At 72.6% G+C, this 57,671-nt stretch carries 42 protein-coding genes (2 of these 42 only partly in view); 16 read left to right on the forward strand and 26 right to left on the reverse strand.

The features are described from left to right. The 6 genes from ACH4K4_RS17705 to ACH4K4_RS17730 form a co-directional block, all read right to left on the reverse strand. Window positions 1–182: the start of an MTH1187 family thiamine-binding protein gene (locus tag ACH4K4_RS17705; protein ID WP_398168214.1), read on the reverse strand. It extends 205 nt beyond the left edge of the window; only the first 182 of its 387 coding nucleotides appear in the window; the start codon lies at window positions 180–182; its stop codon lies beyond the left edge, outside the window. Window positions 183–211: 29 nt separating this feature from the next. Further along, window positions 212–1,369, reverse strand: a complete 1,158-nt coding sequence (locus ACH4K4_RS17710; RefSeq protein WP_398168216.1) for an MAB_1171c family putative transporter — start codon at window positions 1,367–1,369, stop codon at window positions 212–214. Beyond that, complete coding sequence (locus ACH4K4_RS17715) at window positions 1,354–1,851, reverse strand: hypothetical protein (RefSeq protein ID WP_398168218.1); 498 nt, start codon at window positions 1,849–1,851, stop codon at window positions 1,354–1,356. Before ACH4K4_RS17715 ends, ACH4K4_RS17710 begins: the two co-directional genes overlap by 16 nt. Window positions 1,852–2,180: 329 nt before the next feature. Next, window positions 2,181–2,591: a Rieske 2Fe-2S domain-containing protein gene (locus ACH4K4_RS17720; protein ID WP_398168219.1), complete on the reverse strand. Its 411-nt coding sequence runs from the start codon at window positions 2,589–2,591 to the stop codon at window positions 2,181–2,183. Between the two features lie 34 nt (window positions 2,592–2,625). Then, the gene (locus tag ACH4K4_RS17725; protein WP_398168220.1) at window positions 2,626–4,074 is read right to left on the reverse strand and encodes a sugar porter family MFS transporter; all 1,449 of its coding nucleotides are present in this window, start codon (window positions 4,072–4,074) and stop codon (window positions 2,626–2,628) included. 6 nt (window positions 4,075–4,080) lie between these two features. Further along, window positions 4,081–5,097 (reverse strand): zinc-dependent alcohol dehydrogenase family protein, encoded by a 1,017-nt coding sequence (locus tag ACH4K4_RS17730; RefSeq protein ID WP_398168221.1) that lies wholly within the window; start codon window positions 5,095–5,097, stop codon window positions 4,081–4,083. Between the two features lie 167 nt (window positions 5,098–5,264). Here ACH4K4_RS17730 and ACH4K4_RS17735 point away from each other — a divergent pair, with 167 nt between their 5' ends. Both ACH4K4_RS17735 and ACH4K4_RS17740 read left to right on the forward strand, forming a co-directional pair. Then, on the forward strand, window positions 5,265–6,272 hold the full coding sequence (locus ACH4K4_RS17735) for a LacI family DNA-binding transcriptional regulator (RefSeq protein ID WP_398168222.1): 1,008 nt from the start codon (window positions 5,265–5,267) through the stop codon (window positions 6,270–6,272). A gap of 35 nt (window positions 6,273–6,307) precedes the next feature. Next, window positions 6,308–7,252, forward strand: coding sequence for a carbohydrate kinase (locus ACH4K4_RS17740; protein ID WP_398168223.1), 945 nt, complete (start codon window positions 6,308–6,310; stop codon window positions 7,250–7,252). Window positions 7,253–7,322: 70 nt separating this feature from the next. On the opposite strand, the gene uvrA is transcribed toward ACH4K4_RS17740, so the two are convergent. Next, window positions 7,323–10,379, reverse strand: a complete 3,057-nt coding sequence (gene uvrA / locus ACH4K4_RS17745) for an excinuclease ABC subunit UvrA (protein ID WP_398168224.1) — start codon at window positions 10,377–10,379, stop codon at window positions 7,323–7,325. Between the two features lie 408 nt (window positions 10,380–10,787). On the opposite strand from uvrA, the gene ACH4K4_RS17750 reads away from it, so the two are divergent. From ACH4K4_RS17750 to ACH4K4_RS17760, 3 genes are all read left to right on the forward strand, one after another. After that, window positions 10,788–12,542, forward strand: coding sequence for an FAD-dependent oxidoreductase (locus tag ACH4K4_RS17750; protein ID WP_398168226.1), 1,755 nt, complete (start codon window positions 10,788–10,790; stop codon window positions 12,540–12,542). A gap of 122 nt (window positions 12,543–12,664) precedes the next feature. Continuing rightward, the gene (locus tag ACH4K4_RS17755) at window positions 12,665–13,435 is read left to right on the forward strand and encodes a maleylpyruvate isomerase family mycothiol-dependent enzyme (RefSeq protein WP_398168227.1); all 771 of its coding nucleotides are present in this window, start codon (window positions 12,665–12,667) and stop codon (window positions 13,433–13,435) included. 9 nt (window positions 13,436–13,444) lie between these two features. Further along, window positions 13,445–14,101 carry an MBL fold metallo-hydrolase gene (locus ACH4K4_RS17760; protein WP_398168228.1) on the forward strand — a complete coding sequence of 219 codons (657 nt, stop codon included), beginning with the start codon at window positions 13,445–13,447 and terminating at the stop codon, window positions 14,099–14,101. Between the two features lie 96 nt (window positions 14,102–14,197). On the opposite strand, the gene ACH4K4_RS17765 is transcribed toward ACH4K4_RS17760, so the two are convergent. From ACH4K4_RS17765 to uvrB, 4 genes are all read right to left on the reverse strand, one after another. Beyond that, window positions 14,198–15,196, reverse strand: coding sequence for a TerC family protein (locus ACH4K4_RS17765; protein WP_398168230.1), 999 nt, complete (start codon window positions 15,194–15,196; stop codon window positions 14,198–14,200). Between the two features lie 280 nt (window positions 15,197–15,476). Next, window positions 15,477–17,471: a TerD family protein gene (locus tag ACH4K4_RS17770; RefSeq protein WP_398168232.1), complete on the reverse strand. Its 1,995-nt coding sequence runs from the start codon at window positions 17,469–17,471 to the stop codon at window positions 15,477–15,479. Window positions 17,472–17,531: 60 nt separating this feature from the next. Beyond that, a complete protein-coding gene (locus tag ACH4K4_RS17775; RefSeq protein WP_398168233.1) occupies window positions 17,532–18,110 on the reverse strand; it encodes a TerD family protein in 579 nt (192 codons plus the stop codon). 290 nt (window positions 18,111–18,400) lie between these two features. Beyond that, window positions 18,401–20,533, reverse strand: a complete 2,133-nt coding sequence (uvrB, locus tag ACH4K4_RS17780; RefSeq protein WP_398168235.1) for an excinuclease ABC subunit UvrB — start codon at window positions 20,531–20,533, stop codon at window positions 18,401–18,403. A 470-nt stretch (window positions 20,534–21,003) separates the two neighbouring features. Here uvrB and ACH4K4_RS17785 point away from each other — a divergent pair, with 470 nt between their 5' ends. From ACH4K4_RS17785 to ACH4K4_RS17795, 3 genes are all read left to right on the forward strand, one after another. Then, the gene (locus tag ACH4K4_RS17785) at window positions 21,004–21,885 is read left to right on the forward strand and encodes a glycerophosphodiester phosphodiesterase family protein (RefSeq protein ID WP_398168236.1); all 882 of its coding nucleotides are present in this window, start codon (window positions 21,004–21,006) and stop codon (window positions 21,883–21,885) included. A gap of 68 nt (window positions 21,886–21,953) precedes the next feature. After that, window positions 21,954–22,586: a methylated-DNA--[protein]-cysteine S-methyltransferase gene (locus ACH4K4_RS17790; protein ID WP_398168238.1), complete on the forward strand. Its 633-nt coding sequence runs from the start codon at window positions 21,954–21,956 to the stop codon at window positions 22,584–22,586. A 61-nt stretch (window positions 22,587–22,647) separates the two neighbouring features. Then, window positions 22,648–23,190 carry a DUF1697 domain-containing protein gene (locus tag ACH4K4_RS17795; protein ID WP_398168240.1) on the forward strand — a complete coding sequence of 181 codons (543 nt, stop codon included), beginning with the start codon at window positions 22,648–22,650 and terminating at the stop codon, window positions 23,188–23,190. 74 nt (window positions 23,191–23,264) lie between these two features. Here the strand turns inward: ACH4K4_RS17795 and ACH4K4_RS17800 are convergent, their stop codons facing one another. Then, the gene (locus ACH4K4_RS17800; protein WP_398168242.1) at window positions 23,265–23,903 is read right to left on the reverse strand and encodes a uridine kinase; all 639 of its coding nucleotides are present in this window, start codon (window positions 23,901–23,903) and stop codon (window positions 23,265–23,267) included. 633 nt (window positions 23,904–24,536) lie between these two features. On the opposite strand from ACH4K4_RS17800, the gene ACH4K4_RS17805 reads away from it, so the two are divergent. Next, a complete protein-coding gene (locus tag ACH4K4_RS17805) occupies window positions 24,537–25,838 on the forward strand; it encodes a hypothetical protein (RefSeq protein WP_398168243.1) in 1,302 nt (433 codons plus the stop codon). On the opposite strand, the gene ACH4K4_RS17810 is transcribed toward ACH4K4_RS17805, so the two are convergent. The 5 genes from ACH4K4_RS17810 to ACH4K4_RS17830 form a co-directional block, all read right to left on the reverse strand. Next, a complete protein-coding gene (locus tag ACH4K4_RS17810; RefSeq protein ID WP_398168245.1) occupies window positions 25,822–28,149 on the reverse strand; it encodes a tetratricopeptide repeat protein in 2,328 nt (775 codons plus the stop codon). The genes ACH4K4_RS17805 and ACH4K4_RS17810 overlap by 17 nt on opposite strands. Then, entirely contained in the window at window positions 28,142–28,600 is a 459-nt protein-coding gene (locus tag ACH4K4_RS17815; RefSeq protein WP_398168247.1) for a hypothetical protein, read from the reverse strand. The genes ACH4K4_RS17810 and ACH4K4_RS17815 overlap by 8 nt, the downstream gene beginning before the upstream one ends. A gap of 264 nt (window positions 28,601–28,864) precedes the next feature. Then, window positions 28,865–30,745 (reverse strand): helicase-associated domain-containing protein, encoded by a 1,881-nt coding sequence (locus ACH4K4_RS17820; protein WP_398168249.1) that lies wholly within the window; start codon window positions 30,743–30,745, stop codon window positions 28,865–28,867. 14 nt (window positions 30,746–30,759) lie between these two features. Then, window positions 30,760–32,352, reverse strand: coding sequence for an SWIM zinc finger family protein (locus tag ACH4K4_RS17825; RefSeq protein WP_398168251.1), 1,593 nt, complete (start codon window positions 32,350–32,352; stop codon window positions 30,760–30,762). After that, on the reverse strand, window positions 32,349–35,309 hold the full coding sequence (locus tag ACH4K4_RS17830) for an SNF2-related protein (RefSeq protein ID WP_398168252.1): 2,961 nt from the start codon (window positions 35,307–35,309) through the stop codon (window positions 32,349–32,351). The genes ACH4K4_RS17825 and ACH4K4_RS17830 overlap by 4 nt, the downstream gene beginning before the upstream one ends. Before the next feature lie 369 nt (window positions 35,310–35,678). Here ACH4K4_RS17830 and ACH4K4_RS17835 point away from each other — a divergent pair, with 369 nt between their 5' ends. Beyond that, window positions 35,679–37,223 carry a UvrD-helicase domain-containing protein gene (locus ACH4K4_RS17835; RefSeq protein ID WP_398168254.1) on the forward strand — a complete coding sequence of 515 codons (1,545 nt, stop codon included), beginning with the start codon at window positions 35,679–35,681 and terminating at the stop codon, window positions 37,221–37,223. Window positions 37,224–37,369: 146 nt separating this feature from the next. Beyond that, window positions 37,370–37,735 carry a DUF6343 family protein gene (locus ACH4K4_RS17840; protein ID WP_398168255.1) on the forward strand — a complete coding sequence of 122 codons (366 nt, stop codon included), beginning with the start codon at window positions 37,370–37,372 and terminating at the stop codon, window positions 37,733–37,735. Between the two features lie 609 nt (window positions 37,736–38,344). Here the strand turns inward: ACH4K4_RS17840 and ACH4K4_RS17845 are convergent. The 4 genes from ACH4K4_RS17845 to ACH4K4_RS17860 form a co-directional block, all read right to left on the reverse strand. Beyond that, the gene (locus ACH4K4_RS17845) at window positions 38,345–38,728 is read right to left on the reverse strand and encodes a tetratricopeptide repeat protein (protein ID WP_398168257.1); all 384 of its coding nucleotides are present in this window, start codon (window positions 38,726–38,728) and stop codon (window positions 38,345–38,347) included. Window positions 38,729–38,915: 187 nt separating this feature from the next. After that, complete coding sequence (locus ACH4K4_RS17850) at window positions 38,916–39,314, reverse strand: cupin domain-containing protein (RefSeq protein ID WP_398168259.1); 399 nt, start codon at window positions 39,312–39,314, stop codon at window positions 38,916–38,918. Window positions 39,315–39,470: 156 nt separating this feature from the next. After that, window positions 39,471–40,061: a dephospho-CoA kinase gene (gene coaE / locus ACH4K4_RS17855; protein WP_398168260.1), complete on the reverse strand. Its 591-nt coding sequence runs from the start codon at window positions 40,059–40,061 to the stop codon at window positions 39,471–39,473. A 96-nt stretch (window positions 40,062–40,157) separates the two neighbouring features. Next, window positions 40,158–41,105: a proteasome assembly chaperone family protein gene (locus ACH4K4_RS17860; protein WP_398168262.1), complete on the reverse strand. Its 948-nt coding sequence runs from the start codon at window positions 41,103–41,105 to the stop codon at window positions 40,158–40,160. Between the two features lie 637 nt (window positions 41,106–41,742). On the opposite strand from ACH4K4_RS17860, the gene ACH4K4_RS17865 reads away from it, so the two are divergent. Then, window positions 41,743–42,726 carry a right-handed parallel beta-helix repeat-containing protein gene (locus tag ACH4K4_RS17865; protein WP_398168263.1) on the forward strand — a complete coding sequence of 328 codons (984 nt, stop codon included), beginning with the start codon at window positions 41,743–41,745 and terminating at the stop codon, window positions 42,724–42,726. Window positions 42,727–42,843: 117 nt separating this feature from the next. On the opposite strand, the gene rpsA is transcribed toward ACH4K4_RS17865, so the two are convergent. Beyond that, window positions 42,844–44,361 (reverse strand): 30S ribosomal protein S1, encoded by a 1,518-nt coding sequence (gene rpsA / locus ACH4K4_RS17870; protein ID WP_030021005.1) that lies wholly within the window; start codon window positions 44,359–44,361, stop codon window positions 42,844–42,846. A 375-nt stretch (window positions 44,362–44,736) separates the two neighbouring features. Here rpsA and ACH4K4_RS17875 point away from each other — a divergent pair, with 375 nt between their 5' ends. Then, a complete protein-coding gene (locus tag ACH4K4_RS17875; RefSeq protein WP_398168264.1) occupies window positions 44,737–45,573 on the forward strand; it encodes a class I SAM-dependent methyltransferase in 837 nt (278 codons plus the stop codon). 111 nt (window positions 45,574–45,684) lie between these two features. Next, window positions 45,685–48,261 (forward strand): ATP-dependent helicase HrpB, encoded by a 2,577-nt coding sequence (gene hrpB / locus ACH4K4_RS17880; protein WP_398168265.1) that lies wholly within the window; start codon window positions 45,685–45,687, stop codon window positions 48,259–48,261. Here hrpB and ACH4K4_RS17885 read toward each other — a convergent pair. From ACH4K4_RS17885 to ACH4K4_RS17895, 3 genes are all read right to left on the reverse strand, one after another. Beyond that, a complete protein-coding gene (locus ACH4K4_RS17885; RefSeq protein ID WP_398168266.1) occupies window positions 48,248–49,240 on the reverse strand; it encodes a DUF3068 domain-containing protein in 993 nt (330 codons plus the stop codon). The two genes, hrpB and ACH4K4_RS17885, sit on opposite strands and share 14 nt — an antisense overlap. Window positions 49,241–49,256: 16 nt before the next feature. Further along, window positions 49,257–49,391 (reverse strand): SPW_0924 family protein, encoded by a 135-nt coding sequence (locus tag ACH4K4_RS17890; RefSeq protein WP_398168267.1) that lies wholly within the window; start codon window positions 49,389–49,391, stop codon window positions 49,257–49,259. Window positions 49,392–49,592: 201 nt separating this feature from the next. Further along, complete coding sequence (locus ACH4K4_RS17895; RefSeq protein WP_398168268.1) at window positions 49,593–51,386, reverse strand: lytic transglycosylase; 1,794 nt, start codon at window positions 51,384–51,386, stop codon at window positions 49,593–49,595. Window positions 51,387–51,540: 154 nt separating this feature from the next. On the opposite strand from ACH4K4_RS17895, the gene ACH4K4_RS17900 reads away from it, so the two are divergent. Continuing rightward, the gene (locus tag ACH4K4_RS17900; protein ID WP_398168269.1) at window positions 51,541–52,410 is read left to right on the forward strand and encodes a DUF4184 family protein; all 870 of its coding nucleotides are present in this window, start codon (window positions 51,541–51,543) and stop codon (window positions 52,408–52,410) included. 70 nt (window positions 52,411–52,480) lie between these two features. Here ACH4K4_RS17900 and polA read toward each other — a convergent pair whose 3' ends face one another. Then, the gene (gene polA / locus ACH4K4_RS17905; protein WP_398168271.1) at window positions 52,481–55,219 is read right to left on the reverse strand and encodes a DNA polymerase I; all 2,739 of its coding nucleotides are present in this window, start codon (window positions 55,217–55,219) and stop codon (window positions 52,481–52,483) included. A gap of 164 nt (window positions 55,220–55,383) precedes the next feature. On the opposite strand from polA, the gene ACH4K4_RS17910 reads away from it, so the two are divergent. Beyond that, window positions 55,384–57,671, forward strand: partial view of an FdhF/YdeP family oxidoreductase gene (locus tag ACH4K4_RS17910; protein ID WP_398168273.1) — the 5' portion only. 1 nt of this gene lie beyond the right edge of the window; 2,288 of the gene's 2,289 nt are visible here — the first part of the coding sequence; the start codon lies at window positions 55,384–55,386; only part of the stop codon is in view: it crosses the right edge, with 2 bases visible at window positions 57,670–57,671.

Below are 57,671 nucleotides of genomic sequence, written 5' to 3' on the forward strand. Positions count from 1 at the left end.
ACGGCCTCGGTCGCGCGCTTGACGACGTCCATGACCTCGTCCCAGTCCCCCTCGATCATCGTGTACATGGAGTCCGAGCGGCTCGGCAGCCCGGACTCCCGGATGATCTTGATGGCGTCGGCGACGTACGCCGCGCCGTTCTCCTCCACGCCCATGGGCGTCAGGGCGAAGGCGATGAGCACGGTTCTCCTCTCGTCGTACGGAAGCGGCGTCACACCGTGTCGACGTGCGCCGCCCGGTAGGCGCGTACCACGGGTGACCGGTAGGCATCCGCGATCCGCAGCAAATGGCGGACCTCCTCGCCGAGATCGCCCGCGCCGGGCCCCGCCAGGTTCGCCGTCTGCGCCTGCGGCGGCTGCCCGCTGCGCCGGGCGTGCAGGGCCGCGGCGAGCCAGCAGGCGGTGACGTGCGCGTCGGCCAGGTGGCCGGGGACGGGCTGCTCCCCGACGTGCCGGCGGACCCGGTCGAGCGTGTCCGGAGTGACGTAGTCGCGCAGCACGATCATCGCGTCGCGGATCTCGATGACCCGGCGGTACAGGCGCAGCTGGAGCGGGAGCGCGGCGTCGCGCAGCCGGCTGCCGGGGCCCAGGACCACGTCGGGGGTGACCGCCGTCAGCTCCCGCCACAGGGCGGCCAGCCCCCGGTAGGACGCGCGGTCGCGCCACAGCTGCCGGATCCCGGCCAGTACGGGCAGCGCCACCCCCGCCGCGATGAACAGCGCCTCGACGCCGGTGACCGGCGAGAACAGCGGCCCGAAGACCGGCGAACGGGTCTGCAGGTAACAGAGTTTGAGCACCCACAGCAGCGACGCCAGCAGGATGCCGGTGCCGAACAGCCGCAGCCCGTAGCGCAGCAGCCGCGGCGCGCCGGTGCGGCCCTGGGACCAGCAGACGAACCCGCAGGTGGTGTCGGCCGTCAGGTGGAAGGCGAAGAAGACCCACCAGTAGGCGTCCGGCACGCTCGGGATGCCGGGCGACGGGGTGATCTGGTTGCGCGCGTGCGGCGGCCCGGTCAGGTCCAGCACGACGAGCGCCGCCATGACGGCGAGGGCGGCGCCGAACACCAGGGCCGTACGCCGCTGCCGCCCGGCGGCCTGGAAGATGAACCAGAGCACCGCGGCGGCGTCCACGATGCTGAACAGGTGCGTGCTCAGGTCGATCCAGTGCGCGCCGGGCACCAGCCGCGCCAGGACGGCGGTGACGGGTTCCAGGTGCATCGACATGGCCAGCGCGATCATCAGGATCGCGAACCACAGGGGCCGCTGGGCCCGGTCCGTCAGCCCGCGCGGCGCCCGGGCGACCACCACCGCCCACAGGGCGACGATGCCGGCGTTCTCCAGCCAGGCGAGATCGGCTAGCGAGGCGAACACGGCGCTCCCGGGTGCCGGGCGTCCCGCAGGCCCATGCCGGACTCCAGGCCGCCGAGCATGCCGGACAGCAGCGTCGGCGCGGGCACCCGGCCGACGTCCTCCAGGATCATGCCCGCGATCATCTCCGCCTCCTGCTCCTGGCGGTCGGAGTAGCGGGTGCGGCCCAGTGCCCGCCGGATGGAGTGCGGGTCCTCGATGTCGATGTGCCGGAACAGCCCCTGGTCCGCGACGGACATCCGGTGGTCGCAGACCAGGTGGCCGATCTCGTGGAGGATGATGTGCTCCTGGTGGAGCGGGCTGGTCTGCGCGTCGTAGAAGACGTAGTCGCCTTCCCCGGTCGCCAGCCACATGCCCGTCGGCATGCCCAGCCCGGTCGGCGTGGGCAGGGTCATCAGCCGCAGCGGGCGGTTGCGGTCGGCGGCGAGCCGGGCGCACAGCGCCTGGGCGGAGAACGGCTGGGGCAGGGGTATCCCGTCGATCACGCGCCGACAGCGGCGGCGTAGTCGCCTCCAGTGCATCGCGGGTGCTTCTCCATGACTTGTGGGGACAGGAGGGCAGACGACCCGGTAGCGGCGCTCGGTCATGCTGCCGCCACGGGGGTGTGACACGAGGAATCCGGCACGACGAGTCCCCCTCGCGCGCTCTCCGTGCATCGCGTCGTGCGATCGTAGATCGTCACCCCGGCCCCTGTCAGGCCCCTGTCACCAAGCAGTCCGTTTCCGGCCAATCGCGCTGCGTTACGGCCACCCGCGGCGGCGCGTAACGGTACCGGTGTCCCCACCCGACGTCCCCCGCTCCCCGTCTGCCCGCCTCAGCCCGCGACCAGCTTGCCGCCCTCGGCCCTGACCGGGACCTCCGGCAGCGGCTTGGCCGCCGGGCCCTGGACGACCTGGCCGGTCGTCACGTCGAACCGGCTGCCGTGGCAGGGGCAGTTGCCCTGGTTGCGCTCGACCTTGTCCAGCACGCACCCCGCGTGGGTGCACTTGGCGCTGAAGCACTTGAACCGGCCCTTCTCGGGCTGCGAGACCACGAGCCGGCTCTCGCGGTAGAGCTTGGCGCCGCCCACCGGCACCTCGCTCGCGGCGCCCAGGGAGACGGGTTCGGCGGGCGTCGCCGACGCGCCGTCCGAGCCCCCGGAGGAGCAGGCCGCGACGCCGAAGCCCGCCGCGCCCACGAGCGCGGCCCCTCGCAGCACGGTACGGCGGGCGGGGGGCTGGCTCATGTCGTACTCCCAGGAACTCGGTCCGGTGGCGGTGTCACCGCGCGGCGTCGGCTCCCGACGATACCGGTAGTGATCCGTCCGTTTCGGGGTGGCCCGGCCGGCCCTCGCCGCGGCCCCGCGGATGGCCCTCCTGGCCCTTGAGCAGGTCCCGTTCGATCTCCTCCAGACTGCGCCCCTTGGTCTCCGGCAGCAGTTTGCGTACGAAGACGAAGGCGGCGAACGTCGTCACCGCGAAGAACAGGAAGTTGACGCCCGCGCCCCAGGCGCCGAGCAGGGTCGGGAAGACCAGCGCGACGACCATGTTGAACAGCCAGTTGAACAGCACGCACAGGCTCACCGCGGCGGCCCTGATCCGCATCGGGAACAGCTCGGGCAGCATCACCCACTGCACCGGCCCCCAGGAAACCGCGAAGGACGCGATGTACAGGGCGATGCCGAAGAGGGTCAGGGCGGACAGCAGCGGCCCGTACCCGAGGCCCGAGAGGTTGGTGACGGCCAGCACGAGCATGGCCGCGCACATGCCGAGCGCGCCGAAAAGGAGCAGCGGCTTGCGGCCCTTGCGGTCGATGAGCCGCATGGCGGGCAGCGTCATCAGCATGTTCAGCAGCCCTATGCCGACGTTGGCGAGGATGGCTCCGTCGGAGCCGAAGCCGATGTCGGTGAGCAGCGTCGGCGCGTAATAGATTATCGTGTTGATGCCGACGAAGTTCTGGAAGAACACCAGGAGCATCCCGGCGAGGAAGACCGGCCGCAGCCGCGGCGCCGTGAGGTCCTTGAGCGTCAGCGACCGGCTCTGCGTCCGTTCGACGCGCTCGGCCTCCTCGATCTCGGCCAGTTCCGCCGCGGCCGCGCCGTCCGCGCCGCGCAGCCGGGTCAGCACGTGCCGCGCCTCGTCGTTGCGGCCCTTGCCCACCAGCCACCGGGGGCTCTCGGGCTGGGTGACGATGCCGAGCGCCAGGATCGCGGCCGGCACCACGCCCAGGCCGATCATCCAGCGCCACGCCTCGGCGCCGGCGAGCAGGTAGTCGGTGACGTACGCCAGGAAGATGCCGACCGTGACGAGCAGCTGCATCAGGGAGGTGAGCCCGCCGCGCAGGTGCTTGGGGGCCAGCTCCGTCAGGTACAGCGGTACGACGACGGAGGCGATGCCCACGCCGATGCCGATCACGAAGCGGAACGCGATCAGCGTCCAGGGGGTGGCGGCCAGGGCGGCCCCGAGGGTGCCGAGGATGAAGACGGCGGAGGCGGCGAGGATCAGGCGGCGCCGGCCCCAGGAGTCGGACAGCCGCCCGGACAGGCCCGCGCCGAGCATCGCGCCGACCAGCAGCCCGGAGACGACCATGCCCTCCAGGAGCGGCGTCAGCGCGATGTCGTTCTTGATGAAGAGCATGGCGCCGGAGATGACGCCGGTGTCATAGCCCCACAGGATGCCGCCGAGGGCGCCGAAGACCCAGATCAGGGCGTTCTTGATGCGTGCGGGCACGGCGCGTCACCCCTTCCGCGCGCTCTGCGGGCCCTGCGGCGCGATGTGGATCTTGCGGCCGGTGCCGGCCCGGAACCGGGCCACCGCCTCGTCGAAGTCCTCCAGCCCGAAGACGTCGCTGACCAGCGGGTCGAGATCGAGCCCCGCCGCCAGCACGTCGATGGCGGGCTGGAAGCTGTTGTGGACCGCCATCGAGCCGATGATGTCGATCTCGTGGTGGTAGACGAGGTACGGCGAGAACTTCGCGGTACGGGCCGGGTCGGTGACGCCGAACTGGAGGAACGTACCGCCCTTGCGTACCCGGCCGAGGCCGTCCTCGATGGCCGGGACGGCGCCGGTCGCGTCGATCACCACCTCGAAGCCGGGCGTGCGGCCGAGCCGGTCGGCGCTGGTGACGGCGGCGTCCAGGCCGAAGCTCTCGGCGAAGGCCAGCCGGTCCTCGTTGAGGTCCACGACGGACACCGAGGCGGCGCCCGCGGTGCGCACCAGCGCGGCCATCATCAGGCCCATCGTTCCGGCGCCGTAGATCAGGTAGTGCTCGCCGGGGCGGCGGGGCAGCCGGTTCAGGCCGTGCACCGCGCAGGACAGCGGCTCGATCAGGCCCGCCGCGGCCTCGGAGAAGGACTCCGGTACGAGGTGGCAGCAGCGTGCGGGGACGGTGACCAGTTCGGCGAAGCCGCCCGCCTGGGTGACGCCGATCGCGCGGTAGTCCTCGCAGAGGTTGGCGCGGCCGATGCGGCAGTAATGGCAGGCACCGCACGGCAGGTTCGGGTTGACCGCGACGCGGTCGCCGACGGCGGGGCCGGTGACGCCCTCGCCCACGGCCACCACCTCGCCGGTCAGCTCGTGCCCGGGGACCAGCGGGTAGGTCACGGCGGGCAGCTCCCCGCCGAGGATGTGCATGTCGGTCCCGCACAGCCCGCACGAGGAGACGCGCACGACGACTTCCGCGGGTTCCGGCCGGGGATCGGGGACTTCGGTCAGGGCGGTACGGCCCGGCTCGGTGACCACGACAGCGCGCATGGGCGCCTCCTCACGTCTTCGTGCGGTGTTGCAGTGGGGCGGCGTGAACGTAACCCGGGCGTAAACGTTTGCGCAAGCGTTTACGTCTAGGCTGTGATGGACTACGTACCGGCAGCGGGCCTCCCTGCCGGCCGACTGGGGGCCACGGACTCGGGAGACGGACCGGAATGACGACGATGGTCGATGTGGCGCGGCAGGCGGGCGTCTCCGTCGCCACGGTCTCGCACGTGCTCAACGAGACCCGGCCGGTGCGCCCCGACACCCGCGCCGCCGTCCTGAAGGCCATCGACGAGCTGGGCTACACCCACAACACGCTGGCCCGCTCCCTGGTCACCTCGCGCACCCGCTCCATAGGCCTCGCCGTCTCCGCGATCAGCAACCCGTACTTCACCGAGATCCTCCAGGGCGTCGAGGCCGGCGCCCTGGAGGCCGGCTACAGCCTGCTGATCGCCGACCCGCACGACGACCCCGCGCACGAGCAGAAGGTCGTCCGGCTGCTGCACGAGCGCCGGGTGGACGGCATGATCCTCGCGCCGTCCGCCGAACCCGCCGGCATGGTCGGCTACCTGACCCGCCGCAAGGTTCCGGCCGTCTTCCTCGACCGGCTCGTCGGCGACGCGTACGACCAGGTCTGCGCCGAGAACACCGCCCCCGTACGGCAGCTCGTCGAGCACCTCGCCGACCTCGGCCACACCCGCATCGGCCTGGTGGCCGGACTGCCCGGACTGAGCACCACCACCGAGCGCGTCCAGGGCTACCGCGAGGGCCTGCGCGCCCGCGGCCTGCCCTTCGCCCCCGAACTGCTGGCCGGCGGCAACTCCGAGGCCGAGGGGGCCCAGGACGCCACCCGCCACCTGCTCGCCGCCTGCGAACCGCCCACCGCGATCATCACCGCCAACAACGCGATGACGATCGGCACCCTGCGCGCGCTGCGCGACCTCGGCCTCGACGTCCCCCGCGACATCGCGCTGGCCTGCTTCGACGACTTCTCCTGGGCCGACCTGTTCGCACCGCGCCTGACGGCGATCTCCCAGCCCAGCAAGGAGATCGGGGCCGCGGCGGTCCGGCTGCTCCTGGAGCGGCTGGAGGAGCCGGACCGCCCGCCGCGCACCCTCCGGCTGCCCTGTACGTACGTGCACCGCGACTCCTGCGGCTGCACCGGCACCGGCCGCTGACCGCCCCTCCTCCCCCAGAAAGGCCAGGCTCTCTCGTGATCGTCGTCGCCGGCGAGGCACTGATCGACCTCGTTCCCAGCCCGCAAGCCCCCTCGGGCGACGGGCCGCTGCCCGCGCTGCTGCCGCGCCGGGGCGGCGGCCCGTACAACACCGCCCTCGCCCTCGGGCGGCTCGGCTCGCCCGCCGCGTTCTGCTCGCGGGTCTCCACCGACACCTTCGGCGAGGAACTGCTGCGCGGGCTGCGGGCGGACGGCGTGGACACCTCGCTGGTGCAGCGCGGCACCGAGCCCACCACCCTGGCCGTCGCCGACATCAGCGCGGACGGCTCGGCCGGGTACGGCTTCTACGCCGACGGCACCGCCGACCGCCTGTTCACCCTGCCGCCCGAACTGCCCGCCGGGGCGCGGGCGTTCTCGTTCGGCACCTGCTCGCTGGTCCTGGAGCCGGGTGCGAGCGCGTACGAGGCCCTGATGCGCCGGGCCGCGCGGGCGGGCGTCTTCACGGCGCTGGACCCCAACATCCGCGCCGGGCTGATCGCGGACCCGGACGCCTACCGCGCCCGCTTCCGCGCCTGGCTGCCGCACGTCGCGCTGCTGAAGCTCTCGGAGGAGGACGCGGAGTGGCTGGCCGGCCCCGGAGGCGTCGCGGCCGCGGTGCGGGAGTGGCTGGCGGCCGGTCCCGCGGCGGTCGTGCTGACGCGCGGCGGCGACGGGCTGTCCGTCCTGACGCCGGGCGGGGAGGAGATCACGGTGCCCGGTGAGCGGGTCGCGGTCGCCGACACGATCGGCGCGGGCGACACGGTCAACGCGGCGCTGCTGCACCGCCTCGACGCGCACGGCGCCCTGTCTCCCGCCGCGCTCGCCGCCCTGTCCCCCGGAGCCTGGCGCGACATCCTCGGCTTCGCGGCCCGCGCCGCGGCGGTGACCTGCTCGCGGGCGGGAGCACAGCCTCCGTACGCGGCGGAGCTGGCGGGGGCCTGACCGTACGCGAACGGGCCGCCGCCCACTCGCGGGAGTGGGCGGCGGCCCGTTCGGCGAACAGCCGCGGCCGTCAGGCCTTGCGGGCCCGCGTCGCCTTCTTGGCGGCCGACTTCTTGGCCGCCGCGGGCTTGGCGGCGGCCTTCTTGGCCGTCGTCCCGGCAGCGGCCGCCTTGGTGGCCGCCTTCGCCGAGACGGTCTTCTTGGCCGGGGCCTTGGCCGCGGCGACCGTCTTGCGGGCCGCGCGCTTCTTCGCCCCGGCGCCCGCGGCCGGCTCCGCGTCGCTCACCCGGTCGCCCAGGATGTCGCGCAGGAACTTGCCGGTGTGGCTGGCGGGGACCGCCGCCACCTGCTCGGGCGTGCCCTCGGCGACCACGAGACCGCCGCCGTTGCCGCCCTCGGGGCCCATGTCCACGACCCAGTCGGCGGTCTTGATCACGTCGAGGTTGTGCTCGATGACGATGACCGAGTTGCCCTTGTCGACCAGCCCGGACAGCACCTTGATCAGCTTGCTGATGTCGTCGAAGTGCAGACCGGTGGTCGGCTCGTCGAGGACGTAGACCGTACGGCCCGTGGAACGCTTCTGCAGCTCGGAGGCGAGCTTGACGCGCTGCGCCTCGCCGCCGGACAGCGTCGGCGCGGACTGCCCGAGCCGTACGTACCCGAGACCGACCTCGTGGAGCGTCTTGAGGTGCCGGGCGATGGTCGGCACGGCCTCGAAGAAGCTCAGCGCCTCCTCGATCGGCATGTCCAGCACCTCGGCGATGGACTTGCCCTTGTAGTGGACCTCCAGGGTCTCCCGGTTGTAGCGCGCGCCGTGGCAGACCTCGCACGGCACGTACACGTCCGGCAGGAAGTTCATCTCGATCTTGATCGTGCCGTCGCCCGCGCAGTTCTCGCAGCGGCCGCCCTTGACGTTGAAGGAGAAGCGCCCGGGGAGGTAGCCGCGGACCTTGGCCTCCATCGTCTCCGCGAACAGCTTGCGGATGTTGTCGAAGACGCCGGTGTACGTCGCCGGGTTGGAGCGCGGCGTACGGCCGATCGGCGACTGGTCGACGTGCACGACCTTGTCCACCAGGTCGTCGCCCTCGACGCGCACATGGCGGCCCGGCACCGACTTGGCGCCGTTCAGCTCGCGCGCCAGGTGGGTGTAGAGGATGTCGTTGACGAGCGTGGACTTGCCGGACCCGGAGACGCCGGTGACGGCGGTGAGCACGCCGAGCGGGAAGGAGACGTCGATGTCGCGGAGGTTGTTCTCCTTCGCGCCGTGCACCGTCAGCTGCCGCTCCGGGTCGGCGGGCCGGCGCACGTCGGGCGTCGGGATGGCCTTCTTGCCGGACAGGTACTGCCCGGTGACCGAGTCCTTGTTGCCCAGCAGCTCCTTCATCGGGCCGCTGTGCACGACCTTGCCGCCGTGCTCGCCGGCGCCCGGGCCGATGTCCACGACCCAGTCGGCGACCTTGATCGTGTCCTCGTCGTGCTCGACGACGATGAGCGTGTTGCCCATGTCGCGCAGGCGCACCAGCGTTTCGATGAGACGGTGGTTGTCGCGCTGGTGCAGGCCGATGGACGGCTCGTCGAGCACGTACAGGACGCCCACCAGACCGGAGCCGATCTGGGTGGCGAGGCGGATGCGCTGGGCCTCGCCGCCGGAGAGGGTGCCCGCCGCGCGGTTGAGCGAGAGGTAGTCCAGGCCGACGTCGACGAGGAACTTCAGCCGCTCGTTGACCTCCTTGAGGACCCGCTCGGCGATCTTCTTCTCGCGGGCGTTGAGCCTCATGTCCCGCAGGAAGTCGGCGCAGTCGCTGATCGACATGGCCGAGACCTCGGCGATCGAACGGCCCTGGACCGTGACGGCGAGGACGATCGGCTTGAGCCGGGTGCCCTCACAGGTCGGGCAGGGCACCTCGCGCATGTAGCCCTCGAAGCGCTCGCGGCTGCTGTCGCTCTCCGCCTCCTGGTGGCGCCGCTTGACGAACGGCACGGCGCCCTCGAACGCGGTGGTGTACGAGCGCTCGCGGCCGTAGCGGTTGCGGTAGCGCACGTCGATCTGGGTGCGGTGGCCGTTGAGGATCGCCTTCTTGGCGCGCTGCGGCAGCCCGGCCCAGGGGATGTCCGTACGGAACCCGAGGGCGTCGGCGAGCGCGCCGACCAGGCGGCCGAAGTACTCCTTGGTGTGGCCGTGCGACCAGGGGTGGACGGCGCCCTCGTCGAGGGACTTCTCCTCGTCCGGGATGATCAGGTCGGGGTCGACCTCCATGCGCGTACCGATGCCGGTGCAGTCGGGGCAGGCGCCGAAGGGCGAGTTGAAGGAGAAGGAGCGGGGCTCCAGCTCCTCGAACGACAGGTCGTCGCGCGGGCAGTACAGGTGCTCGGAATACATCCGCTCGCGCTGCGGGTCGTCCTCGTCCAGGTCGACGAAGTCGAGGATGACCATGCCGCCGGAGAGACCGAGCGCGGTCTCGACGGAGTCGGTCAGCCGGCGCTTGGCGCTGTCCTTGACGGTCAGGCGGTCGACGACCACCTCGATCGTGTGCTTCTCCTGCTTCTTGAGCTTCGGCGGGTCGGAGAGCTGGATCGTCTGGCCGTCGACGCGGGCGCGGCTGTAGCCCTTGGTCTGGAGGTCGGAGAAGAGGTCGGCGAACTCGCCCTTGCGCTCGCGCGCGAGCGGGGCCAGCACCTGGAAGCGGCTGCCCTCGGGCAGCTCCAGGACCTTGTCGACGATGGCCTGCGGCGACTGCCGGGCGATCGGGTCGCCGCACTCGGGGCAGTGCGGCTTGCCGATGCGGGCGAACAGCAGGCGGAGGTAGTCGTAGACCTCGGTGATCGTGCCGACCGTCGAGCGCGGGTTGCGCGAGGTCGACTTCTGATCGATCGAGACCGCGGGGGACAAACCTTCGATGAAGTCCACATCGGGCTTGTCCATCTGCCCGAGGAACTGCCGGGCATAGGAGGAGAGCGACTCGACATAGCGGCGCTGCCCCTCGGCGAAGATCGTGTCGAAGGCGAGCGAGGACTTGCCCGAGCCGGAGAGCCCCGTGAAGACGATGAGGGAGTCTCGGGGCAGGTCGAGCGAGACGTTCCGGAGATTGTGCTCGCGAGCGCCACGAACGATGAGACGGTCGGCCACGCCGGTCGGCACCTTTCTGGAGAGGGGCGGGAGGCCGCGGCTCAGCCGGCACGGTCCGGTTGACGACTGCCGGGCGACGCGGTCGCCGAGCTGTGGACGGCACAGGAGCTGAGCGGGAGCCCCCGCCCCAGGGTAGGGGGGCCTCCGCGGCGATGTCTTATTGATGCCACACACGAGCCTATAGCACGCGCATTCGAATTACGGTCGTCATCGACCCGTTTCACCCGAACGTGTGGCCGCTTCTTGTCAACGCGCGGCGGCCCTGCTCTCTTCCTCGCGATCACCGGCAGCCGACACGCGAGTGCCCTACATCACAGCAGCGAACCCTCATCCGTCCAGCCCCGCCGCACTCGCAGCCATGACCAGAACTTTACCCGGCATATTTTTTTACCGCGTACACTAATCGCCATGGACAAGGACACCGTCGCGGGAACGGACCCGGACACCGGCACGGACGTGGTGATCGCGGGCGCCGGCCCCGTAGGACTGCTGCTCGCCTGCGAGCTGGCCCTGCGCGGAGTACGCGTCGTCGTTCTGGAGCGGCGCGCCGAAGTGGACGAGACGGTCAAGGCGGGAGCCGTCAACACGCCGAGCGCGGAGGCCTTTTACCGCCGCGGGCTGCTGCCCGCGCTCGCCGAGGTGCAGCGGGCCGCCCTCGGCCGGTTCGACTCCTTCATGCGGCAGCGGCGGGCGGCCGGCGCCGGCGCCATACGGCCGGCGCCGAAGTTCGCCGGGCACTTCGCGGGCATCATGCTGCACGCCGGGAACATGGACGCGGCCGACCCGGACTTCCACCGCGCCGGACCGGCGGACGACGTGGGCATGGTCCCGCAGCAGGCGCTGGAACGGCTGCTCGCCGAGCGCGCCGCCGAACTGGGCGTCGTCCTGCGCCGTGGCGTGGAGCTGACCGGTTTCGACGCCTCCGGGGACGGCGTGGCGGTGCGCGTCCGCGCCACCGCGGGGACCGGTGGCGCGGAGGGCGGCGGACCGCTGCGCGCCGCCTGGCTCGTCGGGTGCGACGGCGGCCGCAGTACGGTCCGCAAGCTGGCCGGTTTCCCCTTCCCCGGTACGGCCCCGGAGATCACCGGTCACCAGGCGATGGTGGAGATGACCGGTTCCGAGGCCCTCGGCACGGGCTGGGTCGAGACGGAGACCGGCATCTACTGCCACGGACCGGTGCCCGGCCGCATCCTCACCGTCGAGTTCGGCGGGCCGCCCGCCGACCGCGACGCGCCCGTCACCGCCGGGGAGCTGCAGGCCGCCCTGCGTCGCGCCTCCGGGACCGACGTCACGATCACCGAGGTGCACACCGCCACCCGGTTCACGGACAACGCCCGGCAGGCCCCCGACTACCGCTCCGGCCGCGTCCTGCTGGCCGGGGACGCCGCGCACGTGCACTCGCCGTTCGGCGGCCAGGGGCTGAACCTGGGCATCGGCGACGCCATGAACCTGGGCTGGAAGCTCGCCGCCACGGTGCACGGGCGGGCCCCCGAAGGACTGCTGGACACCTACACCGCCGAGCGGCACCCGATCGGCGCGTGGGTGCTGGAGTGGACCAGGGCCCAGATCGCCCTGATGCGGCCGGAGCCGCACGCCCGCGCGCTGCGCAAGGTGGTCGCCGAGCTGACGGGCACGGTCGCCGGCACCACGTTCTTCACCAAGAAGATATCCGGCGTGTGCCAGCGGTACGACCTGCCCGGCGGCCACCCGCTGACCGGCCGCAGCGCCCCCGACCTGGAGCTGGCGGACGGCAGCCGGCTCGGCGCCCACCTCCGCGACGGGCAGGGGCTGCTGCTGGTCCTCGGCGGCGATCCGCAGCCGGCCGCGTGTGCCGAGGGGTACGGCGGACGGGTGCGCGTGGTGTCGGCTCGCTGCCCCGACCAGCCGGAACTGGCCGCGCTGCTGGTGCGTCCGGACGGCATCACCGCCTGGGCCGCCGGCGCGGTCGCGCTCCCGGACGAGGCGGGGGCGGCGGCCGGGCCGGGTTTCCCGGACTCGTCCGGGGCCCTGGCGTCCGAAGGTGCCGGCGCTCCCCGTAAGGCCGGGACGGCCACCGCGCTGTCCACGGCGGCCGGCGCCGCCACCTGCGCTGCTGACGAGACAGCCGCGCTCGAAGACGCCCTGCGCCGCTGGTTCGGGGCTCCGGACGAGGCCGCCGGGTAGGGGCGGGCCCCGGCCGGTCCGGCTGCGGCCGGGGCCGTCCCGCGCCGCGCGCGCCGCCCGCGCACGCCCGGATCCGTGCAGGCCGACTCCCGAAGAGGGCACCGCGGCGCTAGCTTCGGACCATGACCGACAACGTGCCCGCGTCCGCACCGGATTTCGTGCAGGATGCCGCCTCTGTCCGCGAAGCGACCGACCGACTGCTCGTCTCCGTGGGCAAGTTGGACGACGAGGCGGTCGGAGAACCGTCACTGCTGCCCGACTGGACCCGCGGCCACCTCCTCGCCCATGTGGCACGCAACGCCGACGCCCTGGTCAACCTGCTGACCTGGGCGCGTACGGGCGTTCGTACCCCGATGTACGAGAGTGCCGCGGCCCGCGACGCCGACATCGCGGCAGGCGCCGACCGCCCGCTCGCCGTCCATCTGGACGATCTGCGCTCCAGCGCCGACCGTTTCGACGCGGCCGCGGCGGCGCTGCCGCCCGCGCGCCGGCAGTTCGAGCTGGAGATGCGCAACGGCGTCCTCGAACGCGCCGCCCGGCTGCCCTTCCGCCGGCTGGCCGAGGTCGCGCTGCACCGCATCGACCTCGGCGTCGGCTACGGCATCGACCAGCTGCCCGCCGCCTTCCTCGACGCCGAGCTGGCCTTCCTGACGGGGGTGAAGTTCGCGGGCCACGTGGACGTGCCCGCCGTGGAACTGCGCGCCCCCGACGGACGGCGGTGGCGCACCGGCCGTACGGAGCACACGGGAGCGGTCACGGAGGACACCGGAGACGTCCCGTACCTGGTGGTGTCGGGCTCCCCCGCCGAACTGGTCGGCTGGCTCACCGGCCGCGCGAAAGGCGCCGCACTGGACACCCGGGGCGGCCCCCTTCCGGCCGTTCCCCCGCTTTAGGCTGGGCCCATGAGCTACACGGGAGCAGTGAAGGTCGGCGGACCGGCCGACGTGCACGAGTTGGCCGACCTGATGATCTCCAAGGTCGCGGTCGGCCCCATGGACAACAACGCCTATCTGCTGCGCTGCCGTGACACCGGCGAGCAGCTGCTGATCGACGCCGCCGCCGAGCCGCACACCCTTCTCGGCCTGATCGGTGACAGCGGCATCACCGGCGTGGTGACCACCCATCAGCACGGTGACCACTGGGGCGCGCTGCGCGAGGTCGTCGATGCGACGGGCGCCCGTACGTACGCGGGCCGGTACGACGCCGAGGGCATCCCCGTACCGACCGACGTGCCCGTCGAGGACGGCGACACGATCTCCTTCGGCGCGGTCCGGCTGACCGCCCGCCACCTCGCCGGGCACACCCCGGGCAGCATCGCCCTGGTCTACGACGACCCGCACGGGCACCCGCACGTCTTCACCGGCGACTGCCTCTTCCCCGGCGGCGTCGGCAACACGTGGGACGACCCCGAGCGGTTCGCCAGCCTCCTCGACGACGTCTCGGCCAAGCTCTTCGACCGGCTGCCCGACGAGACCTGGGTCTACCCGGGCCACGGCTCGGACACCACCCTCGGCGCCGAGCGCCCGCACCTCGCCGAGTGGCGCGAACGCGGCTGGTGACGTGACGTACGCCGGAGAGGCCCGGCGGTACCACCGCCGGGCCTCTCCTCAGTACTGCCCCGGGACGCCGCGCGCGCCGTCACACGGTCGCGGCGATCACGCGTCCACGGCGTCCTTGGAGCCCTCCTCCGCGGCCTCCGCCTCGGCCCGCGCCTGCTTCCTGGAGGCCCGCAGGCTCGTGATCGTCGTGACGACGAGTACGGCGCAGATGACGCCGAGCGAGACCGGGATGCTGATCTCCGGGACGCCGACCCCCGACTCGTGCAGGGCGTGCAGCACCAGCTTCACGCCGATGAACCCGAGGATGATCGACAGGCCGTAGGACAGGTGCACCAGCTTCTTCAGCAGACCGCCGATGAGGAAGTACAGCTGCCGCAGCCCCATCAGGGCGAAGGCGTTGGCGGTGAAGACGATGTACGGGTCCTGGGTGAGGCCGAAGATCGCGGGGATCGAGTCCAGCGCGAACAGGACGTCGGTGGTGCCGATCGCCAGCATGACGATCAGCATCGGCGTCATCAGGCGCCTGCCGTTCTCCACCACGAACAGCTTGGTGCCGTGGTACTTGTCGGTCGAGGGGAACCGCTTCTCGACCATCTTCAGGAAGCGGTTCTCCTCGAACTCCTCGTCCTGCTCCTCGGCCCGCGCCTCCTTGATCAGCTTCCAGGCCGTCCAGATGAGGAACGCGCCGAAGATGTAGAAGACCCACGAGAAGTTGGCGATGATCGCCGCGCCCGCGCCGATGAACCCGGCGCGCAGTACGAGCGCTATCAGGACGCCGACCATCAGCACCCGCTGCTGGTAGATCGTCGGCACCGCGAACTTCGCCATGATCAGGACGAAGACGAAGAGGTTGTCGACGCTCAGCGACTTCTCGGTGATGAAGCCGGCGAAGAACTCGCCGGCCGGCGCTCCGCCGCCGAAGACGAGCAGCCCCAGCCCGAACAGCCCGGCGAGGGCGATCCAGACGGCGGTCCAGATTCCGGCCTCCTTGATGGAGACCTCGTGTGGTTTGCGGCCGCCGATGAAGAAATCGGCGGCGATCAGGGCGCACAGACCAAGAATGGTCAGCACCCACAGGTTCAGGGAAACGTCCACTGCTCCTCCGGCAGATTCGTACGGCACTCACAGCGTCGTCGCTGCCGGAGGTCTCTTCCACCCGAGAGCGCGGGTACCGCGCTCCCCGAGACGGGCCGACGCCCCGGGATCTCGTCAGTCGTGCGATCCGTGATGACGGGTACGTCGTGCAGGAGTACTCCCCTCCGCACCAAAAGGGTAAAGGAAAGGCAATAGATAGTAAAGACTTAGGCAAAAGGGCTGGTCAGAGGCTTGGGAAACGCGCAGACGCCTTGCCGCTCGGCGCGGACACCCCTGCCGCTCAGCGCTCCCTGGTCCGCGAGTGCCCCCGGGCCCGGCGGGCCTCGGCAAGGCTGCCCAGGACCTGGCGCAGCACCCGGCTGCCCTCCGGCACGCGCGACGGCTCGTACGTCCAGGCGTGCCCGACCCAGGGGTCGGCGAGGTAGGCGTCCGGCACCGGCGTGATCCGCAGCAGCGACCGCCACAGCGGGTCCAGCAGCGGGCCGTACTCCCGCGCCTCGGCCCGGTCGGCGACCATCATCAGGTGCACACCGGCCGACGGGCCCTCGTCCGCCAGGTAGCGCAGCTGGTTGACGGCCCGGTCGTCGAAGCCGTGCGGGAAGTCGTGGACGATCAGCAGCTGTTCGGCGGTGTCGAGGTCGGGCGGCAGGGCGTCCGCGGCCTGGTTGCGTATCGCCATCTGTACGAGGTCGACGCGCCGGGTCAGCTCGCCGAGCACCGCGGTCACGCCCTGCGCGCCGGCGGCCGGGGGCTCGCGGAGCGCTCCCGTCTCCCGCAGCGGTGCGAGCGCGGCCGCCGCCGCGCCGGCCGGGTCGACGACCTGGACGGTCAGTTCGCCCGCCGGGTGGGCGGCGAGCAGGCGGGCGGCGAGGCTGACGGCGGTGTCCACCGCCCGGCGCCGCATCCCGGCCGCGTCGGGGAACCCGTCGGCGTCCTGGCCGCCGTCGAGGCCGTCCGGCCCGAAGACGTCCGCGAACCCGTCGTCGTGGGCGCCCGCGCTCCCGGAGACCTCGGGCCGTCCGCTGTCGATCCACAGCCCGCGGTCCATCGGCAGCCGTACGAGCATGGGAATGCGCAGGTCCGGGCACTCCGGCAGGCGCAGATCGCCGAGCCGTACCGCTGTCGGGTACTCCTCCGCGGCCCGGTAGCCCTGCCAGACGGGGCTGCTCCAAGCGGCGAGCGCGGGCGGCAGGGCGGGCTCGACGACCTCGGCCTCGGCCGTGAGCTGGGCCAGGTCCCGGTCGAGCACCTCGCGGGCCTGGGCCGCGAGCCGGGCGTGCTTGTCGTGTGCCGCGGCGCGCGCGGCGTCGGCGGCCGCCCCGACGCGGTTGCGCGGATCGGCGTTGACGGCGTCCAGCTCCTTCGCCAGGCGGGACTGGGCGAAGTCCATGGCGCTGCGGTAGGCGGCGACCGTACGCGCCAGGTCTTCGAACATGCCCCAGACCTGGTTGTAGAGCCGCTCTTCCATGGTCCGGCCGGCGGCGTCACCGGCGACCGGGCCGGTGGGGGCGCCTTGGGGCGCAGGGGGCGCGCCTGCGGCGCCGGGGGCGGCCGTGGCGGGGTGGTCCGGCTGCGGGCGCGGGCTCGGGGTGCGGCGCTTCGGGTGGCGGTAGTCGACGGGACCGGCGGCGGAAGCGGCTTCCGGCGCCGGGCCGGTGTCCGGGGCCGCGTCCGTGCCCGTACGTGTGCCTGTACCCGCGGCCGGGGCGGGGACCGAGCGCGCTTGGCCGCGGCGTACCGCTTCCTGGACGTCCGAGGCCAGCTCGGCGGCCTGCGGCAGTCCCTGGTCCTGGAACAGCGCGGCGAGCCCGCCCGCGTACCCCTGGCCCACGGCACGCACCTTCCAGGCACCCTGCCTGCGGTACAGCTCCAGCGCGACGACGGCGGTCTCGGCGCCGAGGTCGGTGAGGGTGTAACTGGCGATGCCCGTACCGTCGAGGCCCGTTACGGAGACGAACGGTGCCGCCGCGGCGCCGAAGGCCGCCGGGCCGCCGACGCCGACGGGCAGCGCGAGCAGCACGCTCACCCGGTGCACGGCGGCGGGCAGGGCGTCGAGATCCACCGCGATCCGGTGCTCGGCCGCCGCCTGCCGGGGGACCTCGATGCCGGTACGGCGCGGCGCGCCCGGATGGGCGACCGCCTCGACGCCCGGGATGCCGCCCGCCTCGTCGGCGAGCGTCGCCCCCGCGACGACGGGTCCGCCCGCCGCGATCCTGATCTCCAAACGGGTCCGGTCCAGCGGGTGGTTCTGCCCGCGGACGAGTTCGGCCGTCATCGTCGTTCCCCCGAAGTGTCGTGCTGCGCCCCGTGCTCGCCGACGGGGTGCCGTGTGTGCTTACAGGTACGGCAGGATCGCCGGTACCACGTCCTTGAACGTACGGCCGTTCGACGGCTCGCCGATCGCGGTCATCTGCCAGCCGCCGCCGGAACGGTGCACCTTGCTCATGATCTGCGCGGTGTAGTCGCCGCCGCCGGTGAGGGTGTAGCGGGCCATTTCCTGGCCGGTGGACTCGTCGACCAGGCGGCAGAAGGCGTCCTGCACCTCGGCGAAGGTCTGCCCGGTGAAGGAGTTCACGGTGAACACGATCTGGTCGATGTGCACCGGCACCCGCGCCAGGTCGACGACGATCGCCTCGTCGTCCCCGCCCTGCCCGGCGCCGCCGACCACGTTGTCGCCGGTGTGCCGCACCGAACCGTCGTCGCTGACGAGGTGCTGGAAGAAGACGACGTCCATCGGCTGCTTGTCGGCGAACAGCACGGCCGAGGCGTCGAGGTCGATCTCCCGGGTGCGCGATCCGAACAGGCCGCGGCGCGGCGCCGCCCGCCAGCCCAGCCCCATCCGCACCGCGGTCAGCGTTCCCCCGTCGGACTTCGCCAGGCTGATGCCCTGCCCCTTGGACAAGTTGACCGACACGTGCCGTCCCCTCTCGTTCTGTTCCCCGTTCGCCGCCTCCCCGGCGGCCTTCCCCGACCCTATGCGCGGGACGGGCACGGCATACGCCCGCCCCACGCTTTGTGGCGTTCCTGCAACACAGCGACACGCCGGGGCCGCGCCGCCCTCCGGGGAGCCGCGCCGGCCGGCGGGCACGGCGCCGGTTGCCGGACGGGCGTCTCAGCTCGGGCGCGGCGCCGGCTGCCGGGCGGGCGCCTCGGCCCACCCGGGCGGCCTGCCCGACCCGCCCGGCTCCCCCGGCGCACCCCGCGTCACCGCAGTCCGGCCTCCTTCATCTGCCGCAGTTCCTTCTTCAGCTCCCCCACCTCGTCGCGCAGCCGGGCGGCCACCTCGAACTGGAGCTCCGCGGCGGCGGCCCGCATCCGGTCGGTCATCTCCTCGATGAGCTCGGCCAGTTCGGCGGCGGGCCGGTCGGTGGGTGTGGCACCGGCCTTGCCGCCCTTGCCCTTGGCCGCCTTCCCGCCCAGCGCGGGCACCGGCGCCTTGCCCTTGGCGTCCTTGCCGTCGGCCGCCTTGCGGTAGCCCGTGCCCAGCAGCTCCTGGGTGTCGATCTCCTCGCGTGCCAGCGTCGCGACGATGTCGCCGATCTTCTTGCGGAGCGGCTGCGGGTCGATGCCCTTCTCCTTGTTGTACGCGAGCTGCTTCTCCCGGCGGCGGTTGGTCTCCTCGATCGCCTTCCGCATGGCCGGGGTGATCTTGTCCGCGTACATGTGCACCTGGCCGGAGACGTTACGGGCGGCGCGGCCGATGGTCTGGATCAGGGACGTGCCGGACCGCAGGAAGCCCTCCTTGTCGGCGTCGAGGATCGCCACCAGCGACACCTCGGGCAGGTCCAGGCCCTCCCGCAGCAGGTTGATGCCGACCAGGACGTCGTACTCGCCGGCCCGCAGCTCCCGCAGCAGCTCGATGCGCCGCAGGGTGTCCACGTCGCTGTGCAGGTAGCGGACCTGGATGCCCAGCTCCAGGAAGTAGTCCGTGAGGTCCTCGGCCATCTTCTTGGTGAGGGTGGTGACCAGGACCCGTTCGTCCTTCTCCGTGCGCAGCCGGATCTCGTGCACCAGGTCGTCGATCTGGCCCTCGGTGGACTTGACGATCACCTCGGGGTCGACCAGGCCCGTCGGGCGGATGATCTGTTCCACGAAGCCGTCGGAGCGGGAGAGCTCGTAGTTGCCGGGCGTCGCGGAGAGGTACACCGTCTGGCCGACGCGCTCCAGGAACTCCTCCCACTTCAGCGGCCGGTTGTCGAGGGCCGACGGCAGCCGGAAGCCGTGCTCGACGAGGGTCCGCTTGCGGGACGCGTCGCCCTCGTACATCGCGCCGATCTGCGGCACGGTGACGTGCGACTCGTCGATGACCAGGAGGAAGTCCTCGGGGAAGTAGTCGAGGAGGGTGTTGGGCGCGGTGCCGGGCGCCCGGTCGTCCATGTGCATCGAGTAGTTCTCGATGCCGGAGCAGGAGCCGACCTGGCGCATCATCTCGATGTCGTAGGTCGTGCGCATGCGCAGCCGCTGGGCCTCCAGGTGCTTGCCCTGCTTCTCCATCGTGGCCAGGCTCTCGGCCAGCTCCGCCTCGATCCCGGCGATGGCCTTCTCCATGCGCTCCGGGCCCGCGACGTAGTGGCTGGCGGGGAAGACGTACAGCTGCCGGTCCTCGCTGATGACCTCGCCGGTGAGCGGGTGGAGCGTGGACAGCGCCTCGATCTCGTCGCCGAACATCTCGATCCGGACGGCCAGCTCCTCGTAGACCGGGAAGATCTCGATGGTGTCGCCGCGCACACGGAAGGTGCCGCGGGTGAACGCCAGGTCGTTGCGGGTGTACTGGATGTCGACGAAGCGGCGCAGCAGCTGGTCGCGGTCGATCTCGTCACCGACCTTGAGCTGCACCATGCGGTCCACGTACTCCTGGGGTGTGCCCAGGCCGTAGATGCAGGACACCGAGGCGACCACGACCACGTCGCGCCGCGTGAGCAGGGAGTTCGTCGCGGAGTGGCGCAGCCGCTCGACCTCCTCGTTGATCGAGGAGTCCTTTTCGATGTACGTGTCCGACTGCGGGACGTACGCCTCGGGCTGGTAGTAGTCGTAGTACGAGACGAAGTACTCGACGGCGTTGTTGGGCAGCAGCTCGCGGAATTCGTTGGCGAGCTGCGCCGCGAGGGTCTTGTTGGGCGCCATGACGAGAGTGGGGCGCTGCAGCTTCTCGATCATCCACGCGGTGGTCGCCGACTTGCCGGTACCGGTCGCGCCGAGCAGGACGACATCCTTCTCACCACCGCTGACGCGCTGCTCCAGCTCGGCGATGGCCGCCGGCTGGTCGCCACTGGGCTGATACGGGCTGACGACCTCGAAAGGCGCCACCGTGCGTTCGATCTTGGATACGGGCCGCATGGAACCAACCGTACGACTCCCCACTGACAACCGGCCGGAAAACGCTCCGACCAGCGGTTCCGTGGACGGGGGCGGCGGACTGCGGAGCCTCGCGGCAGGAATCGGCGGCGGGTGAGGGGCGGGCGTCCCGGCCGCAAGCCGAAAACCGGTCGGGGTGGCCGGGGGGCCGTTTTCCCGGTCTGCGGGCGTGGAGGCCGGGACTCTGCGTCGCCGGCCGGGCCCGGCCCGTGCGTATGTTGCGCGCTTCCCGGGCGGAGGGCGCGGACCGCGGGGTTCAAACACGGAACACAGGACGCTTCTCGTTCAATTTCTGTCCATCGGGCGCCTGTCTTCCGGTACACCCCAACTGCGAACCTCTGCGCGTCCCACCCCGAATTCCGCCTCGTTACCGCAAGAGTCCCGGTTCCGCTCCGGCCGTACCGGTTCCGGTCCGGGCCACGCTCGCCTTCCCGTCGTCACTAGGAGTCCGTATGCGTAACCGTCCTGTCGCCACCGTCGCCGGTGCGCTCGTGGGCCTGGCCGCGTCCCTGCTCCCCGCGGCCGGCGCCCAGGCCGCCGAGAGGCATCACGCGGTGGTGACCATCGCCCACCGGGGTGCCTCCGCCTACGCGCCCGAGAACACGCTCGCCGCCGTCGACGCCGCCGCCGACCTCGGGATCACCTGGGTGGAGAACGACGTCCAGCGCACCAAGGACGGCGAGCTGGTCATCCTGCACGACACCTCGCTCGCCCGGACGACCGACGTGGAACAGGTCTTCCCGGGCCGAGCGCCCTGGAACGTCGCCGACTTCACGCTCAAGGAAATCGAGCAGTTGGACGCCGGCAGCTGGTTCGGCCCGAAGTTCGCCGGCGAGCGGGTGCCGACGCTGGAGGACTACATGGACGCGGTCGAGGACAACGACCAGAAGCTCCTGATGGAGCTCAAGGCCCCCGAGCTGTACCCCGGCATCGAGCGGCAGACCCTCAAGGAGCTGCGCGAGGACGGCTGGCTGGACCGTGACCACGTCAAGAACCGGCTGATCGTCCAGAGCTTCGACGCCGACTCGGTGAAGAAGGTCCACAGGCTGCGGCGCGACGTCAAGACGGGCTTCCTCGGCACTCCGGCCGTCGCCGAGCTGCCCGAGTACGCGGCGTTCGCCGACCAGATCAACCCGCAGTACAAGTCGATCGACGCGGCCTACGTCTCGGCCGTGCACGAGGTGAAGGGCCCGCACGGCCGCCCGCTGGAGGTCTTCACCTGGACCATCGACGACGCCCCGAACGCGGTCAAGGCCGCAAGGAACGGTGTCGACGGCATCATCAGCAACAAGCCCGACGTCATCCGCGACGCGGTGAAGAAGACCGGCCGGTAGTACGGCGGCGGCAGCCCCCGGAACCGCGTTCCGGGGGCGTTGTCAGTGGTGGGTCATAGGCTGAATCCGTGACGAACTCAGAGCGGGATCAGCGGGAGGGCCCGGCCGGCCGGCACGAGCGGCCCGAGCCGGAGGCGCCGCCCGGGCAGGCGGCGCCGCACCGGGAGCCGGAGCCGCGCGACTGGGCCTGGCGTGTGCTGGACACCCCCATCGGCCCGCTGCTGCTCGCGGCGACCCGCGAGGGGCTGGCGCTGGTCGGCTTCCACGCCGACGAGCGGACCACCCGCCGCTCCCTAAGCCGCCTCCGGGACACGTTCGGCCGCGAACCGCTCCCCGGGATACCCCACTTGACCACGGCCGCCGACGAGCTGACCCGGTATTTCGACGGCGGTCTGCGCACCTTCACCGTCCCCCTGGACTGGTCCCTGTCGGCGGGCTTCAACGAGCGGGTGCTGCGCGAACTGGCCGCCCACGTCCCGTACGGCGCGGTGGTCGGCTACCAGCACCTGGCCGACCGGGTCGGTGAGCCGGGTGCCGCCCGCGCGGTGGGCGCGGCCATGGGCTCCAACCCGCTCCCGGTCGTGGTCCCCTGCCACCGGGTGGTGGCCAGCGACGGCGGCATCGGCGGTTTCGGCGGCGGTCTGGAGACCAAGCGCCGGCTGCTGGCCCTGGAGGGCGTCCTTCCGCAGCCCCTCTTCTGACGCTTCCGTTCCGGCTCCCGAGCCCCGCCATCTCTGTACGCGAGAAAGGCCCGCGCCCGCCATGTCCCGCCAGATCGCCCTGCTCCGTGGCATCAACGTCGGAGGCCGCAACAAGTTCCCCATGGCGCAACAGCGAGAAGTGTTCGCCGCGTTGGGCCACAAGGATGTGACGGTCCTCTTGCAGACCGGCAACATCGTCTTCGCGGACCCCGGTACGCCGCCCGGGGAGACCGCGCGCGCCATCGAGGCCCGGATCGCCGACGAGCTGGGCTTCCCCGTCCCCGTGCTGGTCCGTACGCGCGACGAGCTGGCCGCCGCCGTCGCGGCCAACCCCTTCCCGCAGGCCGAGGCGGAGCCCAAGACCCTCCACGTGACCTTCCTGTCGGCCGAGCCCGCCCGCATCGCCCCGCTGGAGGCCCTGGACACCGGGGCGTACGTCCCGGACCGGTTCCGACTGGCCGGCCGCGAGCTGTACCTGTGGTGCCCGAACGGAATCGGCCGTTCCAGGCTCGCCGAGGCGGTCTCCCGCGCCCGGCTCGGCGTGACGGCAACCGCCCGCAACTGGAACACCGTGACCAAGCTGCTGGCCCTGGCCGACGCCTGACGCGGCGCGGGGCCTCAGGCGGCGCGGGGCCTCGCGCCCCGGGCAGGTCCGGCGCGCCGGCGGCAAGCAGCCGGTCAGGCTCGCCCGGTCCAGGCCGGGCGGTTCGGATCGTCCGCCTTCACGACGACGTCCGCGGTCTCGTCGGGCCGCACCTCGTCCTCGTAGCGCGCGAAGGCGGCCAGCGTCCACCGCTCGTCCTCCGGCGTGCGCCGGGTCAGGGCGGCGGGCGACAGCTTCAGGTGGACCGACAGGTCGAAGGGAAACCAGTGGCCGAAGAGCAGCGGTCCGTGCAGCAGCAGGACGCCGCCCGGGGGCAGGGCGGTATACGGGCTGCGCGTGGCCCGGTCCGTCCGGGGGTCCCACAGGTCCGGCAGCACCCGGCCCGTGCCGCCCGGATCCAGCGGCGTGAACACCTCGCGCCAGAGCGCCTGCCGGTCGAACCACTCGTCGTAATACGCGTCGGGATCTTCTTTCCCGTACTCCAGGCGGAGGGAGGCGGGGCGCAAGAACCCATCGGCCGCGACGACGTGCACGGGCCGGCCGCGCAGCCGCAGCGCCTCCGCGAGCCGCCCGGCGGCGTCCTCCGGGCGGGCGGCCGGCGCCCCGTCGATCGCGACGCGCAGCCACGGGCCGCCGTCCGCCGCCTCCGTCGCGCCGATACGCTCGGCAAGCGCGTCGGTCAGCCGTTCCCAAGTGATCGCTTCGAGCCGCACTCCTTCATTCTGCCGGGCGTAGAGGCACACCGATTAAGGTGGCCGGTCGGGCCAGGGGTGAACGGCGAGTCGTGTGGGGGATGCGGTGGCGGACGGGCTGCGATGGCTGCGGGTGCCGGTTGGCCCGGAGGGGCCGCAGTGGTCGACCCGGGCCGGAGTCGCGAGGGTCCTGTTCGTGGTGCACAACGTCACGTCCGCCACCCGGCTGCTGGACGTCCTCCCCCTCTTCGACGCCGACCCCCGCGTCCAGTGCCTCGCCACCTGCACGGGATCGTCGCCCTACCTGCACGGCGTCCCGGAACTGCTGGCGGACGCCGGACTGCCCGTCCTGCCTTGGGATCAGGCTGTCCAGACCCCGGTCGACCTGGCGATCAGCGCGAGCTACGGCGGCGAACTTCATCAGATAAAAGGGAAGTTGGCTGTCCTCTCGCACGGCATTGGCTACAATAAGAGGCTGCCTACACCGGACACCGGACACCGGACACCGGACACCGGACACCGGACACCGGACACCGGACACCGGACACCGGACACCGGGGGCCTGGGCGAGAGCCTGAGCCGGAGCAGGCACCGGTCTTCGGGCTCTCACCGGAGTGGCTGCTGTGGGACGGCAAGCCCATCGCGACGGCGACCGTGCTGTCCCATCCCGAGCAGCTCGTCCGCCTCCGCCACGCCTGCCCGCCCGCTGCCCACACCGCCGTACTCGCCGGGGACCCGTGCTACGACCGGCTGCTGGCCGCCCTCCCCCACCGCGAAGGGTTCCGCCGCGCACTCGGCGTCTCCACCGGTCAGCGCCTCGTCGTCCTCAACTCCACCTGGGGGCCGCGCTCGCTGTTCGGCGACGGCAACGACATCCTGCCCTGGCTCCTGGACAGCCTCGTCCGCGAACTGCCCGTCGACACATACCGCCGCTGCGCCGTCCTGCACCCGAACATCTGGCACGGACACGGCCCCGGCCAGGTACGCGCCTGGCTGCGGCACGCCGCGGACGCCGGGCTGACCCTCGTACCTCCCCTGGGACCGTGGCGGCAGGTCCTGGCCGCCGCCGACGCCGTCATCGGGGACCACGGCAGCGTGACGTACTACGCGGCCGCGACCGGTACGCCCGTGCTCCTCGGCGCGTTTCCCGCGCAGGACCTCGACCCCGAGTCGCCCGTCGCCGAACTGGGCCGCACGGCGCCGCGACTGCGCCCATACGAACCGCTGCTCCCGCAGCTCGACAAACTCTTCGCCGACCACCACCCCGACCGGTATGCCCAGCTCACCGCCCTGGCCAGCTCGGCGCCCGGCGCATCTGCCACCCTGCTCCGACACACCTTCTACGGCCTCATGGGCCTCTCCGAACCCCGCTCACCCGCCTACCTGCCGCGTCTGCTCGCCCCTGCCTACGGGGACGATCCCTCCGCCCTTCCGCCCGAGTCCCCGGTCCTGGCCCCCGTCCGGGTGCTGACGCAGCTGCGTGACCGCCGACCGCCCGCGCTCCCCGAGATAGCCGTCACCCGCCATGCGGGCACCTCTCACGAACCCGAGCCGCCGGAAGCGCCGTACCCGGCCTCCGCTCACACCGCCGTCCACGAGGACGTACCGGACGCGACCCGGCTGTCCCTCGCCGACCTGGTGCTCCACCACTCCCAGCCCGAACCGGCGGCGTGGGCGCAGGCCGCCATGCGCCGCCACCGGCACTGCGCCATGGCCGCGTGCGTCACCGCGCCCGACGCCTGCGTCGTCCGGGTCCCGGACGGCCGTCTCGTCACGCTCACCGCGGCGCCCGGCCCGGACGGCCACCGCGACCTGTGCGATCCGGCCGCATACGCCTCGGCCCTCTACGCCTGGTACGAGAGCGGCAGGCCCCTCGAAGCCCTCCTCGACGGCCTGGTCGTGGTGACGGGCGACGCCGGCCACCACCTTCACGTGACGATCACGCCTCCTCCGTAAGCCCGCCGGGCACCTCCTCTCCCGCCGCGCCGCCGGCCTGGCCGGCTCCTTCCCGGGCGGCTCGCAGCCGGTCGAGCCGCGCCCGTACGGCGCCGGTCCTGGGCGCTCCGGTCTTCTCATGAAAGGCGAGCGCCACCCGCAGACACCGAATCTCACCTGCCACGTCCCCGGCCTGGCGGGCCTGGTCGGCCCGCAGCTCCGCGAGGTCCGCCTGCTGTACGACCGAACTCTCCGCCGCCATGAGTGCCTCCGCCCGGCCGAGCGGCTCGTCGGCCTCCTGCACCCGCCCGGCGTCGATCAGCGTCCGCCCGAGACTCATCAGCACCCGGCCCTCGTTGTACGGGTCGGGCAGCGCCCGCACCGACTCCAGGGCGTGCCGTAGTTGTCCCACCGCCTCCTCGTGGCGGCCCATGCCCTGGAGCGACCGTCCGAGGTGGTGTTCGAGCAGCGCCAGCGCCCGGGGGTCTCCGACCTGCCGGGCCAGGATCCGTGCCGACCGGAAGCGCTCGGCGGCGTCGGCCCACCGCTCCTGCCTGAGGTGCAGCAGGCCCAGGGATTCCACCGCGGTGGCTTCGCCCCGTAGGTGACCGGCGCGACGGTCGGCGGCGGCCGCCGCCTCGAACTGCGTTTGCGCCTGCGTGTACTGCGCCAGTCCCAGGTATGCGAAGCCGAGCTGGGCACGCATCCGCCCTTCGGCCTCGGGGCACTCCTCCGCGCAGCGCACCGCGGCCTCCACTCCGAGCAGGTGCGTGCGCACCCACTGCTCGTGGAATCCGAGCCGCAGGTGCAGCCCCCACATCGCCTCGCACAGTTGCCAGGCCAGCTCGTCGTGCCCGTGGTCCACCGCGGCCCGTACCGCCTCGGCGAGGTTTTCCCGTTCGGCTCGCAGCCAGGTCAGCGCGGTCCGGCCGTTCTCGTATGCGGCAGGCCGGCCTTCCTGCTTCGCGTACGCGGGTCCCAGGTGCCAGCGGCCCGGCAGCACACAGGCGTCGGCCGCGGCCGCGGCGCGCAGGTACCAGAGCAGCGTCCTGCGAACGGCGGCCGCCGCGCCCGCGATACCGTCCTGCGCCGCCGCCCGGCGTTCCGCGTACTGCCGCCAGAGGTCGTGGAACCGATAACACTCCCGGCCCGCAGTACGGGTGCCGGTTCCCGTCCCGGCCTCGGCTTCGTCCTCGGCTTCGGCCACACGTTCCAGCAGGTGCGCTGCGGCCAGTTCGGCGAGCAGGCTTCTCGCCTCGTCCTCGGTGATGCCCGCGGCGGCCGCGGCGGCGCCGGGTATCACATGCGTCCACGGGCGCAGGCTCACGAGCCGGTACAGCCTGGCCGCGGCCTCCGGCAGGTTCCCGTACGCGGTGTCCATCGCACCCTGCATCGGCCGGCCGGATCCCGCGCTCACCTCGTCGTCACCCCCGCCACCCGCGTCACTCACCGCCATTTCGCGCTCCAGCAGCTCCCAGTCCGGCTGTTCCGCTCCGGCGGCACGCGCCCCGATCGCGCACAGTGCGAGCGGCATCCCACCGCACCGCCGCGCCACCGCCTCCGCGCCGGGCCCGGCGCCGCCCAGGCGGGCGAGCAGCCCCACCGCGTCCGGCGTGGGCAGCGGCCCGAGCCGTATGACGTGCGCGCCGTACTCGATCACCAGGCGGCGCAGATCCGATCGGCTGGTCACGATCGTCAGGGAGGCCGGGGAGGCGGCCAGCAACGGCCGTACCTGGGCGGCCGAATGCGCGTCGTCCAGCACCGTCAGGATGCGCCGCCCAGCCGTCACGCTGCGGAACGCGCTCTCCTGCGCGTCCGGCTCCGCCGGTACGAAGTCCCGGTGCACACCGAGGTCGCGCAGGAAGCGCAGCAGTACCTCGGACGGCCCGGTCGCCGTCGCCGCCGACGCGCCGCGCAGGTGCGCGTACAGCTGGCCCTCTTCGAAGCGTCTCTGCAGCGCCGCGGCCAGGCGCAGCGCGGTGGCCGTCTTCCCCACGCCGCCCGGGCCGCACAAGACGACCACCAGGGGCGCCCCGCCCTCCCCCGCGCCTTCGGCGCCGCCGTCCGGCAGCGCCTCGTCGAGTAACCCCGCCACCTCGGCCAGTACGGCGTCGCGGTCGACGAAGTGGCGGGTGCCCGGCGGCAGCGTACGGGGCACCGGGGCACCCGGCACGATCGCCGGAGCGGCCTCCTGGATGGTCAGCGTGCCGATGCTGTGGGCCTGTACGGCGGATCCGTACACCGTTCCGCTGATGTCGTTGCGCACGCCGGCGGCCGCCTGCCCGTACGAAGCGGCCCCGGGCGCGGGCACACCGGCCCCCGTGTCAGCCACGAGCCGGCCCCTCCGTACCCGAGCCGCCGCCCTGGGTGAGCCGCGAGATCACCCCAGCCTGGATCACCGTCCCGTGATGCACCCCGCCGCTGATGGTGTTGTGCACCTCGCGCACACTGGCCCCGGCCTCCGCTTCGGGCCGCAGCTCCGCCAGCAGAAGCCGCAATTCCTCGGCCGCTTCCGGGTCGTCCCGCAGCACCCGCCGCAGCCGCACCCGCCATTCGGCCGCCACGTCGGCCGCGCCCTCCTCGTCACCGCTGCGCTGCGCGGCCACCAGTTCGGTACGCGACTCTTCCAGCTCCCCTTCGAGGGCTTCCTCTTCTCCCCCGCCCCTGCGCCGCGAGAAGAACGCCGCCACTCGCGCCCGCGCCTGTGACCACCCTTCGGTCACCATCTGCTGCACCAGCGTCGTCGCCCCTGCCGTCGCGAGCGCCGTCAACTCCGCGTCCATCCAACCCCCCTTGCCCCAGCCGTACGAGCTGCACGGCATGCGTCGCTGTCACGGTAAGGAGAACTCTCTCCTCTTGCCCAGCCGGAGAGTGACCGGACGGCGCCGAAGCCACCGTCACACCCCTCCCGGCCCGCAGAGCGCCCTCCGGCAGCCCTGCCCAAGCAGCGCCCCCACAGCGCCCCCGCCTCCCGCACCTTCCTCGTCGATTTCCTGCTCCTCCACGCTACTTCCCCCCACTGACAGTCACGACTCCCGCACCGGCAGTCAGACCGCCAGGAGCCGTTGTGCCAGGGCGAGCGGCGTGGTGACGGGAGCCGGCGTGCTCGGGCGGGTGCGGTGACCGGAGCGGCGTTCGACGGAGGCGGTGCCGGATCCGGAGTCGAGTGCGGGGGCGTAGCCGGCGGCGCGGAGTGCGTCGAGCGTCGGGGCGGGCGGCTCCGCGCTGACCAGGACGGTGGGGGCGATGACGCGCAAGCCGAGGCTCTGGAGGGAGCGGTGGGCGGCGAGTTCGCGTATCAGGGCCTCGTCGTCGGAACGGATGCAGCAGCCGGCGGGCAGGACGCGCATCCGGCCGTGTGCGCGAGCGGCGTCCTTGACGAGGTAGGTGAGGGGCTGCGGCAGGGGGCCGGCAGCCGACGCCTTGGCGAGGTCGTCGAGCAGGTCGGCGGCGTCCCGGCCGTCGTCGAGGGCACGGCGTACGGAGGCGGGGGTGAACCGCCAGGTCACGGCGTGGCCTTCGGATTCGCGGTCGGCGGCCGAGGACAGCAGGCCGGCGAGGGCCGCGGACGGCGCGCCGGTGACGACGGCGGTCAAGTCGGCTTGGAAGTGGGCCTGCTGGACGGGCGGCGGCAGGAGGTCTCGAAGGGCGGCGGCGAGGGGTTCGGGGTGCGCGGGAGACGCCGCCAGGAGGGCGTGCCCGAGGGGCGTGAGGGTGCCGTGTGCGGTGAGTGCGAGGAAGGCCGCCTCGTCGAGGATGTGGGTGGCGCGAGCCTCGGCCAGCGGTTCGCCGATGACGGCCAGCGGCCGGTGCCAGGCCGCGGCTTCGAGGAGAGCGGGCAGGTCCCGTCCGTGCGGCGTGTCGGGCAAGGCGGGTGAACGCGCCGCAAGCCCGGCGGAAGGGGCGTCGGCCGGGACCCTGGACAGCGCTGCGAGCAGGGCGTGACGCAGGGCCGGAGCGTGACGGTCCTCGCCGCGCACCAAGGCCGTGGGGGTCTCTCCGAAGGGGGTGTACGCGGGGATGGACCAGAGGGTGGTCCAGGCGGTGAGGACCGGGGCCAGCCGCTCGCCGGGGGCCAGGGCCAGCCAGTCGTCGTACGCGCCGGTGGGGAGAGCCGTGATGCCGGCGGGTGTACGGGCCAGTGCGATGAGGTCGGCGGCGAGGGCGAGGTCGAGCAGGAGGCGGGTTCGGGCCTCGGTCGTGCCGGCCGCCTTGGCCAGGCGCTTGATCTCGCGGAGGGCCAGGCCGCCGGTTTTCCGGAGGGCCGCGGGCTGGGCGGCGAGTGAGGCGAGGAGGCGGTCCAGGGTGGCGGCGAGGGTGGCCGCGGCGGCCTGGGACTCGGCCTGGAGGGCGGCCGCCCCCAGGTCGGCGGTGGCGGTCTCGGGTACGGGGAGGCGCGGGGCGGCGTGCCTGAAGGGGCCCAGGTCGTGAGCGGCCAGGAGCTGCGGCGCGCGGGGCGGGACCACGAGGGCGCCGTCTTCGGCGGACGCGGCGAGGCCGTCTTCGCGGAGGCGGTCCAGGGCGGCCGTGACGGCATCGCGGGCAGGGCCGGCAGCTGCGGCGCCGAGGGCCGCGTACACGTCTTCCGCCGGTACGGGGTCGGTGGCCAGCTCCGGGAACGAGAGCCGGTGTGCCATCAGGGACTGGTAGTCGGCGCCGGCGGTGGGGGCCGCGGGCACGGGGGCGGCACGCCGGGCCAGGTCCTGGCTGATGCGGGCGGTGGCGGCCAGGACCTGGAGGCAGGGGTGGTCGAGGTGGAGGACGGTGTGGTGGAGGGTTTCGTACGACCACAAGGCGGTGGCCAGTTCGCGGAGCCGGGTGGGCGCCGGCCGTCGGGACAGCGGCTCCGCGTGGCGGGTGAGCAGGGCGGCCAGCTCTTCGGGGGTGCGCTGCGCGAGGGATCGGGTGAGTGTGTCGAGACCTTCCACGGCCCCGAGGTTAGTCACTGGCCGACAAGAGCGCCGAGGGCCCCCACGGGGTCGGCGTCGGCGCGGCCGGTGGGCCACCAGTCCTCGGTACCGGGGTCGGATTCGTAGGGATACCAGCGGTTGTCGTGGCCGAAGCGGATTTGGACGCCGCGGGCGGGGTCGGTGAGGTGGTTGTGGCGGGGTCTCAGGGCGGGGAGGCCGGCGGCGATCAGGGCGCTGCGGGCGCGGTCGAAGTCGCCGGCGGGGGGATTCCAGGTGGTGTCGAGCAGGGCCAGCCCTTCGAGGCCGCCCTGCCGCCAGGCGGCGACCGCGCGGGCCACGTCCGTCACGGTACGGCCGGTGGCCGCGGCGAGGTCGCGGTAGAGCGCGCGGGTGGTGGCGGTCAGGCCGGCGGTGGGGTGGGCGGTGGCGGCCAGCCGGATGCCGTCCTGCCAGGGGGTGAGCGCGGGGAACGGGGACGGATCGGACGCCTGCCCGGCACCCGGCCCGTCCGGATACGTCTGCCGGGAAGTTGCCGGCGGGGCCGGGGATATGGCGCTGAGGTAGGCGTGGGCGCGGGCTGTCGCGTCGGCGGCCAGGAATTCGAGGGAGCCTGCGTCCAAAGGCAGGCCGTCGGCCTCCGGGAGGGCGTGGGTGTGCCCGGGGTGTTCCGGGAAGGGCAGGGGCGGCGGGAGGGGCGGCAGCAGCCGGTCGGTCAGGGCGATGCGGGCGAGCACACCGTGAGGCGGCCGTCCCTCTGCGGCAGACGTCTGCTCCGGTGGCGCGGAAACCGTACGGTCCGACGGCTTCGCGCGCCCGTCCGGCCCGTTCTCCGGTGCCGCCTTGCCGTCTCCCCGCATACCCGTCTCCGCAGCCGCCACAACCGTGGCGGCGATCGCCGCCCGTGCGTCCGCGCTGGGCGCGGTGCGGGCACCGGACAACGGGCTGGCCGCCGCTCGCGGCGGCGCGCCGCGGGTCTCCCGGGCGGTGAGCGTCGCGTTGCGGCGCGACAGCTCGTCGAGGAGTTCGCGTTCGCCGCGGCCGCGCATGAGAAGCAGCACGAACGGGTCGGCGTCCAGCAGCCGGGCCACCTGGAAGCAGACCGCTGCGGCGTGCTTGCACGGGTTTCCGTGGTCGGGGCAGGAGCAGCGGGGCACCAGATCGCCCGGTCCGGGCAGCAGGCGTACGCCCGCTTCGGCGACGGCCCGCGGCAGGTTCTTGGCCAAGAGGGCGGTGAGCTGGGCGGGCTCGGCGGCGATCGCGTCCAGGAGGACGGTCCACTCGTCCGCGGAGAGCTCCTGGAGGCGGATCACCACGTTGTACGGGCGCGGCCTGCTGCCCCGCACGGAGGCGGCGATGCGCCCGGGGGTGACGTTGATCGTGTCGACGTTGCCGTCGCGGGCGTACGTGCGGCCGCGGGCGAGCCGGCCGCTGTCCATGGCCGTGGTCTCCAGGGCGTCCAGCCAGGCGCTCCCCCACCACGACTCGGCGAACAGCCCCCGGGCGCCGGAGCGCTCCGGCAACGGCGGGAACGTCCGCGACCGGTCGGAGCGGTCCATGGTCCCCGGCCGGTCGCCGGCGGCGCCACGGCCGGTGTCCGCGGGAAGGGGGCGCGGGCGGCGGCTCATGCGGCCCTCCTCAGGGAGACGAGGTCGGCGAGCTGTGCGTCGGTCAGTTCGGTGAGCGCGGTCTCGCCGCCGGAGAGGACCGCGTCCGCGAGGGCGCGTTTGGCGGTGAGCAGCTCGGCGATGTTGTCCTCGACGGTGCCTTCGGCGATGAGCCGGTGGACCTGGACGGGCTGGGTCTGGCCGATGCGGTACGCCCGGTCGGTGGCCTGTTCCTCGACCGCGGGGTTCCACCAGCGGTCGTAGTGGACGACATGGCCGGCCCGGGTGAGGTTGAGGCCGGTGCCGGCCGCCTTCAAGGAAAGCAGGAAGACCGGGGCCTGGCCCGACTGGAAGCGGTCGACCATCTCCTCGCGCCGCTTCACGGGCGTACCGCCGTGCAGGAGTTGGTTGCCGATACCGCGCGCGGTGAGGTGCTGTTCGAGCAGGCGCGCCATTTCCACGTACTGCGTGAAGATCAGTGTCGCGCCGCCCTCCGCGAGGATCGTGTCGAGCAGCTCGTCGAGCAGTTCCAGCTTGCCGGAGCGCGCCGCCAGACCGGGCGCCGCCTCCTTCAGGTACTGCGCGGGGTGGTTGCAGATCTGTTTGAGCGCCGTCAGCAGCTTCATGACCAGGCCGCGGCGGGCGATGCCCTCGGCCGCTTCGATACGGGCCAGGGCCTCGCGCACGACCGCCTCGTACAGCGCGGCCTGCTCCCGGCCGAGCGCCACCGGGTGGTCCGTCTCGGTCTTGGGCGGCAGTTCGGGAGCGATGCCGGGGTCGGACTTCTTGCGGCGCAGGATGAACGGGCGGACCAGCCGGGCGAGGCGCTCGGCCGCTTCCGGGTCCTCGCCGCCCTCGACCTCGCGCGCATACAGGGCGCGGAAGCTCTTCAAGGAGCCGAGGAGGCCGGGAGTGGTCCAGTCGAGGAGGGCCCACAGCTCGGACAGGTTGTTCTCGACGGGGGTACCGGTGAGGGCGATACGGGCCGGGGCCTTGATGCCGCGCAGTGCCTTGCCGGTGGAGGAGCGCGGGTTCTTCACGTGCTGCGCTTCGTCCGCGACGACCCACGCCCAGGAGCGGGCGGCCAGCGCGGCGGCGCTCGAACGCATCGTGCCGTACGTGGTCAGCACGAAGCCGCCGTCGACGTCTTCGAGGCTGCGGCCGGTGCCATGGAAGCGGCGTACGGGAACGCCGGGGGCGAAACGCTCGATCTCCCGCTGCCAGTTGCCCAGGAGGGAGGCCGGGCACACCACGAGGACGGGGGCGGCGGGGCGTTGGTGGAGGTGGAGGGCGATGACCGTGATGGTCTTGCCGAGGCCCATGTCGTCGGCGAGACAGCCGCCGAGCCCGAGGGACGTCATCCGGTCCAGCCAGGCGAGGCCGCGCAGCTGGTAGTCGCGCAGGGTCGCGTGCAGGCCGGCGGGCTGCGACGGGACCGGCGCCTCCTGGGTCAGCCGGGAACGCAGCGCGGCGAGGGCGCCCAACGGCACCACCTCGACCTCTTCGCCGTCCACCTCGGTGGTGCCGTTCAGCGTCGCGGCGAGGGCGTCGACCGGGTCCAGGTAGCCCAGCTCGCGCTTGCGGGCCTTGCGGACGAGCGCCGGATCGACCAGCACCCACTGGTCGCGCAGCCGGACCACGGGCCGGTGGGCCTCCGCCAGGGAGTCCATCTCCGCCTCGGTGAGCGGCGTGCCGTCGAGGGCGACCTGCCACCGGAACTGCAGCAGCTTCTCGGTGTCGAAGAAGCCGAAGCCGTCGGCCGCCGAGCCGGGGGCCGGGCGCAGCACCGCGGCCGCGGTCAGGCCGCGGGCCAGCTCCTTCGGCCAGTGCACGGCGATGCCGGCGGCGGCCAGGCGCGGCGCCGCCTCGCCCAGCAGCTCGTACAGCTCCTCTTCGGCCAGCGGTAGGACGTCGGGGACCGGCCGTTCCAGAAAGCGGGCCAGCGGTGGCCAGACACGGGCCGCCCGGCGCAGTGCGAGCAAGGTGTCGACGCGGGCGCGCGGCCCGAAGTGATCAGGGCCTTGGCCTTCCCACAGCTGTCCGGCGTCGGCGACGAGAGTGGGGTCGGTGAGGCTCTGCACTTGGAGGATGGCGGCTGCGGCACTGCGCTCCGCACCGGCACACCCAAGACCGCACCCATCACCGTCACCTACAGCCCCCTCCCCTTCGTCTTCCGCCTTCCTTGCAGGCTCGTCCCGCATGTCGAAGAGCCCGTGGGCAGACAGGTCCAATCGCAGCGACAGACGCACCCCGGCGTCCACACCCGCCGCCACCTCGGCGGCCCAGTCGCGCGCGCCGGGCAAGTACTGCGGCGCAGCGGCTGCGAACGGGGCGCCGATCAGGTGGGCCGCAGCAGGCGTACGGGGCAGTGCGTCCGTCACCGCGTCCACCAGGGCTCGCACCAGGTGCTCGGGGTCGTGAACTTGCAAGGGGCGACTGCCGGGGAGCGGGACGGCGTACGCCTCGGGCGGCATGGCGGCGGCGACAGCCCGGAGGTGCGCGATGTCCTCGGGGTCCAGCGGCCCGGCGCGCCAGGCGTCGGTGTCCTGGGCGGTCAGTCCGGGGAGAAGCCGACCGCGTGCGGCCAAATTCAGCGCATGCAGGACGGCTGCGCCCCAGCAGGCCGCGGCGGGGTGGGCAGCCGGATCGTGCCGGGCACGGGCCAGCAACGGCACGGCCTCGGCGACGGGAAGCAGCACCGCGGGGACCGTACGGCTGCGGGCCCCGTTCCCGTGCCGGCGCGCGACCGTCAGCTCGGCCGCCTCCGCCGCGCCGGTCCCCTCCGCCGGGAGCGGACCGCCATCCGGGCGCCAGAACGCGAACCGACCGGCCCGGGGCGGCTCGGCGGGCAGAAAGACCACGGCGCAGCGGACGAAAGCGGGACTGGCAGTCCCCTCCCCGGGCGCTGCGCCATCCGCGGCGGAGGGCGGAGCGGCCGCGGGCGTCCGCCGCCCCGCCGTATCCCTGCTTCCCGCCATGTCGCTGCCTTTCCCTAGCGCCCGTTCCGTCTCCGCTGCCGCCGTCCGGCGCTCACGTTCCGCCTGCCCCGCCCCTGGACCTGCGAGTTTACGGTCGTCCACCATCACGCCCCTCCCTTCCGCCACTCACCGGTGCCGCTCGCAAAGCAGCACCGGAACAGCGTCCACGGCACCGCTTCCGCGCCCGAGATCGCTCGAACCGTGCGAGATCGATGGAAGCAGACGGCACTGACAACGCCCTCGCCGACGAGCGCCGGACGGAAGTTATCCACAGGCCGCGAGAGAAATCCCACGGCCGACCCGCGATGGGCTACCGTCAACTCACTCGTCACGCACAGTGACGAATGCACCACGACGCGAGGAGCAGTCATGAACCGTCCGACAGCCGAGCAGACCGCCGCCACCGACGCCTTCCGCGCAGGCGAACACCTGGTGATCCAGGCCGGAGCCGGTACGGGCAAGACCACCACGCTCGCCATGCTCGCCCATCACGCGTCCCCGCGCGGGCGCCCCGGCCGGCAAGGCCGCTACATCGCGTTCAACCGCGCGATCGCTCGCGACGCAGGCCAGCGGTTCCCCGGCCATGTCACGTGCAGTACCGCCCACGCGCTCGCGTACGCCTCCGTCGGCAAGGACTACCAGTCCCGGCTGAACGCGCCACGGCAAGCAGGCTGGCGAGTCGGGGCCGCTCTGGGCATCGACTCGGATGTGACCGTACGCATCGGGGCCCGCCGGGTCGGCAACCGAGCCCTGTCGTACTCGGCTCTGCGCACCGTGACCCGGTTCTGCCAGTCCGCCGATCCGGAGCTCGCGGCTCAGCATGTGCCACGGCTGCGCGGGGCCGAGTCGGACGTGGCGCACGCACAACTGACGGAGATCGTCCTGCCCTTCGCCCGCAAAGCGTGGGCGGACCTCCAGCACCCCGAGCAGGGCGCCGTGCGATTCGAGCACGATCACTATCTGAAGATGTGGGCGCTGAGCGAGCCGAGAATCCCGGCGGACTTCCTTCTCCTGGACGAGGCCCAGGACACCAATCCCGTGGTCGAGCAGGTCTTCGCCGCGCAGCGCGGGCACGCGCAGCTGGTACTGGTAGGGGATTCGGCGCAGGCCATCTACGGCTGGCGTGGAGCACGCGACGTCATAGGCGCCTTCGACGGCAGACGTCTGACCCTTTCCCGGTCCTTCCGCTTCGGGCCGGCGCTGGCAGAGGAGGCGAACCGCTGGCTGGCCATCGTCGACGCCCCGATCAGACTCGACGGTTCACCGTCGTTGGCCACGGAGCTGGGGAGGGTTCTCCAGCCGGACGCGGTGCTGTGCCGGACCAACGTCGGCGCGATGGTCGAGGTCATACGGCAGCTTGAGCGCGGCTGCCGGGTCGCGCTGGCGGGCGGCGGCGGGCCGCTGGCCGCACTGGCTCAGTCCGCGCACGACCTCAGATCGGGCCGTCGCCCATCACATCCCGAGTTGATGCTCTTCGAGTCCTGGCAGGAACTGCGGGAGTATGCGGAATGCGACCCGTCCGGGCGCGACCTGCAGCCGCTGGTCGAGCTGGTCACCGAGCACGGTACGGAGTCGTTGCTGCGAGCACTGGACCGGTTGTCGGCAGAGGAGAGGGCCGAAGTCACGGTTTCCACGGCGCACCGGGCCAAAGGCCGGGAGTGGCCGACGGTCCGGATCGCGGACGACTTCACGGCCCCCGACGATCTCGACGAACGTGGCGCGGACGGCGAACCGCTTCCCGGCCCCGTCAACGTGGCGGAAGCGCGCTTGGCCTATGTCGCCGTGACCCGGGCCCGGATACGGCTCGACATCGGTGGGCTGTCCTGGATCAACAGCCACCCGGCCGGCGACCCCCGCCCGGACCGGCCTCGCGAGTCACCGTGCCACGACGAAGTCGAGAGGGATGGCGGATGACATGGCAGACGACTGGGCGGCCCAAGACCACGTGACGCGCTCGCGGATCGGGAGGACTCTGGAAGAGGGAGAACGTCATGGATGACGACACAGACGCACGAGGCAAACGGATCTCACCGCAGCGGGCAAACGGGTGGTGAGTGGTGATGCGCACCGGTAACGAACCTCTTCAGGCCCGCAGTCCGCTGAAGATGCGCCGTGGGTTCGCGCTGTGGGGGCTGCTGTGGGCAGCGGCAGGCACAGTCGCCTTCGCGCTGGTCGGCAGACCCGGGTGGGCGGCGGCGTGTGCCGTGGTGACGGCAGTTGCCGCGACGGATCTCGTGGTGGTGGTACGGCACATCCACCAGGGCGCGCACTACCAGCCGGGCAAGGACGTACCCCCGTACGAGCCCGACCACGGCTCAGGCACGGGGCCGCCATCCCGCAGCCCACCCGACCTCGGCTGGAACGGCTACACGCCGGACAGCCACGACGCGGACGACCGGAACCGGGGAAAGGAGGGTCGGGGCTGAGCCGCACCAGAGCCTGGTCGACAGGGCGCCTCCAAGGGACCATGATCGCCCGATGAAGGCGTGATCACGAGGTGGAGACAAGCTACCCGGCGTGCTCTCGTCGCCCACATCCGACGCCGAGCGCACACCGCTGATGCCGGTGGGGCACGACGGCACGCACAAAAAGCGCCGGCGGTGGCCGACCGTGCACACCACGCCGCCGCGAGACCGACTGCGGCTGCCATGCCGACAGCGCGGTCCGGCACTTCGCGCGGCACCTCGGCCGAGCGGTCGCCTCGCCGGCGTGACGTGAACGGTGACGACGCCGGCGTGAGGTGAGCGGTGACGACGTCGCGTACGGTCGCTCGCGCCCGCGACGTGAACGGTGACGACGTCGGCCTTCTTCGTGATCGCCGTCGGGCTCCCGGCTTGGACTGACGTAGGGCGGGAGGGGTGGGGGGCAGGGGCGGGGGGCGGGGCCCCCGGGAGAGGGGAAGCGGCCGCTGAGACGCCAGCCGCCCCACCAGACCGCCCCCGCCCACCCCGACTCCCGCCCCCACCGCCCCCTTTGCCCGCGCCAAATACCCCCTCGCCCGCCAAACTCGCCTTGTCCGTCGCCCCCGCGCCCGGCTACGCCTCCTCGCCCCCCGCCGGGGGTTCGAAGCGGGCGGCTTCGATGTATTCCGGGCGCGGGTCCAGGGCGGCCGCGAGGCGGAAGTGGCGCAGGGCTTCGTCGGAGCGGTCCGCGCGCTGGAGGGTGCGGGCCAGGGCGAAGTGGGCGAAGGCGTTGTCCGGCTCGCGCTCCAGGACGATCTGGAATTCCAGTTCGGCGGGGCGGAGTTGGGCGGCGAGGAAGAAGGCGCGAGCGCGCAGCAGGCGGGCCGCGGTGTTCTCGGGGTGGGCTGCGATGACCGGGTCCAGGAGCTGCACGGCGCCGCGCGGGTCGCGGGCTGCCAGCAGTTGTTCTGCGGCCCGGAAGTCGATGACGTTCGTCTCGGGGCTGCGTTCGGCCACGGCCGTCTCCTCTTCGCGTACCTCAGGCCGCATGTCGCTCGCCGACCCGGTTCGGGGGTAAGCAAGCATGCGCCGCCCGCTCTGCGGGCGTTACGTGCGGCACAACAAGCCCGCCACCCGTCGCATTCCCCACTCGGACCGGCCCGCACACCCGCACAGCGCCCTCGCTCTCCGCCCGCGGGCGCGTTCACATGCTGATGTGGTACGCCTTGCGCAGCGTCTCGTGCACCGTCCAGCGCGTACGGTCGCCTTCGCGCAGTACGCAGGCGTCACCCGGGCCCACTTCAAGGGCGGGGCCGTTCTCGATCTCGATCGTGGCGCGGCCGCTGACGACGACGAACAGTTCGTTCGCTTCGGTGTCCGTCACCACACCCGGGGTGATCTGCCAGATTCCGCGTATCTGCTTGCCGTCCGGGGACTCCCACAGCACCTTGCCGGTGACCACCGGTTCGCCGGAGACGATCTGTGCGGGGTCCAGTGGCTCGGGTTCCAGTTCCGTGTCGGGTACGTCGGGGATGTTGACGACGAAGGAGCCGACGGAGGGGGAGAGGGCGGACGGGGTGGCGGCAAGATCAGGTCGGTTCATGGCCGGAGGATAGCCGCAGAGACCGGCTCCCCCTCCGGGCCCGGCCCCGTGATCACGGACCTCGCACCCCACCCCGCTGAACGCCCCCGCTCACATCCCCCACAGTCGCTCCCACACCTCGCGGACCTCGCGACTCTCCTCGCCGCGCGCCCCCGCTCACATCCTCCGCAGGCGCTCCCACACCTCACGTACCTGGGGTTCCAGTGTCTCCAGTGGGCCGTCGTTGTCGATGACCAGGTCGGCGATCGCGAGGCGTTGCTCGCGGGTTGCCTGTGTTTCCATGCGGGCCTTTGCCTCGCTCTCGGCCATCCCCCGCAGGCGTACCAGCCGGTCGAGCTGGGTGCGGGGCATGGCATCGACGACGACGACCAGGTCGTACAGGGGCGCGAGGCCGTTCTCGGTCAGGAGCGGTACGTCGTGCACCACCACCGCGTCCGGTCCCGCCGCGGCCTCCAGCTCGGCCGACCGCGCGCCCACCAGCGGGTGCACGATCGCGTTCAGGGCCTTGAGCTTGTCCGGGTCGCCGAAGACGATGGCGCCCAGCTTGGGGCGGTCCAGAGTGCCGTCCGCCGACAGCACCTCGGCGCCGAACGCCTCGACGACGGCCGCGAGTCCCGGTGTGCCCGGCTCGACGACCTCGCGTGCGATCTTGTCGGCGTCGACGATCACCGCGCCGTACGACGCGAGCAGCCGCGACACCTCGCTCTTGCCCGCGCCGATCCCGCCCGTAAGTCCCACCTTCACCATGGGGCCCACGCTATCGGGCACGCCGCGCGGCCCGCTGCCCGGCCCGGCCGCTCGACCACCGCCCCGGCCGCGGGCCCGGCGGCCGGACGGAAGCTCTCAGGCTCCGCCGCCCTCGCCCTCGCGTTCCGCCAGGAAGCGTTCCAGTTCCCTGCCGATCTCGTCAGCGGACGGCAGTTCCACCGGCTCGGCCACCAGGTTGCCCCGGCTCTCCGCGCCCGCCACCGCGTCGTACTGGTGCTCAAGGCCGCTCACCAGGGCGACCAGTTCCTCGTCGCCCTCGGAGATCTGCCGTTCGATCTCCTCCTGGGTGCGCAGTGCCTCCGTGCGCAGCGAGTGCGCCGCCGTCGGCAGTACCAGGCCGGTGGCGGCCGTCACCGCCTCCAGCGCCGTCAGCGCCGCGTCCGGGTACGGGGACCGGGCGACGTAGTGCGGTACGTGCGCGGCCACGCCCAGTACGTCGTGCCCGGCCTCCGCGAGCCGGAACTCGATCAGCGACTCGGCGCTCCCCGGCACCTGCGCCTCGTCGAAGAAGCTGCTGTGACCAGGCATGAGGTCGGTGCGGTTGCCGTGCGGCGTGATGCCCACGGGGCGGGTGTGGGGGACGCCCATCGGGATGCCGTGGAAGTTCACCGCCAGCCGTACGCCGAGCCGCTCCACCATCTGCCGCACGGCGGCGGCGAAGCGCTCCCACTCCACGTCCGGCTCCGGGCCGGACAGCAGCAGGAACGGCGCGCCGGTGGCGTCCTCGACGAGCCGCAGCTCGATGCTCGGCGTCTCGTACGCGCTCCAGCGGTGGCGCTCGAAGGTGAGCAGCGGCCTGCGGGCGCGGTAGTCGACGAGCCGGTCGTGGTCGAAGCGGGCGACGACCCGGTGCGTGAGGCTGCTCAGCAGCCGGTCCACGATCTGGTCGCCGGTCTCGCCGGCGTCGATGTAGCCGTCGAAGTGGTACAGCAGCACCAACCCCGCGGAGTCCCGAGCGGTGATCGCCTCCACCGCCGCGAGCCCGCTCGGCTCCCATTCGTACAAACCCTGGGGATCCAACACAGTGTCCGCTCCTCCTCGATGTCCGTCCCCCAGAACGTCGGACGCTCCCCAGGCATTCCCGCCACCCGCCAGCCGCCGATCGTCACCCGCCGACCGTCGTCTACCGAACCACCGCAGGTCGCGCCCCCTGCGGCGCGGTCGTATCCGGCCCTGTCCAGTTCGTACGCCGCCGCGAGACCCGCGAAGCCCGCGAGGTCTGCGAAGCCCGCGAGGTCTGCGAAGCCCGCAAGGTCCGCGAGATCCGGCGATCCCGCCGCCCGCGATCGCCACCTTCACAGCGGCCTTCACAGCGGCCTTTCCGGCGGCCTTCCCGGCGGCCGGGACCCTGCTGGCCGGCATCCCGGTCACCGGCGCCCCGCCTTCGGGCGCTCCGGCTTCCGGCATCCCAGCCGTTGGTATCCGGCCGGTTGGAATCCGACATGGTTACACCCCCGTGTACCCCCGTATATGAACCCTGTCATCCGATAAGACGCAAATCTCCGGACCGGGGATGCCTGGGAGGCACCTCACTCCACCACCAGCCGCCCCCAACTTCCCACCTGTGGCCTTAGGTTGACCGTGCATCGATAAGTGCTACCTTCACCACGGTTCCCTGTTCATGTTGACGATTGTCGTTCACGTACAGGAAGGCACACGGATGCGCATCCGACCTCTTCTGCCGTCCTCCGCCGCCGCGTTGCTGGGCGTCGGCGCCCTGTTCGCGAGCAGCGCCGCGGCACACGGCAGCAGCCCCGCCGCCCCCGCCCGCACCGTCGATGTCGCCACGGCGGCACAGCTCAAGACCGCGCTGGCGGCGGCCAGGCCAGGCGATACGATCCGGCTCGCCGACGGTGCGTACCGGGGCAACTTCAAAGCCGCCACCACGGCAAGCGCCTCCTCACGGATCACCCTCACGGGTTCCGCCAAGGCCGTTCTCACCGCCAGCGGCGGCTACGGACTGCACCTGAACGGCGCCTCGTACTGGACGGTGCGGGGCATCACCGTCACCGGCGGCCAGAAGGGGATCGTGACGGACGGCGCGAACGGCGTCGTCCTCGACTCCGTCACCGTGCACGGCCTGGACATGGAGGGGGTGCACTTCCGCGCGTCCAGCAAGGACGGCGTCATCAGGAATTCGAAGATCTACGACACCGGGAACGACGGCAGCGGCATGGGCGAGGGCGTGTACGTCGGCAGTGCCGGCGGTACCGGCGACAGGAGTGACAACGTACAGATTCTGAACAACACGATCGGGCCCGGCGTCGGCGGCGAGAACATCGACATCAAGGAGGGCACGACCGGCGCGAAGATCATCGGGAACACGCTGGACGGCAGCGGGCTGACCGGCGCCCATTACGACGACTCGTGGGCCGACATCAAGGGCAACAACGTGCTGGTCGAGAACAACATCGGCAGGCACACCCGTAACAACGGCTATGAGACCCACAGCCAGCAGCCGGGCTGGGGCTGCGGGACGGTCTTCCGCGGCAACCGGTCCGACCTGAGCGGGGCGACGGGGCCGGACCGCTACGGCTTCAACATCACCAACTACCGGGCGTCGGACTGCCCGGTGACGATATCCGGGGACAACACGGTCACGGGCGGACGCGGTATCGCCAACCCGGGCGTACCGGTCGGCTGACGGCCCGCCGGGCAACAGAACGGCAGGCGGGACAGGCGGCGTAACGGCAAGACGAAGGCCCGCTCCCCCGAAAGGGAGCGGGCCCTGTCCTACCGGCTAGTGCCTAGCGGTGAGCGTTCAGCTCTGGCCGCCGGCCAGCTTCTCGCGGAGCGCGGCCAGGGCCTCGTCCGACGCCAGGGCGCCGGAGTTGTCCGCCGACTCCGAGGAGTACGAGCCACCGGAGACGTTGCCGCCGCCGGCGTTGCCCGAGCCGCCCGCGGCCGGAGCCGCCGCGCCCTCGGCCGCAGCCTGCTCGTCGGCCTCGCGCGACTTGATGACCTGGGCCTGGTGCTGCTCGAAGCGCTGCTGCGCCTCGGCGTACTGGGTCTCCCACGCCTCGCGCTGGGCCTCGTAGCCCTCCAGCCAGTCGTTGGTCTCCGGGTCGAAGCCCTCGGGGTAGATGTAGTTGCCCTGGTCGTCGTAGGACGCGGCCATGCCGTACAGGGTCGGGTCGAACTCGACCGCCGTCGGGTCGGCGCCGAAGGACTCGTTGGCCTGCTTCAGCGACAGCGAGATCCGGCGACGCTCCAGGTCGATGTCGATGACCTTGACGAAGATCTCGTCGTTGACCTGGACGACCTGCTCCGGGATCTCCACGTGGCGCTCGGCCAGCTCGGAGATGTGGACCAGGCCCTCGATGCCCTCGTCGACGCGCACGAACGCACCGAACGGAACGAGCTTGGTGACCTTACCCGGGACGACCTGACCGATCTGGTGGGTCCGGGCGAACTGCTGCCACGGGTCTTCCTGGGTCGCCTTGAGCGACAGGGACACGCGCTCGCGGTCCATGTCGACGTCCAGGACCTCGACCGTGACCTCCTGGCCGACCTCGACGACCTCGGAGGGGTGGTCGATGTGCTTCCAGGACAGCTCGGAGACGTGCACCAGGCCGTCGACGCCACCCAGGTCCACGAAGGCACCGAAGTTGACGATGGAGGAGACGACGCCGGAGCGCACCTGGCCCTTCTGGAGGGTGGTGAGGAAGGTCTGGCGGACCTCGCTCTGGGTCTGCTCCAGCCAGGCGCGGCGGGACAGGACCACGTTGTTGCGGTTCTTGTCCAGCTCGATGATCTTGGCCTCGAGCTCCTTGCCCACGTAGGGCTGCAGGTCGCGCACGCGGCGCATCTCGACCAGGGAGGCCGGCAGGAAGCCACGGAGGCCGATGTCGAGGATGAGACCACCCTTGACGACCTCGATGACGGTACCGGTGACGATCCCGTCTTCTTCCTTGATCTTCTCGATGGTGCCCCAGGCACGCTCGTACTGGGCGCGCTTCTTCGAGAGGATCAGGCGGCCTTCCTTGTCCTCCTTCTGGAGAACAAGGGCCTCGATCTCGTCACCGACGGCGACGACCTCGTTGGGGTCGACGTCGTGCTTGATCGAGAGCTCGCGGCTCGGGATAACGCCTTCGGTCTTGTAACCGATGTCGAGCAGGACCTCGTCCCGGTCGACCTTCACGATGACGCCGTCGACGATGTCGCCGTCGTTGAAGTACTTGATCGTCTCGTCGATCGCGGCGAGGAAGGCTTCCTCGTTACCGATGTCGTTGACCGCAACCTGCGGGGTGGTGGCGGTGGTCTCGGTGCTGCTCGTCATGTGGGAAAGGGCTCCGGTACGGACATTGAAGTCGTAGGTACTGCTACGCCGGGAGCCTGTATCGCTTCTGCATAAGACCGGACAGCGTCAGGGACGACTGGCACGGAACTCCGGAAAACCAACCGAAGCACCAGCAGCGTCCCGAAAACCGAGGGGACATACATACAGATGCGAGCGCGACCTGCTCCGTCTGAGGTGCGCAGGCCCGCAGCGCAACTTGTAGCATACGGGGGCAGCCGGACACGGTCAATGCGCGAAGGCGCACACCCGGGGCGGAACGCCCCATAACCGGCACACGCCATGTTCCGCGAGGCCAACACGGCATCGTGGATCCCGGCAGCCACAAGCTCAGCGAAGAGTACGACGACGGGCGCGATGATCCAAGAGTACGAGCCGGAGGCCACACGACGTGCCGCCTCGGACACGGAGAGCAGCCGGGCCAGCCGTGGCTGGTGGGACCGGAACGCGGACGAGTACCAGAACGAGCACGGTGCGTTCCTGGGGGACGACCGTTTCGTATGGGGTCCCGAAGGGCTGGACGAGGCGGAGGCCGGGCTGCTCGGGCCCGCGGCGGAGCTGAAGGGGCGGCGGATCCTGGAGATCGGGGCGGGCGCGGCCCAGTGTTCGCGCTGGCTGGCGGCGCAGGGCGCCCTGCCGGTGGCGCTCGACCTCTCGCACCGGCAGCTCCAGCACGCGCTGCGCATCGACGCGGGGGCCGGCGAAGCGGACCCGGGCGGGTCGGAGCGGGTCGCGCTCGTCGAGGCGGACGCCGGTGCGCTGCCCTTCCGGGACGCCTCCTTCGACCTCGCCTGTTCCGCGTACGGAGCGATCCCCTTCGTCGCGGACCCGGTGCGCGTACTGCGGGAGGTGCGGCGGGTGCTGCGTCCCGGCGGGCGCTTCGTCTTCTCGGTGACGCACCCCGTCCGCTGGGCCTTCCCCGACGAGCCGGGCCCCGAGGGCCTGAGCGTCGCCGCGTCGTACTTCGACCGCACGCCGTACGTCGAGCAGGACGAGGCGGGCCGGGCGGTGTACGTCGAGCACCACCGGACGGTGGGCGACCGGGTGCGGGACGTGGCCGCCGCGGGCTTCCGGCTGGTGGACCTGGTCGAGCCGGAGTGGCCGGCGTGGAACACCCAGGAGTGGGGCGGCTGGTCGCCCCTGCGCGGCAACCTGATCCCCGGTACGGCGATCTTCGTCTGCTGCGCGGACTGACGGGGCGGGACGGCCGGGGCTGACAGGCGGTCCGAGGGCGGGACGAGGCGGGTACGGCCGCCCCCGTACCCGTCCCGTCCCCCTCCACCGCCCGTCCGGGAGACTGTTGGCGTGATCCGCCACGACGCTCTCGGCCAGTTGCCCGTACGAACCGCCCTGCCCGCGCTGGAGGAAGCGCTGGACCGGCGGGGCGCGGCGGTGCTCTGCGCGCCCCCTGGGACCGGCAAGACGACGCTGGTGCCGCTGGCCCTGGCGGGACTGACCGGGCAGCCGCTGCCCTCCCCCCGCCGCGTGCTCGTCGCGGAGCCGCGCCGGATCGCCGCCCGTGCCGCGGCCCGGCGCATGGCGTGGCTGCTCGGCGAGCAGGTGGGCGACCGGGTCGGCTTCACCGTGCGGGGCGAGCGCCGGGCCGGTCCCCGTACGGTCGTGGAGGTCGTCACGACCGGTGTACTGCTGCAACGGTTGCAGCGTGACCCCGAGCTGTCGGGTGTCGAGGTCGTGATGCTGGACGAGTGCCACGAACGGCACCTGGACGCCGACACCGCCGCCGCCTTCCTCCTGGACGTACGCGCGACGCTGCGCCCGGAACTGCGGCTGATCGCGGCCTCGGCGACGACGGACGCGGCGGGCTGGGCCCGGCTGCTGGGCGGCGCGGACGGCACGGACGGCGGAGCGGCTCCGGTGGTGGAGGCCGCGGGCGTGTCCCATCCGGTGGAGGTCGTATGGGTGCCGCCGGAGCGGCCGGTGCGGCCCGCGCACGGTATGCGGGTCGATCCGGCACTGCTCGGGCACGTGGCGGCGACGGTGCGGCGGGCGCTGCGGGAGCGGCCTGGGGACGTGCTCTGCTTCCTGCCCGGCGTCGGCGAGATCGCGCGGGTGGCGGGGCAGCTGGGCGATCTCGCTTCCGCCGGCGGGGGCGCCGAGGTTTTGCAGGTGCACGGGCGGGCGCCGGCCGCTGTGCAGGACGCGGTGCTGGCGGGGGGTTCGGGGCGGCGGCGTGTGGTCCTGGCGACCTCGGTGGCCGAGTCGAGCCTGACGGTGCCGGGCGTGCGGGTGGTCGTGGACTGCGGGTTGGCGCGGGAGCCCCGTAATGATCATGCGCGCGGGCTGAGCGCGCTGACGACCGTACGGGCTTCGCAGGCGTCGGCCCGGCAGCGCGCGGGGCGGGCCGGACGCGAGGCGCCGGGCACGGTCTACCGCTGCTGGTCCGAGGGCGAGGACGTGCGGCTGCCGCGTTTCCCGTCGCCGGAGATCAAGGTCGCGGATCTCACCGCGTTCGCGTTGCAGGCCGCGTGCTGGGGCGATCCGGACGCATCGGGTCTGGCGCTGCTCGACGCGCCGCCCGCCGGTGCGATGGCGGCGGCGCGCGAGGTGCTGGCGGCGATCGGCGCGGTGCGCGCGGACGGCCGGGTGACGGACCGCGGTGTACGGATGTCGCGGCTCGGCCTCCACCCGCGTCTGGCGCGCGCTCTGCTGGACGGCGCGCGGCAGGTAGGTGAGCGCCGTGCCGCCGAGGTGGTCGCGCTGCTGAGCGAGGAGCCGCCGCGGGAGTACGGGGACGACCTGGCCGGGGCGTGGCGTACGGCGCGACAGGGGCAGGACGCGTACGGCGCGCGCTGGCGCCAGGAGGCTCGCAGGCTCGCCTCCGCGGTGGCGGGGGCCGGGGGCCGCGCGGGCGCGGAGCCCCGTCCCGGCGGGCCCTCCGGTGACGACGCGGCCGCCGGGCTGGTGGCCGCGCTGGCGTTCCCCGAGCGGGTGGCGCGGGCCCGTGGCGCGGGCGCGTTCCTGATGGCGTCCGGGACGGGGGCCGAGCTGGGGCACGGTTCGCGGCTGCGCAGCGCGCCGTGGCTGGCGGTGGCGGTCGCCGACCGGCCCGTCGCGGCGGCGTCGGCGCGGGTGCGGCTGGCGGCCGAGATCGACGAGGACACCGCGCGCACGGCGGCCGCGGCGCTGTACTCCTCGGGCGAGGAGGTGCGCTGGGCCGACGGGGACGTGGTGGCCCGCGCCGTCGAACGGCTGGGCGCCGTCGAACTGGTCGCCCGCGCGCTGCGCTCCCCCGACCCCGGCCTCGTCCAGGCGGCGTTGGCGGACGGGTTGCGCAGGGACGGGCTCGGGCTGCTGCGCTGGACCGAGGGCGCGCGGGCGCTGCGGCAGCGGATGGCGTTCTTGCACCGGGAGTTGGGCGGTGACTGGCCGGACGTGTCGGACGCGGCGCTGCTGGCGGGGCTGGACACGTGGCTGGGCGTGGAGCTGGGCCGGGCGCGGCGGCGCGCCGATCTGGAGCGGGTGGACGCGGGACAGGCGCTGGCCCGGCTGCTGCCGTGGGCGAGCGGTGCGGCGGTCCGGTTCGACGAGCTGGCGCCGGAGCGCATCGAGGTGCCGAGCGGGTCGCGGGTCCGTGTCGACTACGAGGGTGAGCAGCCCGTGCTGGCCGTCAAGCTCCAGGAGCTGTTCGGCTGGCAGGAGTCTCCCCGGGTGGCGGGCGGGCGGGTGCCCGTCCTGGTGCACCTGCTGTCCCCCGCCGGGCGGCCGGCCGCGGTCACGGCCGATCTGGCGTCCTTCTGGAAGGACGGCTACCGGTCGGTACGTGCCGAGTTGCGCGGGCGCTATCCGAAGCACCCCTGGCCGGAGGACCCGTCCGGCGCGCAGCCGACGCGGCACACGACGGCACGGCTCAAGCGGAGCTGACGCGCTCCGGGCGGTCCGTCTCGGGGCGGCCTCGCGCCGGGCGGCGGCCGCGGGCCTCCAGGAGCAGGCTCAGGGTGAGGAGCGCGGCTCCCAGTGTGAGGAAGCCCCAGGGGAGGTGGCTGGTGAGGAGCAGGACGAGGCGGCGCTGTGAGGTCACGAGGCCGACGGTGGCGTCCACGTAGTCGGGCCGCATCTTCACGTGTCCCGAGAAGGCGGTGACCTTGCCGCCGCCGGGGACGAGGCTGCCACCGCGCAGTTCCTCGCGGTGGATCTCCTCGCCGTTGACGGGCGCGCCGGTGACCGGTTCCACCCAGAACATCCGTTTGGTGCTGTACCAGCGGCTGGTGCCCGCCTTCTCGACGGTCTGCGGGGTGATGCCCTCGACCGGCATCTTCTTGGGGAGCGCGACCTTGGTCCAGGGGATGGTCTGCTCGAAGTAGTAGACCTCCAGGCCGCGGAAGGTGCGGGTGCCCTTGTAGTGGATGGGGGCGGCGGTACGGGTCTGCGCGTCGAAGTAGTCGTAGTCGCGCTTCTCCGTCAGGAAGGGCCATTTGTATTCGATGCCGGTGCGCCGTACGGGGTCGCCGTCGACCATTTCGCCGGTGGCGTGCACGGGTTCCTGGGTGTGGGCGTCGAAGATGTAGCGCTCGGGGATCTGGGAGACCATCTTGCCGTCGGGCCCGGCGACATGGGTCAGCGCGTCCCAGACGACGACGTCGCGGCCGGCGCTCTTCTCGATGCGTTCGGATTCCTCGACGTTGCCCTTGAGCGTCTGCACGATGGAGACCTTGGGGACCTGCCGGGCCCGCATCGTGCCGTAGTCGAGGAGCACGGCGGGCTTCGCCTCCAGGACCATGTCCTGGTACTGGTTCGGCGGGATCTTGGCGAGCCGCGGGAAGGCGTACCAGCGCAGCAGCGGGGACAGCGCGGCGAAGAAGACGGCGAAGGCGAGCAGGACCAGGCTGGCTTTGCGTCGCATGCGGCGGCGCCCTCCCTCAGGGGTGTGCGGGGACCGTGGTGCGCAACGGTTCGGGAGAGGTCTCGCCGCCGGGCGCGCCGGCCGCCGTCATGGCGAGGACGAGGGCGAGGGCCGCGGCCAGTCCGATCGCGGCGGCTGCCAGTGCGCGCATGCTCGGCCTCCCGAGGGGTTCCGGTACGGACCGGCCGGTGGGCTCCGGTGGGCTGACAGGGCGTCAGGGACGGAGGGGCACCGTAGCAACGGGCGGCGCGGATGAGAACAGGTCGCGCCGACGGCGCACCGGGCCGCCGGGAACGGCACCGCCGCCCGGCTCCGGCGGGAGCGGGACGGCGGTGGTCGCGGTGCGTGGCGCTTACGGCGTGACGGTCAGCTTGACGGTCAGTACGGCGCCGTCGGCGGTGGTGAGGCGGAGCAGGTACGTGCCGGCGTGCGCGTCGGTACGGATCTCCGGCAGCTTGAGCAGGCCGTCGGCACCGGTCTTGAGTGTCAGGGTGCGGACCTGCTCGTCCTTGTCCTCGCCCGTGCCCTGGAAGTACGGGCCCTGGTCGTTCTCCACGGGCTGCTTCGGGTCGTCGGTGACCATCGTCGCGGTCACCGCCACTCCCGCGGCGGTCTTCCCCCGGTAGGTGGCCTTGACCTCGACGGCGCCCGCGGCGAAGGAGGTGCCGGCCTTCGCCGTCAGCTCGGTGTCGGAGGTGCGGGCCAGCGCGTCGGCCTTGGGGGCGGGCGCCGGCTTGGCCTTGACGGTCGCGGCGACGTCGGTGGCGGGCAGGTGGCGGCCCAGCGCGGTCGCCCGGACGGTGAAGCTGCCCGCGCGGTCGCCGGCGCTGAGCTTCGGCGCGGTGGCGGTGCCGTCGGCGCCGGTGGTGACCGTGACGTGGTCGGCCTTGCCGGGGAAGCGGGCGCCGGTGGCGCCGACGACCCGGAACTCGACGGGGACGCCCGCGACCGGCTTGCCCTGGGCGTCCTTCGCCCGTACGCCCACCGGCCCGGCGAAGTCCTCGCCCGCGGTGGCCGTGATGTCCTTGGCTCCGGTCCGCTCCAGCGCCGTGACCTCGGCGGGCTTGGTCGGCGGCTTGGTGGGGGGCTGCGTGGGCGGCTTGGGCGTGGGCGTGCCGGGGTCGGTCGTCGGCGGCTTCGGCTTGGGCTTGGGCTTCGGCGATGGCGTACTGCCGCCGTCGCCGGGGCCGCCGGGCTTGCCGGTGCCGGGGTGGGTGGGCTTGGTGCCCTGGCCGCCGGTGCCGGGCCGGTTGCCGGGCACGGTCGTACGGCCCGGGGTGGGGCCCGCGCCCGTGGAGCCGCTGCCGGCTCCGCCGCGGCCCACCGGCAGCAGGCCCTTGCCGTCGGGGACCTCGTGGGTGCCCTTGCGGTAGAACGAGAGCCAGGACATGACCACGTTCAGGTAGTCCCGGGAGGGGTTGTAGCCGAGGACGGCCTTGTCCAGGTCGCGCTGAACGGACAGGTCGCGGTGGTTGGCGCAGAGGTAGCGGCCGGCGCCGAGGGCGGCGTCGTAGATGTTGTTGGGGTCCTTCTTGCCGTCGCCGTTGCCGTCGGCGCCCCAGCCGGTCCCGCCGGGGCCGCCCTTGGACCAGGTGGAAGGGATGAACTGCATCGGGCCCACCGCGCGGTCGTGCGTGGTGTCGCCGTCGAAGACGCCCTTGTCGGTGTCGGTGACCCGTGCGAAGCCCTTGCCGTTGAGCTGCGGGCCGGTGATCCGCTGGAGGGTGGTGCCCTCGGCGTCCACGGCTCCGCCGCGCGCGTGACCGGATTCCACCTTGCCGATGGCGGCGAGCAGTTGCCAGGGCAGCCGGCAGCCGGGGTCGGTCTGGGCGACCCGGGCCTCGGCCTTCTTGTACGCGTCCAGGACGGTGGCGGGGATGCCGGCCTCGGCGGGGCCGGTGGCGATCGGCCCCGGGCCCTGCGTGCTGCCGGGCGGTACGGGGCTGTGCAGGGGCGGCAGGTCGGTGTAGTAGGGCGAGCCGCCGTCGATGGGGGTTTCGCCCCCGGGGGACGGCTCCTTGGCGCTGTTGGCCCTGCTCTCGGCGGCCCCCGGGGCCTGGGAGGCGGTCAGGGCGGCGAGCGCGAGTGCCGCGACCGCCGTCGATGCCGCTCCCTTGCGGAGCCGCCGCCCGAATGTGGCTGCCATCTGTGCCCGTCCCCTCGTGTTGATCCACCGCGCGCACGGCGCCGTGCAGCGCCCCCCGGCGCTCCCAACTCACGTGACACTACGACAACTTCCGGCGGGCATCCACTGCTCCCAACGCCAGACATACTGATCCTAAACGATCAGGGAGAGGGTCATGCCGTTCACACTCAGCCATGCCGCCGCGGTGCTGCCGGTCCTGCGCCGGACCGGGGCGGCGCGCGGACCGCTGATCGCGTCGGCCCTCGTGGCCGGCTCCTTCGCGCCGGACGTCACCTACTTCGCGGACACCGTCGTGCCCGGCGCCATGCTCTTCGGCGACTTCACGCACGGCGTCCCCGGCGTCCTCACAGTGGACGCGCTGATCACCGCCCTGCTGGTCGCCGCCTGGCTCCTGCTGCGCGAGCCCCTGGTGGCGCTGCTGCCCGCGGCCTGGCGCGGCAGGGTGTACGCGGTGGTCCGCGGCCGCCCCCGGCGGGCGGCGGGCGCGCCGCCCGTGCCCGTCACGCTCGCGTGGTTCTACGTCTCCGCGGTGCTGGGCTCCCTGACCCACATCGTCTGGGACGCCTTCACGCACCAGGGACGCTGGGGCACGCGGCTGCTGCCCGTCCTCAACGAGGCCGTCGCGGGCTTCCCCCTCTGCACGTACGTCCAGTACGGCACGTCGGCGCTGGCCCTGGGTGTCCTCGGCTGGTTCCTGTGGACCGCGGCGCGGCGGATACCGGAGGCCGCCGCACCGGCCGGGCTGCCGGTGCTGACCGGCGGGCGGCGGCTGCTGGCGGTGGCGCTGCTCGCGCTGTGCCTGCTCGCCGGGGCCGTGCACCGTACGCTGCGGGCCCGCGCCGTATACGGGGAGGCCACGGTGACGTGGTTCGACTACGTGCCGACCGTGCTCTTCGGCGCGGGCGCCGGTCTCGCGCTCGGACTGCCGCTGTACGCGGTGGCGGTACGGCTCCTGCACCGCCGCGCCCGCCCGCCACGGACCGGGCGCGGCGCCGCGTACGACCGCTCCGGCACCCGGCCGTAGACGGTCGTCCGGGGTCGCGGACGGCCCCGGGCGGCCGTCCGCGACCGCGCGGGGCCGGTGCGCCGCCGGGTCAGTGCGCCGCCGACTCCCAGTCGCCGCCGGAGCCGACCGACACGTCCAGCGGCGCGCGCAGCTCCACGGCTCCCGCCATCTCGCGCCGCACCAGCTCCTCGACGTTCTTGCGCTCGCCGGGCGCCACCTCCACCACGATCTCGTCGTGCACCTGGAGCAGCATCCGGGAGGTGAGGCCGGCCGCCCGCAGCGCCTCGTCGACCCGCAGCATCGCCAGCTTGACGATGTCGGCGGCGGTGCCCTGGATGGGGGCGTTCAGCGCCATCCGCTCGGCCATCTCGCGGCGCTGGCGGTTGTCGCTGTTCAGGTCGGGGAGGTAGCGGCGGCGGCCCATGATCGTCTCGGTGTAGCCGGTGGCGCGGGCCTTGTCGACGACGTCCTGGAGGTAGTCGCGCACCCCGCCGAACCGCTCGAAGAAGGTGTCCATCAGGCGGCGGGCCTCGTCGGGCTGGATGCCGAGCTGCTGGGAGAGGCCGAACGCCGAGAGACCGTACGCCAGGCCGTAGGACATCGCCTTGATCTTGCGGCGCATCTCCGGGTCGACCTCGGACTTGGCGACCGAGAAGACCTGGGAGGCGACCGTGGTGTGCAGGTCCTCGCCGGAGGTGAACGCCTCGATCAGGCCCTCGTCCTCGGAGAGGTGGGCCATCACGCGCAGCTCGATCTGGCTGTAGTCGGCGGTCAGCAGGGATTCGTAGCCCTCGCCGACCACGAAGCCGCGGCGGATCGCGCGGCCCTCGTCCGTGCGGACCGGGATGTTCTGCAGGTTCGGCTCGGTGGAGGAGAGCCGGCCGGTGGCGGCCACCGTCTGGTTGAAGGTGGTGTGGATGCGGCCGTCCGCGGCGATCGTCTTGATCAGGCCCTCGACCGTCGTGCGCAGCTTGGCCTGCTCACGGTGGCGCAGCATGATCACCGGGAGCTCGTTCTCGGTCTGGGCCGCGAGCCAGGCCAGGGCGTCCGCGTCGGTCGTGTAACCGGTCTTGGTCTTCTTGGTTTTGGGCAGGCCCAGCTCGCCGAAGAGGACTTCCTGGAGCTGCTTGGGCGAGCCGAGGTTGAACTCGTGCCCGGCCGCCGCGTGCGCCTCCTGGACGGCCTGCTGGACGGCGGCGGCGAACTGCTGCTCGATGCGCTCCAGCCAGCCGCGGTCGGCGGCGATGCCGGCCCGCTCCATCCGGGCCAGCAGCACGCTGGTGGGCAGCTCCAGGTCGCGCAGCAGACCGGCCGCGCCCACCTCGTCCAGCTTGGTGGTCATGGCGGCACCGAGGTCCAGGACCGTGCGGGCCTGGCTCATCAGGGCGTCCGCCTGGGCGCGGTCGTCGGCGCCGAAGGCGAGCTGGCCGTCGCTCTCGGCGGCCGGGGCCAGGTCGCGGCCCAGGTACTCGACGGACAGGGCGTCCAGCGCGAAGGAGCGGCGCCCCGGCTTGACCAGGTAGGCGGCGAGCGCGGTGTCCATGGTGACGCCGTCGATGCTCCAGCCGTGCTCGGCGAAGACCCGCATCAGGCCCTTGACGTTGTGCATCACCTTGTGGCTCGCCGGGTCGGCGCTCCAGGCGGCGAAGGCGCGCTCGTCGGCCTCGTCCAGCTCGGTGGGGTCGAACCAGACGGCCGGGCCCTCGGCGGTGGCGAGGGCGACCTCGGCGACGCTGCCGCTGCCGACCGTCCAGGTGTCCACGGTGGAGACGCCCAGCAGCTTCCGGCCGTGCTCGGCGAGCCAGGGGGCCAGCTCGCCGGCGGCGGCGACCGTGCCGTCGATCTCGACGTCGGCGGGCGCGGGCGCCGTGTCCCCGGCCTCCCCGGCGCCGGGGTCGGCGGCCAGCAGGCGGTCCCGCAGGCCCTGGTTGCGGATCTCCAGGCCCTCCAGGAAGACGGTGAGCGCCGTGCGGTCGTAGGCGTCGCGCACCAGCTCGGCGGGGCCGCAGGGCAGCTCCACGTCGCGCACCATCTCGGTCAGGACGCGGTTGAGCTTGACCGCGTCCAGGTGATCGCGGAAGTTCTGCCCGGCCTTGCCCTTGACCTCCTCGGCGCGCTCGACCAGCTCGGCGAACGAGCCGAACTGGTTGATCCACTTCGCGGCGGTCTTCTCGCCGACGCCGGGGATGCCGGGCAGGTTGTCGGACGGGTCGCCGCGCAGCGCCGCGAAGTCGGGGTACTGGGCCGGGGTCAGGCCGTACTTCTCCTGCACCTTCTCCGGCGTGTAGCGGGTCAGCTCGGAGACGCCCTTGGTGGGGTACAGGACCGTGACGTCGTCGCTGACCAGCTGGAAGGAGTCCCGGTCGCCGGTGACGATGGAGACCGCGAAGCCCTGGGCGGTGGCCTGGGTGGCGAGCGTGGCGATGACGTCGTCGGCCTCGAAGCCCTCGACGGCGAAGCGCTTGACGCGCATCGCGTCCAGCATCTCGCCGATCAGCTCGACCTGGCCCTTGAACTCGTCGGGGGTCTTGGAGCGGTTCGCCTTGTAGTCGGGGAACTCCTCGGAGCGCCAGGTCTTGCGCGAGACGTCGAAGGCCACCGCGAAGTGCGTGGGCGCCTCGTCGCGCAGAGTGTTCGCGAGCATCGACGCGAAGCCGTAGATCGCGTTGGTCGGTTGTCCGGTGGCGGTGGTGAAATTCTCCACGGGCAGGGCGAAGAACGCCCGGTACGCCATGGAATGCCCGTCCATCAAGAGCAGCCGGGGACGGCCGCCCTCCACCGCATCGGTGCCGGTCGCTTCGCTCTTCTTCGCTGCCTTTGCTGCCACACCCCGATCCTGCCACGCCCCACTGACAATCCCCGCCGCGACGACCGCGGCGGCGTCGCCGTCAGCCGTCCGTGACAAAATTCTGTACACGGCACCGATCGCCGCCCGGCAGGCCCGGCGGCGCCGTACCCCTCCGCACCGCACCCGGCTCAAGGGAGAGCGCCATGGCAGGCAAGCCGCCCGCTTCGGATCCCGTCCAGGACTCGCCCGAGGTCACGCCCCCCGAGCACTACGCCGTGGGCCTGCCGGCCATCACCCACGCGCTGCGGGTGTCACAGAAGCAGATGGGCGTGCGCCGCACCGCCCTGACCCTGCTGCGCGTCAACCAGAAGGACGGCTTCGACTGCCCCGGCTGCGCCTGGCCCGAGCCCGAGCACCGGCACGCGGCCGAGTTCTGCGAGAACGGCGCCAAGGCCGTGGCCGAGGAGGCGACGCTGCGCCGCGTCACCCCCGCCTTCTTCGCCGCCCACCCGGTCTCCGACCTCGCGGAACGCAGTGGCTACTGGCTCGGCCAGCAGGGGCGGCTGACCCAGCCCATGTACCTCGCCGAGGGCGCCGAGAGGTACGTGCCCGTGCCGTGGGAGCGGGCCTTCGACATCATCGGCGAGGAGCTGGCCGCGCTCGGCTCCCCCGACGAGGCCGTCTTCTACACCTCCGGCCGTACGAGCAACGAGGCCGCCTTCCTCTACCAGCTCTTCGCGCGCGAGTTCGGCACGAACAACCTGCCCGACTGCTCCAACATGTGCCACGAGTCCTCGGGCTCCGCGCTCACGGAGACCATCGGCATCGGCAAGGGCAGCGTCCTGCTGGAGGACCTGTACAAGGCCGACCTGATCATCGTCGCCGGGCAGAACCCCGGCACCAACCACCCCCGGATGCTCTCCGCCCTGGAGCAGGCCAAGGCGGGCGGCGCGAAGATCATTTCGATCAACCCGCTGCCCGAGGCGGGCCTGGAGCGCTTCAAGAACCCGCAGACCCCGCGCGGCCTCGCCGGGCGCGGCACCGCCCTGACCGACCTCTTCCTCCAGGTGCGCATCGGCGGCGACCAGGCCCTCTTCCGTACGCTCAACCGTCTCGTCCTGGAGACCGAGGGCGCCGTCGACACCGAGTTCATCGCCGAGCACACACACGGCTTCGAGGAGTTCGCCGCGGCGGCGCGCGCGGACACCGACTGGGAAGAGACCCTCGCCGCCACCGGCCTGACCCGCCAGGAGATCGAGCGCGCGCTGGAAATGGTCCTCCAGTCGCGCCGCACGATCGTCTGCTGGGCGATGGGCCTGACCCAGCACAAGCACTCCGTCCCCACCATCCAGGAAGTCGTCAACTTCCTCCTGCTGCGCGGCAACATCGGCCGCCCCGGTGCCGGCGTCTGCCCCGTGCGCGGCCACAGCAACGTGCAGGGCGACCGCACGATGGGCATCTTCGAGCGCCCCGCCCCCGCCTTCCTGGACGCCCTGGAGAAGGAGTTCGGCTTCGCGCCGCCGCGCGAACACGGCCTGGACGTCGTACGGGCCATCCGCGCCCTGCGCGACGGCGAGGCGAAGGTGTTCTTCGCGATGGGCGGCAACTTCGTCTCCGCCACCCCCGACACCGACGTCACCGAGGCCGCCGTGCGCCGCGCCCGGCTGACCGTCCACGTCTCCACCAAGCTCAACCGCTCGCACGTGGTCACCGGCGCCCGCGCGCTGATCCTGCCCACCCTGGGCCGCACGGAGCGCGACGTACAGGCGGGCGGCGAGCAGTTCGTGACCATCGAGGACTCCATGGGCATGGTGCATGCCTCCCGCGGCCGGCTGGAGCCCGCGAGCCCCCACCTGCTCTCCGAGCCCGCCATCGTCGCCCGCCTCGCCCGCCGCGCGCTGGGCGCGGACAGCCGTACGCCCTGGGAGGAGTTCGAGAAGGACTACGGCGCCATCCGCGACCGGATCGCCCGCGTCGTACCGGGCTTCGAGGACTTCAACGCCAAGGTGGCACGCCCCGGCGGCTTCGCCCTGCCGCACGCCCCGCGCGACAAGCGCAGCTTCCCCACGGCCACCGGCAAGGCCAACTTCACGGCCGCGCCCGTCGAGTACCCGAAGCTCCCCGAGGGCCGGCTGCTCCTCCAGACGCTGCGTTCGCACGACCAGTACAACACCACGATCTACGGTCTCGACGACCGCTACCGGGGCATCAAGAACGGCCGCCGCGTCGTCCTGGTCAACCCCGAGGACGCCCGCGCGCTGGGCGTCGCCGACGGCTCGTACACCGACCTGGTCAGCGAGTGGACCGACGGCACGGAGCGGCGCGCGCCCGGCTTCCGCGTCGTCCACTACCCGACCGCGCGCGGCTGCGCGGCGGCGTACTACCCGGAGACCAACGTCCTGGTGCCGCTGGACCACACCGCCGACACCAGCAACACCCCCGCCTCCAAGTCGCTGGTCATCCGCTTGGAGCCGACGGCTCCGCAGAGCTA

Source organism: Streptomyces sp. NPDC017529 (genome assembly GCF_044329785.1).
Lineage (GTDB): Bacteria > Actinomycetota > Actinomycetes > Streptomycetales > Streptomycetaceae > Streptomyces.

Bases quoted from the DNA above. Each gene is read 5' to 3' on its own strand.
- ACH4K4_RS17720 (WP_398168219.1), bottom strand. From the start codon at position 2,591: ATGAGCCAGCCCCCCGCCCGCCGTACCGTGCTGCGAGGGGCCGCGCTC.
- ACH4K4_RS17730 (WP_398168221.1), bottom strand. From the start codon at position 5,097: ATGCGCGCTGTCGTGGTCACCGAGCCGGGCCGTACCGCCCTGACCGAA.
- ACH4K4_RS17735 (WP_398168222.1), top strand. From the start codon at position 5,265: ATGACGACGATGGTCGATGTGGCGCGGCAGGCGGGCGTCTCCGTCGCC.
- ACH4K4_RS17750 (WP_398168226.1), top strand. From the start codon at position 10,788: ATGGACAAGGACACCGTCGCGGGAACGGACCCGGACACCGGCACGGAC.
- ACH4K4_RS17755 (WP_398168227.1), top strand. From the start codon at position 12,665: ATGACCGACAACGTGCCCGCGTCCGCACCGGATTTCGTGCAGGATGCC.
- ACH4K4_RS17760 (WP_398168228.1), top strand. From the start codon at position 13,445: ATGAGCTACACGGGAGCAGTGAAGGTCGGCGGACCGGCCGACGTGCAC.
- ACH4K4_RS17770 (WP_398168232.1), bottom strand. From the start codon at position 17,471: ATGACGGCCGAACTCGTCCGCGGGCAGAACCACCCGCTGGACCGGACC.
- uvrB (WP_398168235.1), bottom strand. From the start codon at position 20,533: ATGCGGCCCGTATCCAAGATCGAACGCACGGTGGCGCCTTTCGAGGTC.
- ACH4K4_RS17785 (WP_398168236.1), top strand. From the start codon at position 21,004: ATGCGTAACCGTCCTGTCGCCACCGTCGCCGGTGCGCTCGTGGGCCTG.
- ACH4K4_RS17795 (WP_398168240.1), top strand. From the start codon at position 22,648: ATGTCCCGCCAGATCGCCCTGCTCCGTGGCATCAACGTCGGAGGCCGC.
- ACH4K4_RS17815 (WP_398168247.1), bottom strand. From the start codon at position 28,600: ATGGACGCGGAGTTGACGGCGCTCGCGACGGCAGGGGCGACGACGCTG.
- ACH4K4_RS17825 (WP_398168251.1), bottom strand. From the start codon at position 32,352: ATGAGCCGCCGCCCGCGCCCCCTTCCCGCGGACACCGGCCGTGGCGCC.
- ACH4K4_RS17830 (WP_398168252.1), bottom strand. From the start codon at position 35,309: ATGGCGGGAAGCAGGGATACGGCGGGGCGGCGGACGCCCGCGGCCGCT.
- ACH4K4_RS17835 (WP_398168254.1), top strand. From the start codon at position 35,679: ATGAACCGTCCGACAGCCGAGCAGACCGCCGCCACCGACGCCTTCCGC.
- ACH4K4_RS17840 (WP_398168255.1), top strand. From the start codon at position 37,370: ATGCGCACCGGTAACGAACCTCTTCAGGCCCGCAGTCCGCTGAAGATG.
- ACH4K4_RS17850 (WP_398168259.1), bottom strand. From the start codon at position 39,314: ATGAACCGACCTGATCTTGCCGCCACCCCGTCCGCCCTCTCCCCCTCC.
- coaE (WP_398168260.1), bottom strand. From the start codon at position 40,061: ATGGTGAAGGTGGGACTTACGGGCGGGATCGGCGCGGGCAAGAGCGAG.
- ACH4K4_RS17865 (WP_398168263.1), top strand. From the start codon at position 41,743: ATGCGCATCCGACCTCTTCTGCCGTCCTCCGCCGCCGCGTTGCTGGGC.
- rpsA (WP_030021005.1), bottom strand. From the start codon at position 44,361: ATGACGAGCAGCACCGAGACCACCGCCACCACCCCGCAGGTTGCGGTC.
- ACH4K4_RS17875 (WP_398168264.1), top strand. From the start codon at position 44,737: ATGATCCAAGAGTACGAGCCGGAGGCCACACGACGTGCCGCCTCGGAC.
- ACH4K4_RS17885 (WP_398168266.1), bottom strand. From the start codon at position 49,240: ATGCGACGCAAAGCCAGCCTGGTCCTGCTCGCCTTCGCCGTCTTCTTC.
- ACH4K4_RS17890 (WP_398168267.1), bottom strand. From the start codon at position 49,391: ATGCGCGCACTGGCAGCCGCCGCGATCGGACTGGCCGCGGCCCTCGCC.
- ACH4K4_RS17895 (WP_398168268.1), bottom strand. From the start codon at position 51,386: ATGGCAGCCACATTCGGGCGGCGGCTCCGCAAGGGAGCGGCATCGACG.
- ACH4K4_RS17900 (WP_398168269.1), top strand. From the start codon at position 51,541: ATGCCGTTCACACTCAGCCATGCCGCCGCGGTGCTGCCGGTCCTGCGC.